The following is a 43,930-nucleotide window of genomic DNA, read 5'->3' as shown; positions in this document are numbered from 1 at the left end:
CTCCCTCTACATGGCGTCTGCAATTGCAGGAGTATCAGCGACTGCCAGCTTCGCGGCCAAGGCCGCTCCTACCCGGAAATCACGTTCCGCTGCAGCCGTACCCGCAAAGCCTCCGCCGAGCATGGCTCGGCACCACACATCGGCTAAAACAACTCGCCCTGCAACGAAGGCTTCTTCGGCGCCAATGGTGCGATGAACTTGCTGCAGTCCAGCCACGGCCATTGCTGGCGCGATGCGTTGAAGCCCAGCCGTCGGCTGGCGAGTTTGAAACGGTTGGCCAGCAGATCCGCATACGCACCTTCGCCGCGCATGCGCTTGCCGAACTCGCTGCTGTAATCCTTGCCGCCGCGCAGTTGGTTGATGGTGCTCATTACATGCTCCGCGCGCTGTGGATAATGCGCCTGCAGCCAATCGCGGAACAGCGGTGCCACCTCATACGGCAGACGCAGCAGCACGTAACCGGCACTGCTGGCACCTGCGTTGCGTGCTGCTTCCAGCACGGCTTCCAACTCGGCATCGTTGATCCACGGAATCACCGGCGCCACCATCACGCCCACCGGAATGCCGGCATCACTGAGCCGCCGCATCGCGCGCAGGCGTGCATGCGGTGCGGAGGCGCGCGGTTCGAGTTTTGCCGACAGATGCGAGTCCAGTGACGTCACCGAAAAATGTACGCTCACCAGCTTCTGCTCGGCCAGTGGCGCGAGCAGATCAATGTCGCGTTCAACCAGTGCGTTCTTGGTGATCAGCGAAAATGGATGCCGGGTTTCCTGCATCACTTCGATCAACTGCCGGGTGATGCCCAGCTTGCGTTCGATGGGTTGGTAAGCGTCGGTATTGATGCCCAGTGCAATCGGCTGCGGCACGTAGCCCGGCTTGGCCAGCTCACGGCGCAGCACTTCGGCAGCGTTGGTTTTGGCAAAGATCTTGGTCTCGAAATCCAGCCCCGGCGACAGGTTGAGATAGGCATGCGTGGGCCGCGCGAAACAGTACGAGCAGCCGTGCTCGCAGCCCCGGTAAGGATTGACCGATTGGCTGAAGCCGACATCCGGCGAGGTGTTGCGGCTGATGATGCTGCGCGCGATTTCCGGGCGCACGTCGGTACGCAGGCGCGGTTCGGCGAACTCCTCGCTCTCATCCACCGACCAGCCGTCGTCAACGGCTTCGGCTATCTGGGTTTCAAAACGGCCGGCGAGGTGGCTGGTGGCACCGCGGCCTTTGATCGGGGTAGGCATGCGCCTACGCTACCGCGCGCCCGTCGCAGATGCCGCGACGGGCCGCATTCAGCGGGCCAGGGCTTCAGCCGGCCTTGAGCTTGGTGGCGTCGCTGCCGTGCACCGTCAAGGTCGCACTCATGCCGGCGCTGAGCACGGTGCCTTCCGGCACCGAAGCGGGGTCGATGCTGACCCGCACCGGCACGCGCTGCGCCAGCCGCACCCAGTTGAAAGTTGGCTCGACCTCGGCCAGCAGGTTCTGCCCGGTGGGGCCGGCCGCATCGGCAATGCCGGTGGCGATGCCTTCCACCTGCCCACGCAGGTGCAGGCCACCGGCCATCAGGCGGATATCCACCCGATCACCGCGGTGGATCCTGGGCAATTTGGTCTCCTCGAAGTAGCCGTAAACCCACATGCCTTGGCTGGCAACCAGCGCCATGCGCGGCGTGCCGGCGGCGGCGTAGTCACCCACCCGCACATCCAGGTTGGTGATGGTGCCGTCGGCACTGGCCCGTACCTCCGTGCGGGCAAGGTCCAGCTGTGCGCGCTGCAGCGCCACCCGTGCCTGCTGCAATGCGGCGATGGCCTGTTGGCGACTGGCGTTGGCCGCACGCGTGCCGGCCTGGGCCTGCTTCCAGCTGGCCTGCGCGGCCTGGGCCACGGCGCGGGCATCGGCCTGCGATTCACGCGAGACCACGCCACTGAGTTGCGCGCGGCGCTGGGCCTGCTCCTGGCGCATCAGGTATTCGGCCTGACTGGCGCTGGCCCCGGCCGATGCGGCGGAGATGCTCGCCCCGGCGGCGCGCGCGGCGGCTTCGGCCGCGCTCAGGTCGGCCTCGGCTTGGGCAACGGCCAACTGGTAGCGGTCCGGGTCGACCACGAACAACAGCGCTCCCTTCTTGACCGGCTGGTTGTCCTGCACCGCGACGGCGGTGACCAGGCCGGACACATCCGGCGCGATACGCACCACCTCGGCGCGCAGGCGTGCATCGCGCGTCCATGGCGAGAGCATGTACTGGTGCCAGACCACGTAGGCCATCACTGCAGCCAGCAGCACAACCATGCAGGTGACACCGCCTCGGATAAGGCTGGCGGTTTTCATGGGCAATCCTTGGTTACGAAAAGTGGGGCAGGAACAACAGCAACGCGGCGCAGTAGATGCTGGCGAACAAGGCCACGCGCACCAGCGAGGGATGCAGCGCGCGCCGGTACAGGCCAACGCGGCCCAGGCCGAAGTCGAGCAGGCCGAACACCGGCAGCAGCATCACCACCAGCACCAATGCGCCGGGAAAATAGATGCCGCCGATGGAAATTTCATAGGGCATGGCGCGCCTCCTTCAGGCGTTGATAGCGGCGCGACCGCCGGACGTAGGCGGCCAGCACGCTGGCGCTGTCTTCCAGCGTCATCTGCAGCAGCAGCAAGTGCTCGCGCACGCGGCGCAATGCCGGCGGTTGCGGGCCGGACAAACCAATAAGCGCGGTGCGCACACTGTCCTTGGCATCACGCAGGGTCTTTGCCCGTGGTGTGCGGTAGAGCTGTCCCAGCAACGCCAATGCCTGTTCAAGCTGCCGCTGCAGGTCGGGCGACAGCGATTGCCCGGCCAGATCGTGGCGCAGGTCAATTGCCGTGTGGCCGGCTTCATGCACCATCAACGCCCACTCGAACAACTGACGCGAAGCGCGGCTGCCGGGTGCGGTGCGGCTGGCCACTTGTTGAAACAACTCGCGGCTGACGCTTTCAAACCTTGGCAGCAGGCCGCGCAACGGCGCGGACACCGCCAGTTGCACCTGCGCACGCAGGCGTTCGAGCAGCCGCCGTTGCCGCTGGCGGCTGCCGGGCAAGGCCGGCACCAGCATGAACACACCCATCGCCACGAACGCGCCCACCACCAGTGTCAGCGAGTTGTCCAGGTAGGCCTGCGCGCTGGGATGGAACTGCGGGCCGAGGTTCCATGACACCAGGATGCCGACGTTCAACGCCAGGCCGGTCACCACGAACCGCGGCCGCGTGGAGAGGTACAACGAGGCGATCATCGACGGCAAAGTCACCAGCACCATCGTCGTGAAATCCACCGCCAGCGCCAGCGCGATGAAACCGGGCAGGGCAAAGAACGGTGCCAGGGTGTGGCCGATGGTCGCGCGCCGCACCACCCACAGCGGGTCGGGAGCAGCCGAGGACATCGCCACCAAAGCGGCCATGCCGAACACCGCCAGCCCGCCCTGGTTCCAGCTGCTGCACAACCACAGCAGTGACAGTGCCAGCATCACCGTGAAGCAGCGCACGGCCGCCAACGCAATCGCATAGCCGTCGTTGGCGCGGCTGAAACGCACCTGCGACAGGCGCGGCGCCCGTGCACGCAACCGCCCCCTGCCGGCTTCCATGCGCGCCTTGGCCTGCACATACGCGTGCAGCTCCTCACCGAAGCGGCGCACCATCAGCGCGCTGGCATCAAAGCGGTCGTGCAAGGCCAGCGGCAGTTGCGCGTGCTGTCGTGCGATTGCATCGTCGAGCTGCAGGTTCCACCGCCGCAGCTGCATTGCCAATGCCGGAACGTCGCCACGCAGCGTGCTGTCGTCAAGCGTCCGCGACAAGGGTTTGAGCAGCACACGGACGGCGCGCACCAGTTCGTCCTGGTTGCGCCGGTGCAGCCGGTCGATATGGTGATGCAGCGCCTGGAAACGCGATGCCGCCGCCATGAAGTGCTGGTTGATCAGTTTCAACTGGCCATTGCGGCTGCGCAGGATGGGATCGTCGAAATACGCCGTGGCGCGCATGTCCTCAAAGCTGATCGCACCCTGCACCACGCGCATCTGGGTTTGCTCGATCACCTCGAAACCCTGCAGCCGTCCGCCAATCGCGCCGGCCACGAAATCCAGGAAGTCCCTGAGGTTGCCGTCATCGGTGGCACGCAGCCCGGCGCGCATGCGGTTGGGCCACAGCACGTCAAACACCACGCTGGTCACCGCCATGCCCAGCAGCACTTCGCCGGTGCGTTCCAGCGCACTGTTGAGGATGTGCTGGGGATGGTTGATCACCGGGAAGACGATCATCGCCACGGTGTAGCCGGCCAGCACGAAGCCATACGAGGCCATGCCACGGCTCCACACCGAGCCACCGGCACAGAACCCGGCCCACAGCGCCATGGCCGTCACCAGCAGCACGGGGCTCTGCGGGAACAGCGACACGATCAACACCGCCATGCCACAGCCCACCACCGTGCCAACGCCGCGGTAGAACGCCTTGGCCAGCACCAGCCCGGTGTTGCGGTTCATCACCACCAGCACGGTGATCATGGCCGTGCCCGGCGAGCTCATGCCCAGGCGCATCGCCAACCAGCCGGACAGGTACAACGCCACCAGCACCTTGCCGATATACGCCCAGGTGGAGGCTTCGCCGGTCATCGCCTCACGGAAGGTCTGCAGCAGGCGATGAACCCACGAAACACCCGGCGCATGGTTGGCCGGCTGCGCGCTCATGGCCGTTGTTCCAGCCCGATCAACAGCCGCATCAGCACCTGCTCGGTCTGCCGCAGTTCCGCCGGCGCCACGCCATTGAAAAAGTGCTGAAGCTGCGCGATCACCGCAGGCATCAGCTGCTCAATCAGCTGCTCGCCCTCGGCAGTAAGCCGCACCACCAGCTTGCGCCGGTCATCATCGCTGGGCTGGCGGCTGACCAGCCCCTTGGCCAGCAACTGGTCGATCAAGCGGGTGACATTGGACGACTTCTCGCTGGCCGCCTCGCTTATCTCCGACGGGCTCAGGCCCTGCTCGGAGCCATCGAGCATCATCAGCACGTTGTATTCGGAATGGGAAATCCCGTACTCACGCATCAGCTGGTTGCCGTTGTCGCAGAACAGCTTGTGCACCAGCTTGATCAACCGCGCCAGCATGGCCTGGTCCCGTGGATAGCCGGGGTGGCGCCGGCTGCTGATGGCCAGCTTCTGGTCGATGCTGACGTAGCCACTGGTCGCGGAGAGGTTTTTGTCCATTCCGGGATACTACACTTGTGTAGCATTTGCTGCAACGCAACATGCCATTCCATCGCGTGGGATCGCACGGTTATCCACAGCTTCTGGAACCGTTCGGCGGCGCATTTCGTGCCAATGCCCGCTGGTTTCGGCGCAAGCCGACACGTATTCGTGCCACCGCCGGAACAATAGTCTCAGCAGATTTAGAGATTTATCCGAAGCTCTCTCCCCGCCATCTCGCCCACGCCCTGGAGTAATTCAGGCGGCCCTGGCTGAAAGTTACCCACAGCGTTGTCCACGGCCTGTTGTCAGCGGCGATGGCTAGAATCGGCAGATGCGCGAAGCCCTGCACGTCCTCTGGACCACCCTCACCGACATTCCCCATCTGGCCCAGATCCTGGCTGCCGCCTATGTCGCCTATCTGCTGGTGCTGGCCTGTTACATCGTCCTGCAGAAGCGCGAACCCGTGGCCACACTCAGCTGGATCCTGTCGCTGGCGGCATTGCCCTACATCGGGCTATTCGTGTTTTACCTGTTCGGGCCACAGAAAATCGTGCGCCAACGCCTGCGCCGCGGCCGCTCCCGCGAGGGCATGAGCACCTACGACACCCTGTGCCCGCCCGACCACCATTGCACCGAGCTGGCCCGGGTCGGCCAGGCCACCACCGGCCTGTCCCCCAGCACCGCCACCGATGTCGATTGGCTGGTCGATGGCGCGGCCACCTACGCGGCCATCATCCAGGCCATAGGCCAGGCGCGGCGCCATGTGAATCTGGAGTACTACATCTTCGAGCCCGACCACGCCGGCACGGCCCTGCGCGATGCCCTGGTGGAGCGCGCCAAGGCCGGGGTGAAGGTGCGGCTGTTGCTTGATGCCGTGGGTTCGGCGCGTATCCGCAAGCGCTTCCTGCAACCGCTGCTGGACGCCGGTGGCGAGGTGGCCTGGTTCCACCCGCGGCAACTGCTCAAACCCTTCAAGCGCCCGTGGTTGAACCTGCGTACCCACCGCAAGCTGGTGGTCGTGGACGGCGAGATCGCCTTCACCGGCGGCATCAACGTCACCGACGAGGAGGATGACAGCCGCAACCCCAACGCCTACCGCGACCTGCACATGCGCATCCGCGGCCACGTCGTGCACAGCCTGCAGCTGGTGTTCCTGGAGGACTGGATCTACGCCACCGGCCAGACCGACAAGGTGTTCCAGCGGGCCGACCTGTTTCCGCCCAATGTGCCCACCCGCGACCAGGGCAGCATCCACGCGCAGGTGCTGGTCTCCGGGCCCGATTCGGCCTGGGAGGCGATCCACCGCCTGCATGTGGCCGCCATCCAGGAAGCAAAACGCCGCGTCTGGCTGGTCACCCCGTACTTTGTGCCCGGCGAGGCCGCACGCATGGCACTGACATCGGCCGCGCTCGGCGGGCTGGATACGCGCTTGATGGTGCCCAGGCAGAGCGACTCCAAACTCGTCACCCTGGCCGCACGTTCCTACTTCGACGAGCTGCTGGAAGCCGGTGTGCGCATCTACGAGTACGGCCCACGCATGCTGCACAGCAAGGCCTTCATTGCCGACGACCATACCTGCATCGTCGGCACCGCCAACTTCGACCACCGCAGTTTCCGCCTCAATTTCGAGCTGTCGATGATGTACCACGACCGCACGCTGACTTCGGAACTGGATGCCATCCTGCGCGAGGAGTTCAACCGTGCCACCGAGGTGCGATTGAATCGTCGGCGACCACTCTGGCGCTCCCGCCTGCCCGAAGCCTTTGCACGCCTGGCCTCGCCACTGCTTTGATTGAATTCGCCACTTCGAGGAAGGCCGTTGTCCACGATCACTTGTGGACAACTTCCTGGACGCGGTGCGCCCGCGTTTTTCCAAGCCAACACTTCATCGACGCCGCGTAGTCGCATGCAAGCGTTGGACAGGGCCTTGTTGCGTGCACCCAACGCTTGAGCCGCATGTTGCGCATTGCAGATGTCCACAACGTCCTGTGGACAACTGCTTGAGCGAACCTGATTAGCGTCGAGTCTCAACTGAGAGCCCCTCTCCCGCGTGCGGGAGAGGGGTTGGGGGTGAGGGCAACGAAGTTAGATGGATGAATGCGCTGCGGGTGGCATCCAGAAGTGGACTTCAATCTCCAAAACACCGATAGCGCCCTCATCCGCCCCTTCTGGGCACCTTCCCCCAAAAAGGGGGCTGCAGTCCCGCAAACGGAAGAAGGGAGTGATCTAAGCCTTCCTGGCTAACTAGCAGTTCGGCTGAGATTCGACACTAATCAGGTTGAGCGAAAGGTCCGCGACCGCCTCTTCCCGCAGCAACATCATCCAGACGCGCGTCCACATTGGGTTTCACGAGTGTGCGCCGCGCTGAGTCACGCAGTCCTCCAGCCCAATGCCGTGCATTGTGGATATCCACAATCAACTGTGGATAACGATTTGAACGGATGCGCGCGCCCGCTGCGAGCATTGGCAGCATCGCGGTATGCACGTCGTTTCGCTGGAAGTTCCACGGGCAGAGCATCGCTGCATACCAGGCGGTGCTGCCGCTCCGCGCCCTGTACTGCAGATATCCACAGTTCCCTGAGGACAATTTCCTGGACCACTTCGATTCCTGCGCTCGCCCCGCACGTCACGCTTTCCACACCACCTTCCCGCATCGAGCAATGTGGGCGGACTCGGCATGCGGCCACCCAACCGATGTCTGAGTACTGGAATCCGCATCGTATTGGAGCGCTGGTTGACGTGATGAACGCCAACGCGCGTCGACTGCCCGTGTTCTGCCGCTGACGGGGGACAGTCATCCTTCCTCGATTGGCATTCCATCAATGCCGAACGGCAGAGTTATGCACAGCCACCGCCGACCAACGGTAGTGGTCCGGCGGGCAGACGGCGCAGGCCGGGAAGCCTCAATTCAGCAACGCCGGGATCCCCCCGAAATCACGCCATGACACATGGAACAGCAGCGCCCGGCGCCGTTACACTGCACCTCTCTATGGGGAGGTCGTGTCCATGTATTGGCTGTTTCTGCTGCTCGCACTCGGTGCGTTCGTGCTCGCCATTTCGACGACGCAGATGTGGTTGCTCGTGCTCTCGCTGTTGGCCTCACTGCTGTTTGCCGTGCTGTGGGTAAAGGGCCTGTTTGCCGCACGCGTTGGCAGCCTGGTCAGCGAAGCGCCGCGGCCGTTGCATCCGGCCGAGTTGCAGGCACTGCGTGATCAACTCCGCAGCCAGAACGCGCCGCCGCAACCTGCGCAGGAAATCCCCCCGGCAAAGAACGACCCGGCACAGCCATGACCAGCCTCAGCGTCAACGTTAACAAGGTCGCGGTGCTGCGCAACTCACGCGGCGGCAGCGATCCGGATGTGGTCCGCGCGGCAATGACCTGCCTGCGTGCAGGCGCCCACGGCATCACCGTGCACCCGCGCCCGGATCAGCGCCACATCCGCGCCGATGACGTGTTCGCACTGGCCGAGCTCACGCGCCAGCACGGTGTCGAGTTCAACATCGAAGGCAACCCGTTCGCACCACCGCGCCAGGGATATCCCGGCCTGCTGCAGTTGTGCGAACAGACCCGCCCGGCGCAGGCCACGCTGGTACCCGACACCGATGGTCAGCTCACCTCCGATCACGGTTTTGATTTCGCCCGCGACGGCGAGCGCCTGCGCCCCTTGATCGCGGAGCTGAAGAACCTGGGTTGCCGCGTCAGCCTGTTCGTCGATGCCGGTAACGACGATATCGCCCAGGCCGCTGTACTCGGCGCCGACCGCATCGAGTTGTACACCGGCCCGTATGCCGAGGCCTTTGCCAATGGCAACGTGGAACAAGCACCGGCCCCGTTTGTCATCGCCGCACGTCGCGCCCAGGCTGCAGGTTTGGGCGTCAACGCCGGCCACGACCTGTCGCAGGCCAACCTTTACCACTTCCTGTCGCAGGTTCCCGACGTGCTTGAGGTTTCCATCGGCCACGCCTTGATCGGCGAAGCGCTGTACGAAGGCCTGGAAACCACCGTGACCGAGTACCTGAAACTCATCCGCCAAGCCGAAGGCCCAATCAGCTGAGCGTGGGCCACGGTGATCGAGCACAAAGGGCGCGCACGTTTGTGATTTGAACAGCGCCGGGGCAGGGCAGGTTACGAGTGCTTGTGGGTACGTTCGCGCACGCCAATACCCCGGGGCCATCTCGGTATCGCGGGCCAAGGTCAGCTGTGGGTAAGTACAGCTGCTGTGGATAAATTCCGTCGCCATTCCCGCTCTTCTCAAACAAGTGCTGCTATCGGAACGCCAGCCATTGCCTTGGGGCTGCGCCAAGCTCAGGCAACGCTCCATCGCGCGGCAGGAATCCATAAGCGGAAAGCGAACGCGCGCAGGGCGCACATGTTTCCGGTCACGGATCACTGCTCCCAATCCGGGGTCATCACGCAACCCGGGCCCGTCTACCCGCGGCCCGGATCAAGCATCGTTGCGGCACCAAGCCCCTTTGGCCGCAGCCCGGCCGATCAAGCCACATCGGACCAATGCGCGTCGCTGCGTGTTCACGCGCAACGCTGAGAACGTGCTCTTTCAATGCCCCCAAACGCACGCCTGTTTCTTCATCGCGCTTGCCAGGGCGGCGGCTGAGGAGAACACCTGTTTTTCGCAACAGCGGTAAGCAAAAGCGCAGCCCATCTGCACCTCATCCAGGCAGCAACCGCGCCAGCGAAGACCACGTTCTCAACCAAGAAACCCTCAGCCATCGTGCTTCGGCGTGTGGCCTGCTCTGGCCCGTGCACAGCCTGTAAAAATTACTGCGTGCGGTAACTGCTGCATGCGCGGCATCAACCACAACACAGCACCGCAGTCGCACCAGAACTACAGATTCCAACAACAGAGCCACAGCCCAAAAAGAGCGCTTCAGCATCTGCGCACCTACGCACGACCTCCGTTTCATGCGCCGGAAGCACAAAAAAAAAGACGCCCCCGAATATCGAGGGCGTCTTCCAGTCGCGTCATGACTTGGTGTTACGTCACTGCACGAAACCGATCTTCTTCATCTGAGCATTCTTGGCCTGGGCAAGAATCTTGGCCATGACCTCATACTCCGAATCCGGGCTGGCTTCGATGCGAAGTTCCGGCTGGTTGGTCGGATCCTTCTGTACTTCTTCTTCCATCTTCTGCTGCAGGTCGCCCACGTTCACCGGACTGTTGTTCCAGTAAACCTGGTTGCTCGCATCCACACGCAGATCGATCGGCGGCGGCGGCTCGCGCAACTGCGGCGGCGGGTTGATCACCCGCTGCGGCAGATCCACGGCGATCGGGTACGTCATGATCGGCGCGGTCACGATGAAGATGATCAGCAGCACCAGCATCACGTCCACGAGGGGCGTGACGTTGATGTCGGCCATGGGGCCCTTGTTACCACCACTACTGAATGCCATCGCTTATTGCCCCTTTTCTTTGGTGGCAACGAAACCGACGTCCAACATTCCCTGGCCCTGCGCGATCTTGGTTACTTCGTTGATCACGCTCATCTTCGTGGTCTTGTCACCACGCAGGTTCAACGGCGGCTGCGGCGTCTGCTGGGCAGCGGTAGCGAAACGCGATTCCAAAGTCTCCTTGGAGACTTCTTCGTCGTTCCAGTAGAGCTTGCCGTCTTCCTTGACTGCCACCGTAATCGGGTTCGAACGCTTTTCAGCATCGTCCGGATTGATGTTCAGATTGGCCTCTGGCAGCTCCACCTGAACCTTGTGGGACATCAGGGGAGCCGTGATGATGAAGATGATCAGCAGCACCAGCATCACGTCCACGAGGGGCGTGACGTTGATGTCGGCCATGGGGCCGCTGCTGTTGTCACTACTGAAAGCCATAACGGGCTCCGTCTATATCGTTGCGAGGACTGCTCGGCTTACTGGCTCAGCGAACGCGCGAGCCAGTGGCGAAGAAGTCGTGCAGATCGTGAGCGAACGTATCGAACTTGCTGATCGTGGCGCTGTTGATCTTGCTGAAGAAGTTGAAGGCGAACACGGCCGGGATAGCCACGAACAGACCGATGGCGGTCATGATCAGTGCTTCACCCACCGGGCCGGCAACGGCGTCGATCGAGGCCGAACCCGTGGCACCGATCTTGATCAGCGCGCCGTAGATGCCCCACACCGTACCCAGCAGACCCACGAACGGAGCGGTTGCACCGACGGTGGCCAGCAGAATCATGCCGCCCTGCAGACGGTTCGATTCGCGGGTCACGGCCTGACGCAGGGCGCGGTCAACGAACTCCGAACGGCTCAGGGTTTCGCCGGCACCAGCCTGCTGGTGGTGGGCAGCAGCCTGGGCTGCGTCCAGGGCGATCTTGGAGAAGGGCTCCGAAGCCGGCTGCTCTTCCATGGCACGGATGGCGTCCTGGGCGTTCGGGGCATCCCAGAACAGGCCCGGCACGCGGTCAGCGGCAGACTTCAGACGGGTGGTGCGGAAGATGTTGATGACAGTCCAGTACCAGGACATGGCCGACATCGCCACCAGGGTGATCAGAACGACCCAGGAGACGGCGAACTCGCCCGGCTTGGAGGTCATTTCGTGGATCAGATGCTCGAAGCCCATCTGCGAGAGCGCGTTGTTTGCGTTGCCCCCGGCAGCAGCGGCGATGAAAATTTCCTGCAGCATGACGCTTACCTTTGTTGTGTGTGGTGTTAAAGGGTGTAGCTAAAGTCGAGCAGTCAGGGGGGCGACCCAAGGGCCGCCACGCCTATCAGCTCAGCGCAAAATTGACCGGGACGCGGACGCGACCAGCCGCCTTGGCCCCACCGCTTTGGGCGGGGTTGAACTTCCACTTGCGTGCCGCTTCCATTGCAGCTCGGTCGAGGTCGCGGTTGCGGCTGGACTTCTCGACAGAAACATTGGTGACGTTGCCGTTGGCGTCGACATCAATGATCAGGATGACCTCGCCCTGAATACCAGCGCGGAAAGCGGCCGGCGGGTAACGCGGCGGATTCATGTTCTTGGACGAGATGTCCACGCTGGCCTGGATGTCGACCGGCGGGGCAGGCGGGGCAGGCGGAGCCGGCGGCGTCACCACGTCATTCGGACGCGGTTCCGGCACGTCGATCACCGGGGCTTCCGGCGGCGGCGGCAGCGGCGAGGGCTTCGGCGGCGCGAGGTTCTTGACCGGCGGCGGCGGGGTGTCCTGCGGCGGCGGCGGCGGCGGCGGTGGCGGCGGCGGCGGCGGTGCGTCGACCAGCGTCACCATGACGTTGCGTTCCTTCTCCGCAGCGGCCTTCGGGGCCACGGCAGGAATCAGGAGCATCATCAGAGCTGCCAGATGAAGTGCGATTACAAAGGCAATACCGGCGATACGGGGCCAGCTGAGCCCCTTATCTTTTTCGCCGTCATACCTGTGGTGAAAAACCAGTTGTTCCGTCATGCGCCAAGAACTCGTTAGTGGGGCCGGAACGACGGTGTTTTGTCGCCCCTGATTCAGCGGTGCATGACACCGCAGGAACCTCCAAGCTTATACCAATCCTGACCAGCTGCGCATCACAAATACAGCTGTTCAGGCGTTATTCCTGCTTACTTCAGGTTGATGATTTTGTCCGCGTCGGCCGGGTTTTTCACGCCCTTGGCCTTGGCGTCGCGTGCAGCCTGCTTTGCTTCGGGAATACGCCCTTCGGCATGCAGGACACGTGCCAGATTCAGGTAGGTTTCGCCGTCCTTGGACAACGGCGCGGCATTACGCCATGCCTCGATCGCCTGTGGCACCTGCTCGGTGTAGTAATACGACTGTGCCAGCGCCAGGTAGGTCTGGTAGTCCGGCTTGAGGATGCCCTTGGACATGCCCTCGTTGATCACCGCAATGACGTCCCGTTCCTTGTTGTCGGTGTTGGCGTAGATCGAATACAGCTGCTTGTATTCGCGCTCTTCGGTGAGCTGTCCAGCCGCGCGCAGTGCATCCATCACCGCAGCAGCCTTGTCCATCTGGTCGGCCTGCATGTACATGCTGGCCAGGTTGAGCTGGGCCTTCTTGTCGGACGGGTTCCTGGCAGCCAGTGCCTCGGCTTCCTTCACGGCCTCGCCGGTCTGGCCAGCCTCGGCGTAGGCGGCCATCAACAGCTGGTTCCAGTTGTCCTTCGGCTCGGGCGAGGCAGCGATGGCGGCCTTCAGCACCGGAATGGCCTCGGCGTACTTTTCGCTCTGGTACAGCGCCTGGCCCTTGATGATCAGTTCTTCGGGCTTGTTCGACTTGGACTCGGCGAAGTACTTGTCCAGGTTGGCCAGGCCTTCGGCGTACTGGTCGTCCTGCAGCTGCAACTGGGCCAGCATCAGCAGGGCCTGGTAGTGGCCGTTGTTGTCCAGCGCGTTGAGGGTGATGGCCTGCTGCAGGTACTGCTTGGCAGCGGCGTTGTCTTCCAGGTTGTAAGCGGCCTGCGAAGCCAGCTGGTTGGCAACGGCCTTGTCGTATTCGTTGGCATCGGCAGCGGCGATGATTTCATCGGCCAGCGTGCGGGTCTCCGCGTACTCGTCCTTGTTGTAGGCCGCGAACAGCTTGTTGAGCTTGCTGCCCATCTTCGAGGAGGCCTTGGCCTTGGGTTCTTCGCGGGTGGCTTCCGGGAACAGCACCTGGGCCTTGGCCGAACCACGATTGCCACGCTCGCTGCGCTCGCTCGAACGCGACTGCGCCGAGGCGTCAGCCACCACAACACCACCAAGCGCGGTCGCGACAAGGACGGAAAGCACGGCTTGTTTAGGGCTGCGGAAAATCATGGTTCACCTCGTTGAAACCGCCGGGGCGGCAAGAATTCGGACAGTCGGAAAGAAACCGAGCTCGCAAACGTATCAGAAATTATTTGACGGAGAAATCACTTCCGATGGTGTACTGCAACATTCCCGCGGGTCATCCGCATCTGGGGGTGATCCCGGATTGCCGGGCCTGCCGGTAAATGGGTTCGAGCGCGGGGGCGTCACGTTGCAGTTCGCGGATGCGATTGGCCGGGTCCGGGTGGGTGGACAACCACTGCGGTGAACGGTTTCCGCTCGCCGCCATCATGTTCTGCCACAGGTTGACGGCCTGGGCGGGGTCGAATCCGGCGCGGGCCATCAGTTGCTGGCCAACAACGTCGGCCTCGCTTTCCTGGGTGCGTGAACCCGGCAACAGGAACATGGTCTGTGCGCCCATGCCACCGAGCTGGCTCACGGTGCTGGCCGCGCCTTCGCCATAGGCCGCGCCTGCCAAGGCACTGGCTACCTGCAGCAGCCCGGACGCGCCCATCTGCTTGGTGATGCGCTCCTCGTGATGGCGCGAGATCACATGGCCAATTTCATGGCCGATAACCGCTGCAAGCTGGTCCTGGTTGCGGGCCACGGTGAGGATGCCGGTATTCACGCCAACCTTGCCGCCGGGCAGGGCGAAGGCATTGGGTTCCTTGTCGACGAAGACGGCCGTTTCCCAGCGTACGCCACGGTATTGAGGCGGCAGTTGCGCCACCAGTGCGTTGACCACGCACTGCACGTAAGCGTTCTGCCTGCTGTCCCGGTTGACGGTTTCCTTGGCCTTGGTCTCGGCAAACGCCTGGGCGCCGAGCTGGTCCAGCTGCTGCTGCGAAACACCGCCCACCACCTGTCGTCGCCCGGTAGGAGACGTGGTCGTCGCACATGCGCTCAGGACGCAGGCTGCAGTAAAGGCAAGGATGACAGCTTTCATGGAAGAACCCCCACATTCATGGCAGCAGTGTGCGAGCGCACTGCTTAATTTTTCGTCAATCGCGACGAACAATCATTGCGCGCCAAACAGCACCAATGCCGCCAGGGCAATGGCATTGTTGATCGAGTGTGCGCCGATGGCGGCCCAGAGCGTGCCGGTATGGCGGTACAACCAGGCAAACGCCGCGCCCATTCCACCGTAGATCAGCCACAACTGCAGCATCGCCGGCAAGGTGTTGGGGCTGGTTCCGGGGATTTCGTGGACCAGGGCAAATGCGGCACTGCTGAGCAGCATGCCCAGCCAGGGCCGGTCAGCGGCCCACAGGCGCCCAAAAAACACACGCCGGAACAGCAGTTCTTCGTAGGCAGGTGCCAGAAACACGGCAAAGGCCACCAGGAACGCGGGGTAATTGGCCAGGGCCTGTTCCATCAGTGGCAGGTTGGTCGGCACCGGCTCGATACCCAACTGCTTGGCAATGGCGCCGATCAGGCTGCTGCCGGCAAACACTCCAGCAGCGACCAATACGGTCCAGCCCCAGGTTGCCGGGCGCAATGCGGCCTGTCGGGACTGTGCGCGTTCGCTGGGCGTTGCCCGGCGCCGCCAGAAGTACAGCAGCAAGGCCGCACCGCCAGTTCCGATCAAGGCAATCAGCATCTGCGCAAGGGCGCCCGGCTGGCCCATCAGGGTTGCAATGTCTGCGGCGGCAGGGGCGCCTTCGCCGGTGCGCGCGGCCTCCATGCCCACCTGCACGCCGCGCCAGAGCCCCCAGACCATGCTGCACGCCAGGCTCAAACCGAGAAGGGCACCGATGGCGATCAGCAGATCCAGGCCGAAACCTGCCACGGGCGAACCGGAGCGACGGGCGGCGGGAGTAGGGGATGAAACCGGAACCGAGGGAGGTAGGGACATCGCGGGCCTGTGGAGAACAGCTGACGGGCAAAAAAAACGGGCGCCGCGAGAAGCAGGCGCCCGCTGTTGCATCCGGATTGTGTCAGATATCCAGATTCATGACCTTCAGCGCGTTGTCCTCGATGAAGTCGCGGCGCGGCTCGACCACATCGCCCATCAAGGTGCTGAAAATCTGGTCGGCTTCCACGGCATCTTCAATGCGAACCTGCAGCAGCCGGCGCGTATCCGGATTCACCGTGGTATCCCACAACTGTTCCGGGTTCATTTCACCCAGGCCCTTGAATCGCTGGATCTGCCTGCCCTTCTTGGCTTCATCCATCAACCAGGCCTGGGCCTGGGCGAAGCCGGTGACTTCGGTGCTCTTGTTGCCGCGGCTGATGGTCGCGCCCTCGCGGATCAAACCGTGCAGCAGCTGCGAAGCCTGATGCAACGGGCGCAGGTCGCCGGATTCAAATGCGGCAAGCGGCAACACCTGGGTGTGCTCTTCGCCCATGTGACGACGGGTGACCAGCACCGCTGCCGGCCGCTGCTCGTTGGGTTCCTGCAGCACCAGGGTGAAACGCGGCGTGCCCAGGCTGCCCTGGTTCAGGCGCTTGGCCAGCGCATCCAGGCCTTCGCCTTCACCGGCACTGCGCAGGTTCTGCAGATCCATCGGGGTGAAATCAACCAGCATTTCCAGCAGGCCGCGGTCGTAGCGGTGCGCATTGCGGTCAATGGCATCCTGCGCGCTGGCGTAGGTCAGCAACAGCTTTTCCAGCGCCACGCCTTCGATCGGCGGCTCGCCGGTGGCCGGGACCAGTGCCGCGTTTTCCACCGCACTGTTGGCCAGGTAGGCATCCAGTGCCGGGTCGTCCTTGAGGTACAGCTCGGTCTTGCCCTGCTTGATCTTGTACAGCGGCGGCAGGCCAATGTAGACGTAGCCACGCTCGATCAGCTCCGGCATCTGCCGGTAGAAGAACGTCAACAGCAGCGTGCGGATATGCGCGCCGTCGACGTCGGCGTCGGTCATGATGATGATCTTGTGGTAACGCAGCTTGTCCGGGTTGTACTCGTCGCGGCCAATGCCGGTGCCCAGCGCGGTGATCAACGTACCGACCTGGTCCGAGGCCAGCATGCGGTCGAAGCGGGCACGTTCCACGTTGAGGATCTTGCCGCGCAACGGCAGCACCGCCTGATTCTTGCGGTTGCGGCCCTGCTTGGCCGAACCACCTGCCGAGTCACCCTCGACGATGAACAGTTCGGACAGCGCAGGATCCTTCTCCTGGCAATCGGCCAACTTGCCCGGCAGACCGGCGATGTCCAGCGCGCCCTTGCGGCGGGTCAGATCGCGGGCCTTGCGCGCGGCTTCACGGGCGCGGGCCGCATCGACAATCTTGCCGGCGATGGCCTTGGCTTCGTTCGGGTTCTCCTGCAGGAACTCTTCCAGGCGCGCACCAAAGGCGTTTTCAACCGCCGGGCGGACGTCGGAGCTGACCAATTTTTCCTTGGTCTGGCTGGAGAAGCTCGGATCCGGCACCTTCACCGACAGCACCGCGATCATGCCTTCGCGCATGTCATCGCCGGTCAGGCTGATCTTGGCCTGCTTGGCGATGCCGTTCTGCTCGATGTAGTTGTTCAACACGCGCGTCAGCGCCGCGCGGAAACCGGCAAGGTGAGTACCGCCGTCCTTCTGCGGGATGTTGTTGGTGAAGCAGTACATCGTTTCCTGGTAGGAATCGGTCCACTGCAGCGCCACTTCCACGGTGATGCCGCTGTGCTCGCCGGTCACCGAGATGACGTTGGGATGCAGCGGGGTCTTCAGCTGCGCCAGGTGCTCCACAAAACTACGGATGCCGCCCTCGTAGTGGAAGTCGTCGCGACGGCCTTCGCCACGCTCGTCGTTCAAAACGATCTTGACGCCGGAATTCAGGAACGAGAGCTCACGCAGGCGGCGTGCCAGCACCTCGTAATGGAATTCCACATTGCTGTTGAACGCCTTCACCGACGGCCAGAAACGCAGGGTCGTGCCGCGCTTGGTCGTGGCTTCGAGTTTCTGCAACGGACCCAGGGCCGCACCGTCGCTGTATTCCTGCTGGTAGTGGAAGCCACCCTGGAAGATATCCAGCAGCAGTTTTTCCGACAGGGCGTTGACCACACTGACACCGACGCCGTGCAGGCCACCGGAAACCTTGTAGCTGTTGTCGTCGAACTTGCCACCGGCGTGCAGGACAGTCATCACCACTTCGGCCGCGGACACTTCGCGGTCGAGCTTCTTGCTCATCTGCTCGTGCTTGCCAACCGGAATGCCGCGACCATTGTCCGATACCGACACTGAGCCATCGGCATGGATGGTGACGGTAACGTTGTCCGCATGGCCAGCCAGCGCTTCGTCGATCGAGTTGTCGACAACCTCGAACACCATGTGGTGCAGGCCGGTGCCGTCATGGACGTCGCCGATGTACATGCCTGGCCGCTTACGGACAGCTTCCAAGCCTTCCAATGCGGTGATGCTGTTGGCGTCGTAGTTGCCGTTACTGGCCGGGATGTTCTGTTCTTCGGTCATTGCGCTTGCCATGGGCTCCGCAGAGTCATGCGCCTGCCCGGGGGACAGGTACATGAGGAATAGGGGATTACGTCCCGATTATACCCCTCGGGCGGATTTCCGCCCTGAAGGGTCAATCTGCTGTCTGAATCGTGCCATGTTCCACGTGGAACACAGCGGCTGGCCGCAATTCGGCCTCCAGCGCCGGCGGGATTTCCGTTGCCGTAATGAAGACCTGGGCCGGCGTCGCGGCCAAGCGCTGCAGCACACGTTGCTGGTGGTTCCTGTCCAACTCCGAACCCAGGTCATCCAGCGCAATCACCGGCCATTCCCCACGCTCGGCGGCGTAGTCATCGGCCTGAGCCAACAAACAGGCCAGTGCCGTGAGCTTTGCCTGCCCGCGGGAGAGCGCATCGCGCCCCGGAATCTGGGCAAACCCCACCGTCCAATCGGCCCTGTGCGGACCCACGGAGGTATAGCCGACCGAGCGGTCACGTTCGCGCGCCAGCAGCAGGGCATCTGCCAGAGACATTTCGTTGCGGCGCCAGCCCGGCTGCAGTTCCATCGATTGCAACTGCAGGCCCGGGGCCAGCTCGGCGGCCAGGGCTACCGCACGCTCCTGCAAGCGCTCCAGGTATTGCTGCCGACGGGACGTCAAAGGTGTTCCGGCCTGCGCCAGCTCCCAATCCCAAGCATCCAGCTGTTTTCCGGAGGCCCCTGCCTTGAGCAGCGTATTACGCTGCTTCAATGCCCGCGTGTACCGGCGCCAGAGCGGGAGGAAGTCAGGTTCCACGTGGAACAACCCCCAATCGATGAAACGCCGACGCGGTTCACTGCCGCCACTGACCAATGCATGGCTGCCTGGCTCGAATGTCACCACGGCCAGCGCGGCGCAAAGCGTACCCAGTTGCGGAACATCTTCTCCGTCCAGCCGTCCTTTCCAGGTTTGCCCACTGTGGCGCAGCCCGGCACGGCGCAGTGCAGCGCCTCCATGGGCGGTTTCCTGCCATTCCACGAACACATCGAGGCCATCGGCGCCCTTCTGCACCAAGCCATCCCTTACCCGGCCACGAAAACTGCGGCCGTAGGCCATCAGATGCAGCGCCTCAAGCAGGCTGGTTTTACCCGCACCATTGGCGCCGGTGATCAGATTCAGACCTGGGCGGGGCGCCAATTCCACCGAATCGAACCGGCGCACGCGGTTCAGGGCAACACGGACGATATGCATTGACGCTCGAAAGGATCGCGATGCCGCTACGGCATTCGTGGCAGGCAGGGATGCAGCTTACGGCATTGGCCCTTATTCAGCAGGCACGGCAGGCCTGCGATGAATGCTGGCAATCGGTGCCACGTGGAACACCCTCCAATTCCTTCGAATCTGAGCAGTCCAGTGAGGAGCAGCCCTGCAGATTTCATCAAATCTCAGCCGTTTTCCGCGCCGGGATAGGTCCGGGTACAAACCCTGTGTATAAGTGGGGCAATCTGTGGATAATTTTGCCGTTCAAGGCACATCTGCACCTTATCCCAAGATATCCACAGGCTGGAGGCCCTGTTTTACAGGGGGTTTCAGTGGCACTAATCCCATTTAAAACAGCCACTTAAGCTAGTTTTACATAAAATCTGCCTCTACCATCACCACCAAGCTTTTGATTTATTCTCAGATTTAAAGCATAGAGCTGAGAAAAGCGCAGCCAGAAAGCCTCAGAACAAACCGCCCCGAATCTTTGAAATCTGGATCGTGGAGCTGCTGCCCGTTCTCCAGATTTCATGAAATCCGGGGGAGGTTGGATCCGCGGGTTCCAGCGATCTGGTCGGTTCTTTGCAGCCGCTCCTGGAAAGCCCCCTGATTTCTTGAAATCTGATCGATAGACCAAGGGCATTGCTCCCGGATTTCACAGATTCAGGCTCTGAGCGAAGTCGTCTGCCCGAGATCCCGGCAGGATTTGTCCCAGGATATGAGTTCCAAGTGGCCCCGGCCTCCGGTATCGCGGCTCTACCGGAGGTCCTTGGCCGTTTCTGCAATGGTTCCTATCAACGTTGCACCTCTGTGCATCCGGCGACTTTTGGCATGCCTGGAATCGCAACGATCAGATCGCAGGTGGGCGCTGGAATCTACCTGGAACTGGGCGCTGCCAATTCAAGGCAACAAACGGGTGGGTCTTTACCCGGGGGGCCTTTCTTGAAACAGGGGGGAGACAACAGTCGGCCCCAAGAAGGGCTGAGTTCAGGACCCGCGCGTCCACGCAGAGCGATCTGCTCATGAAGCAGGAGCGGGGTACCTGAGCGGCTGAAAGTTTTGACGCCTGTTCCCCCTGTTCCACGTGGAACGTCTCAAACAAGTGGCAAAGAAAAAGCCCGGCTATGCGCCGGGCTTCTTGTGTTTCACGTGGAACCTGCCGGTCAGAGACGCAACGGCATCACCACGTGGCGCGACTTCTCGCTGCTGGCTTCACGCACCAACGCCGAGGAGTTGGAATCGCGCAGCTGGATTACGACATGCTCATCCCGCAGTGCGGACAGGGCATCCAGCAGGTAGTTCACGTTAAAGCCGATGGCCAGGTCGCTGACGTCGGTATCGGCCTCGATTTCTTCCTGCGCCTCTTCCTGTTCCGGGTTGTGTGCGCTCAACTTCAGCTGCCCGGGGGTCACTTCGACGCGAACGCCGCGGTACTTCTCGTTCGACAGAATGGCCGCACGCTGCAGCGAGGCACGCAGCATTTCGCGGTCAACCTTCACTTCGCGGTCGGCGCCAATCGGAATCACTGCTTCGTAATCCGGGAAACGGCCGTCGATCAGCTTGGAAGTGAAGGTGACATCGTCGCGCTTCACGCGAATGTGGCTGCGGCCGACTTCCAGCTCAACTTCGCGGTCGCCGCCCTCCAGCAGGCGCTGCAGTTCGGTCACGCCCTTGCGCGGAACAATGATCTGGCGCTTGCCGGTGCTGGTTTCCAGCGAGGTTTCGCACAACGCCAGGCGGTGGCCATCGGTGGCCACGCAGCGCAGGGTCTTGTCGCGCAGGTCGAACAACAGGCCGTTGAGGTAATAACGGACGTCCTGCTGCGCCATCGCGAATGCGGTGCGCTCGATCAGCTCCTTCAACGCGGCTTCCGGCACGGCAACGCGCTCGGTCGCTTCGACCTCGTCAACCGAGGGGAAATCGTTGGCCGGCAAGGTCGCCAGGGTGAAGCGGCTGCGGCCGGCCTGCACCGTGATCTTGTCGCCGGCCTGGGAAACCGTGATGCGGCTGCCGTCGGGCAGGGCGCGGATGATTTCGAACAACTTGCGCGCCGGAATCGTGGTTTCACCGTCCTGGGCGTCTTCGACCGCGATGCGGGAGACCATCTCCACTTCCAGGTCGGTGCCGGTCAGTGACAACTGGCCGCCCTGCACCTGAACCAGGAAATTGGCCAGAACCGGAAGAGTCTGGCGGCGTTCAACCACGTTGACGACCTGGGCCAACGGCTTGAGAAAGGCTTCGCGCTGCAGTGTGAAACGCATGTGGTTTCGTGCCCCTATGCTCTTAAAGATGTGGGTTAAATCTAAAGCTTGGTGGTGCTGGTAGAGCCAGATTTCGCCTAAAACAAGCTTAAGTGTTTGTTTTTAAATGAGTTTCAATCTTTGAAACCCATGTATTACTGGCCTGGAACCGGAGGGGGAAGCTGTGGATAAATCGGGCTCCGAAAAACCAACTGATTTTATCCACAGACTCTCCCGTCGTTACCCCCGAATCATGCACCGTTTTGTGCGATGACGCCTCTGTGGCGTCGGTGCATCATTCGTCCCACTTCCCGCCCTTGGCTTCCGGTGACCTGATGACTGACTCACGCAACCTGGCAATGCGCCGGTCTTTGGATCACCTGCAAAGCGCTACTCGCTGAGTTTGCGGATGAGCTTGTCCCAGTCCTCGCGCAGCTTGCCGTCGGCTTCCATCAGCGTTCTGATCTGGCGGCAGGCATGCAGCACGGTGGTGTGGTCACGGCCGGCAAAGGCATCGCCGATTTCCGGGAGGCTGTGTTCGGTCAGCTCCTTGGTCAGCGCCATGGCGACCTGGCGCGGACGGGCCAGCGAGCGGGTCCGGCGCTTGGACAGCAGATCCTTGATCTGCAGCCCGTAGTAATCGGCCACGATCTTCTGGATGTTGGGAATGCTGATCGCCTGCTGCTGGGCACGCAGCAGATCGCGCAGGGTTTCCTGGGCGAATTCGGTGGTGATGGCACGGCCGGTGAAGTTGGCGCGCGCGGTCAGCGTATTGAGCGCACCTTCCAGGTCACGGACGTTGGAGCGCATCTTCTTGGCGATCAGGAAGGCGACGTCATCGGGGATTTCAGCGCCACGTTCCAGTGCTTTTGCCAGCACGATGGCGGCACGGGTTTCAAAATCCGGCGGCTCGATGGCCACCGACAAACCCCAGGCCAGGCGCGACTTCAAGCGCGCTTCCAGGCCTTCCACCTCGCGCGGATAGCGGTCGCAGGTCAGGATGATCTGCTGCTTGCCATCGAACAACGCATTGAACGTGTGGAAAAACTCTTCCTGGGTGCGGTCCTTGCCGGCGAAGAACTGGATGTCATCAATCAGCAGCGCGTCCACCTGCTGGAATTGGCGCTTGAACTGGTCCATGGTTTTTTCCTGCAGCGCTCGGATCATGGCGCTGAAGAACTGTTCCGAACGCAGATAGAGCACCTTGGCCGCCGGATTGGCCTGTCGCATCGCATTGCCGGCAGCCAGCATCAAGTGGGTCTTGCCCAGGCCGGTACCGCCGTACAGCAACAGCGGGTTGTGCGCGCGGTCGCCGGGCTTCTGCGCCGCCTGGAACGCGGCCGCCAGCCCCAGCTGGTTGCTGCGGCCTTCAACGAAATTGGTGAAGGTGTAATGCGAATCCAGGTTGCCATTGAATGGCACCACCGGGGCGGCGGGCGCGGCCGGCACGCCGGGCGGGGGCGACAACGGCGCCGGTTCGGCGACACGCGGGCGCGAGCCGATTTCCAGCACCACCTCGCCGAAACCGGCGAAATGGGCCAGCAATTCAGAAATGCGCGACAGGTAACGCTCGCGCACCTGCTCGACAATGAAGGCATTGGGCGCATACAGCACGAGGCTGTCGGCACGTTGGTCGGCCTGTAACGGCTTCAACCAGGTGTGGACATCTTCCGGCGGGAATTCCGCCTCAAGACGCTCAAGGCAAAGGGACCATGCATCCATCAGAAATAATCATCAAAGGCCTTGTCAGCCGGGCGCAGAAAGCCGCCGGGCCACAGGCCGGGAAGGGGGAAAGTGGATGGCGCAGACTACCACCGCAGGCCGGATGCGGGAATGCTTGTCCCGGTTTTATTCACAGGATCATCCACAAGCTATGCACCGGCCCGTGAAATCCATGCGTGTCACAAGCTTGACGAGGCGGGGGGGAGCTCTATAGAATTTCCGGTTCTTTCCGTCTCATTCATACAGGTGCCCCCATGGCCACCAAGCGCACGTTCCAACCCAGCAACCTCAAGCGCAAGCGCGATCACGGCTTCCGCGCTCGTATGAAGACCGCTGACGGCCGCAAGATCCTGTCGCGTCGCCGCGCCAAGGGCCGCAAAGTCCTCAGCGCTTGATTGCGTTGCCGCTTCCTGCGGCAAATGCAAGTCCGATTGTGAGCAGTGACTTCCCGCGCAAGCGATTCCCTCGCTCTGCGCGGGTTTGTACGCGTGCCGAATATTCAACGGTCTTCAACGGCGCCCGCCGTGTGTCCGATCCTTTGATGACACTCCACTGGCTGAAAGGGGATACCCCCGCCCGGCTGGGCATGGCTGTGTCACGCAAGGTGGATACGCGTGCGGTCGGCCGTAACCGTATCAAGCGTGTGTTGCGCGATGCAACACGCCATCTTTTGCCGTGTCTGGCTGCCGGCGACTACGTTGTCGTGGCCCGTTCGGCGGCGAAGACTGCGGACAATCAACAGATCCGTGAGGCGTTTGAACGCCTGTTGCGCCGTGCCGGCGCATTGCCCCCTGCGGGCGCGGACGGCACAATGCCGCCGCGCGAGGGTGTCAATCCTCTTCCTTCTTTGAATGCGCCGGACACCTCCTCCGGTCGAGCCGAGCCTGCCTGCTGATGAACCAGACCCGTGTATTCCTGATTTTTGCCTGGCTGATGGTGGCCGTGCTGTTGTGGATGGAATGGGGTCGCGAGAAGAACGCGCCGGATCCGGCGACCGTTGCGGCAACCCAGCCGGCCGTCCCGGCCGCCACCGATGCGGACCTGGCATTGCCGACCGCTGGCAACGTGCCACAGGCCACGGTGCCGGGGCAGGCGCCGGCGGTTGCAGGCGTGGAGGCAACCACGGCCGCCGCCGCACGGCGCGTGACCGTCACCACCGACGTGCTCAAGCTGGTGCTCGACGGCCGCAGCGTGCTGGACGCTGACCTGCTGCAGTTCCCGCAGACCAAGGCCGCCGGCAGCCCGCCGGTGCAGCTGCTGACCGAGGACAAGGCGCATCCGTACAGCGCCACCGCCGGTTGGGCCAGCCAGGCCAATTCGCCGGTACCGGGCGCGACCGGCTTCCAGCCGGCACCGGGCGTCACCGAGGTGGTGCTGGCCGACGGCCAGGCCGAAGTGCAGGTGCCGTTCGTGTGGAACGGCCCCAACGGCGTCAGCATCCACCGTACCTATACCTTCAAGCGCGGTGATTACGCCGTCAGCGTGAAGGACGAGGTGGTCAACACCGGCACCACGTCGTGGCAGGGCTATGTGTTCCGCAAGCTCGACCGCGTGCCGCCGGTGATCAGCAAGGGCATGACCAACCCGGATTCCTTCAGCTTCAACGGCGCTACCTGGTACAGCCCGGAAGAAGGCTACGAGCGTCGCGCTTTCTCCGACTACCTGGACGACGGCAAGCTCAGCCGCACCATCACAGGTGGTTGGGTGGCCATGCTGCAGCACCACTTCTTCACCGCATGGATTCCGCAGGCCGACCAGTCCTCGCTGTACCTGCTTGAGCAGAACGGTCCGCGTCATGTGATCGAAGCGCGCGGTCCGGGTTTCACCGTGGCGCCGGGGCAGAAGGTCAGCACCGAAGCGCGCCTGTGGGTGGGCCCGAAGCTGGTCAACCAGATTGCCAAGGAAGACGTGAAGGGCCTGGACCGCGTGGTCGATTACAGCCGCTTCTCGATCATGGCGATCATCGGCCAGGGCCTGTTCTGGGTGATGAACCAGGTGCACAAGCTGGTCGGCAACTGGGGCTGGGCGATCATCGGCCTGGTGATCCTGCTGAAGCTGGCGTTGTTCCCCCTGGCCAATGCGCAGTTCAAGTCGCAGGCCAAGATGCGCAAGTTCCAGCCGCGCATTGCGCAGCTCAAGGAGCGCTACGGCGACGACAAGCAGAAGTTCCAGACGGCAATGATGGAGCTGTACAAGAAGGAGAAGATCAATCCGCTGGGGGGCTGCCTGCCGCTGCTGATCCAGATGCCGATCTTCTTCGCCCTGTACTGGGTGCTGGTGGAGTCGGTGGAACTGCGCCAGGCGCCGTGGCTGGGCTGGATCCAGGATCTGACCGCGCGTGATCCGTACTTCATCCTGCCGCTGATCAACATCGCGGTGATGTGGTTCACCCAGAAGCTGACGCCTGCGGTGGGCATGGACCCGATGCAGCAGAAGATGATGCAGTTCATGCCGCTGGTGTTCGGCGTGATGATGGCCTTCATGCCGTCGGGCCTGGTGCTGTACTGGGTGGTCAACGGTGGCCTGAGCCTGCTGCAGCAGTGGCTGATGATCAAGAAGCACGGCCAGGACATCCCGGCGCCGGCCAAGGTCGAAGCCAAGTAAGTGCAAAAGCCCGCCGCAAGGCGGGCTTTTCGCATGCGGCGTTAGAATCGCCGCACCTTCCGCTTGTTGAACGAGCCCGAGCCCGCCATGCCCCGTGTGTCGCTGTCGCCCCGCCTGTTGTTGCCGTCGTTGCTGCTCACCCTGGCTGTTGCCGCCTGCAGCAGGAACGAAGATGCGATGACGCCGGCCGGGACCGTGACCCAGCCCAGCGCGCAGGCCGCGGCGGCGGCCGACCCGGCGGCAGCACCGTTGCTGAGTGCGCTGCAGAAGCAGTTGGACGGGCATCGCCGCATCATCGTGTTGCTGGCTGACGAAGCGCAGCAATCGGCAGCGGACCGCAACACCTCCAGCCGCGTGGGCCAGCAGTTGTTCCATGACGGGCTTGAGCAGCGCGTGGCCATTGCCGGCCAGTTCGACACGCTGCTGCGCAGCACCAGCCCGCAGCGTTTTGCCACGCTGGGCACGGTGCTGGATTACGTCGAATCCTCGCCGGAGCTGTATGACGCGGACCGCCTGGCGTTCCGCGAAATCCTGCGTGACCTGCATGCGCGCGTCGGTACGGATTCGTCCCTGCCGACGGTGAAACTGCACCAGCGCATCGGCGAAGACCTGGAAGCGCTGGATGCGATCGAGCGCAACTACAACCAGGAAATCACCCGCATTTTCAGCCGTTTCGAGCGCACCCGCGCCATCGAACTGAAGCGCGAAAAGTGGGACGACTACATTGCGCATCTGCAGACGCAGTACAGCCGCGAGGCGATCCTGCGCGACTACGGCGTGATCGAGCCGTATCCGATGTCGATGAAGGACAGCGAGCGCGAGATCTTCGGCCGCGACCTGCCTGCAAAAACCGTGGTGCTCACTTTCGATGATGGCCCGCACAAGGCCTATACCGATGAAGTGGTGGCCATCCTCAAGCGTTACGACGTGCCCGGCGTGTTCTTTGAAGTGGGCCGCAACCTTGGCACAGTGCAGGCCGATGGCAAGGTGAAACTGGGGCCGATGGCCGGCATCAGCCGCAACCTGATGGAGCAGGGGTATGCGGTGGGCAACCACAGCCTCACCCACGCGCAGTTGTCGCGCACCAGTGGCGATGCGCTGCGTGAGCAGGTGCTGGCCACCGATACCTTGCTCAAAGGTGTGGATAACCGGCGTGCGCCGCTGTTCCGCTTCCCGTATGGCGCGCGCAATGCCGAAGGCCTGCAGTTGCTGGGCGAGGCCGGGCTGAAGTCGATCATGTGGAACATCGACTCGATGGACTGGGCCGACCCGGTACCGGAGTCGATCGTGCAGCGCGTGATCGAGCAGGTACAGAAGGAACAGAAGGGCATCATCCTGTTCCATGACATCCACGACCGCGCGGTGAAGGCGCTGCCGCAGATCCTGGACCGGCTGATTGCCGACGGGTATCAATTTGCCGGCTGGAACGGCCGTGATTTCAGCGTCAGCCGCGCACGCAAGGGCACGAACAACGATGCCACCGTCACCACCGGCTACGAGAAATCCTGGGCGATCGTGATCGGCATCGACGAGTACGCCAAATGGCCGCAGCTCGAATACGCCAGCCATGACGCGCAGGCCATTGCCGACACGCTGACCGGCCAGTTCGGCTTCCCGTCCTCGCAGGTGATCGTGCTGAAGAACCAGCAGGCCACGCGCAACAACATCCTGGCCGCATTCCACGACCGCCTGGCCGACGAGCGCACCGGCAAAAACGACCGCGTGTTTGTGTTCTTCGCCGGCCACGGCGCCACCCGCCAGCTCGCCTCCGGGCGCGACCTGGGCTACATCATTCCGGTGGATTCGGACCCCAACGAATTCGCCACCGATGCCATCGCGATGACCGACATCCAGAACATCGCCGAGAGTATGCGCGCCAAGCACGTGATGTTTGTGATGGATGCCTGCTACAGCGGCCTGGGCTTGACCCGCGGTGGGCCGTCGTCATCGGCCTTCCTGCGCGAGAACGCACGCCGCAGTGCGCGGCAGATGCTGACCGCCGGTGGTGCTGACCAGCAGGTGGCCGACAGTGGCCCGAACGGCCATTCGATCTTTACCTGGGTGCTGTTGCAGGCGCTCGGTGGCAAGGGCGACCTCAACGGTGATGGCTTGATCACCGGCACCGAACTGGCCGCGTATGTGGCGCCGGCCGTGTCGGCGGTGTCGCGACAGACGCCGGCGTTCGGCAGCCTGCCGGGCTCGCAGGGCGGTGAATTCGTGTTCCAGGTGCCGGACAGCCAGGAATACCTCACTGCCGATACACGCCAGCTTTCGGCCGATGCCATTGCCTTGAACAATCGCGTCGATGCCGTGCAGGACGCCAAGAATGAAGGCGAAACGCCGGTGACCGTGGCCGATCTGCAGGGCGGCAAGAACACGCTGGTGGTGCCAGCGGCGGCGCCGGCATCGGACCGCCGCCGTGCGCAGCAGGCCAATGATCGCGGCCTGCAGTTGTACCGCGAGAAGCGCTATGACGAAGCCGTCGCCGAATTCACCGAAGCCCTGAAGCTGCGCCCGGATTTCGCCCAGGCAGCCAACAATCTCGGCTTTGTCTACTACCGCCAGCAGCGTTACGCCGAAGCGGCGCGTTGGCTGGAGAACACCTTGAAGATCGATCCCTCGCGCGCGGTGGCGTATCTCAACCTGGGCGATGCGTACTTCAACGCTGGCGACAACGCCAAGGCCAAGCAGGCCTATAGCACCTACCTGGAGCTGCAGCCGCAGGGCAGCGGCGCGGCGCAGGCCCGTTCGCAATTGCAGAAGCTGTAAACCATGAGCCACTTGTCCACAGGCGAAACCATTGTTGCCATTGCCAGCGGCGCGGCCGCTGGCGGCGTCGGCATGCTGCGCGTATCGGGCCCGCAATCACTGCGCATTGCCGTTGCGCTGGGTTGCCCTCAACTCAAACCACGCTACGCGCACTACGCGAAATTCCGCGATGCGGCCGCTGACGTGATCGATGACGGCATCGCCCTGTACTTCCCCGGGCCGCGCAGCTTCACCGGCGAAGACGTGGTGGAACTGCAGGGCCACGGCAGCCCGGTGGTCTTGCGGCAACTGCTTGCGCGTTGCATCGAACTGGGTGCGCGTCAGGCGCGCGCCGGTGAGTTCAGTGAGCGCGCATTCCTCAACGGCAAATTGGACCTGGCCCAGGCCGAAGCCATTGCCGACCTGATCGCCGCCGGCGATGTGCGCGCCGCGCGTGCGGCGCGGCGTTCGCTCGATGGTGTGTTCTCACGTCGCGTGGATGAAGTGGGTGAACAACTGGTGCGCCTGCGCATCCATGTGGAAGCGGCCATCGATTTTGCCGACGAACCGCTGGATACGCTGGGCGGCGCCCAGGTGCGTGCTGGCGTGGAGCAGGCGCGCGCCTTGCTGACGCAACTGCGCGTGGATGCCGAGCGTGGCCGCAAGTTGCGCGATGGCCTGCATGCGGTGCTGATCGGCCCGCCCAACGCGGGCAAGAGTTCCTTGCTCAATGCGCTGGCCGGCAGCGAGCGCGCCATCGTCACCGACATCGCCGGCACCACCCGCGACACCCTGCGCGAAACCATCCGCATCGACGGCCTGGAACTGGAACTGGTCGACACCGCTGGCCTGCGTGAAGGCGGCGATGCCATCGAGCGCGAAGGCATGCGCCGCGCCCGTGCCGAAATGCAGCGTGCGGACCTGGCCATCGTGGTGTTGGATGCACGCGACCCGGAAGCCGGCCGCCAGGCGGTTGGCGATGCAGCAGCGCAGGCGGCACGGCAACTGTGGATATTCAACAAGAGCGACCTGCTGCCGCAGTGGCCGCAGGAGTTGGGCGAAGACAGCATCGCGTTGTCGGCCGCCAGCGGCCAAGGCCTGGAACAACTGCATGCGCGCCTGCGCGAGATCGCCAGTGAGGGTGCAGGCGAGGGCATGCAGGGGGAATTCTCCGCGCGCCTGCGCCATGTTGAAGCCATCATGCTTGCGGCCGAACACCTGGAGATGGCGGCCACACAGCTGCAGTACGACCATCTGGAACTGGCAGCCGAAGAACTGCGGCTGGCCCATGACGCACTGGGCGAGATCACCGGGCGGATGACCGCGGATGATTTGCTGGGGAAGATTTTTTCCAGTTTCTGCATCGGCAAGTAACGCCGGTGCGGTTCCACCGGCCGCAGCGCCGGACTACACGACAGTCAGGAGGGAGTGGATGTTTTCGCACATCGTGGTAGGCGCCAATGACATCGAGGCGTCCAAAGCATTCTATGACGCACTGCTTGCCGCACTCGGCGCCAAGCCGGGTTTCATCGACCCCAAGGGCAATGTGGTTTACCGCCACAGCGGCGCGCTGTTGATCGTGGGCCACCCGCGCAACGGCGAGCCGGCCACGCATGGCAACGGCGGCACCATCGGTTTCAGCTGCGCCAGCCCCGGGGACGTGGATGCATGGCATGCGGCCGGCGTTGGCCAGGGCGGGACCAGCATCGAGGATCCACCGGGCCCACGGCAGACACCGTTCGGGCCGCTGTACCTGGCCTACCTGCGTGATCCGGCCGGCAACAAGCTGTGCGCCGCGCACCGGCCAAGCCCGGCGCAGGCCTAGCCCGGGCGTTCCAGTTGCGACGGCGGCGCGTGCGCCAGCGCGCCGCCGGTTACTGACAGTTGGGTTTGGCAACGTTAGGCTGTGCACCGTTACGGGATCCCCCCGCCTGCGGAGTTCAGTCCAATGCGCCATTGATGTCACCGTCGCAATGACGGTCCCTTCCAGTCCCTGCTGCCGCTGGCGGTTGGGTGCTTCGGGCATCGATGGAACAACGCATGACCACTACCGTATCCGTGACGCTGGACAGCGTCGCCTGGCACACGCCCGATGGGCGCTGCCTTTTCTCCGACCTCAACGCGCAGTTCGACGCCCGCCCCACGGGCCTGGTCGGACGCAACGGCGTGGGCAAAAGCGTGCTGGCGCAATTGCTGGCAGGCCTGCGCGAACCCAGCGCCGGGCAATGCCGGCGCATTGGCCGGGTGCACTACCTGGCCCAGCAGGTGGCTGCGCCCGCCGGCCAGCGCGTGGCCGAACTCGCCGCTGTGGATAACGTGGTGGATGCATTGCGCCGGATCGAGGCCGGCAGCACGCAGCAAGCCGATTTCGACGCCGTTGGCGAGCAGTGGATGCTGCGCGACAACCTGCAGCACGCCCTGGCCGAAGCGGGCCTGCAAGGTGTGGATGTTGATACGCCTGTGGACAACTTGAGTGGCGGGCAACGCATGCGCGTGGCGCTGGTCGGTGCATTGCTGCAGCCGGCGGAGCTTCTGATTCTGGATGAGCCCAGCAATCACCTCGACCTGGCTGGCCGCCACTGGCTGCAGCAGCAACTGGCGCTGCGTGGGCAGGGCTATCTTCTGGTCAGCCACGACCGGCTGCTGTTGCAACAAGTGCAACGCATCGTCGAACTGTCGCCGCAGGGGCTGCGCAGCCATGGCGGCAATTACGAAAGTTATGCACAGGCGCGCGCAGCAGAGAAGGCCGCTGCCGAAATCCAGTTGCAGCAACGTCGGCAGGAACGTCGCAAAGGTGAGCAGGCATTGCAGGCACAGCGACAGCGCCTGGAACAACGCAGCGCGCGCGGCAACCGTGAAGCGGCCACAGCCAACCAGGCGCCGATCCTGCTTGGCCTGCAGCGGCAACGGGCGCAGGCCAGCCTGGGCAAGGCCAGGCAGCAACTGCTGCAGCGGCACGAAACCCTGCACGACGCGGTTCGCCAGGCGCAGGCGCTGATCGACGAACCGGCGCCGGTGCTGTTGCCGCCCGTGTTGGAAACAACCGCGCCGGAGTGGGTTGCGCGGTTGCAGCAGGTGCAGCTGCCGTATGTCGCCGAGCCGCTGCATGCCCTGGATCTGGCGCTGCGCCGGGGCGAGCGCGTCGCGGTCGGCGGGATCAACGGTGCCGGCAAATCGACCCTGCTGAAAGTGCTCGCCGGCCAGCTGGCGCCGCGCGCCGGCGAAGTGCAACGGCATGTGCCGGTGGCGTTGCTGGATCAGCAACTGGACCTGCTGCCGGGCCACCTCAGTGCCCTGCAAGGCGTACGCGCGCGCAATGCTCAGCTGGAAGAAGGCGAACTGCGTAGCCGCTTGTCATTGCTCGGGCTGGATGCAACACAGGTGCAGCTGCCATCGGCACTGCTCAGTGGTGGGCAGCGGTTGAAAGCCGCACTGGCCTGCGCGCTGTATGCCGATCCACCGGCGCAGCTGTTGCTGTTGGACGAGCCCGGCAATCATCTCGACCTGGACGCGTTGGCGGCGCTGGAATCGCTGCTGCGGCAGTACACCGGCACCCTGGTGGTGGTGTCGCATGACAAAGCGTTCCTGCAGGCCATCGGCATCAGCGCGCGGCTGCAGGCCACTGCGGAGGGATGGCGTCTGCAAGTCACCTGACACATTGCCGTCACTTACTTTCTGGCGTCACATGCCGGCTGCACACTGCTGCCACTTTCAGTGGATGGCGCACGCGTGCGCAATGGAGACAGGGCGGTGTCAAAAGGGTGCGTGGGCTTGCTGTTGAGTGGCGTCATGGCATTGTGCGGGGTAATGGAAGCCCAGGCCGCGCCACGTTATCCACAGGTTTCGGTGTACGCGCACCGGGGCGCCAGCGCCTTGCTGCCGGAGCACACGCTGGCCGCTTATGCACAGGCCATCGCCGATGGTGCCGACTACATCGAGCCGGATCTGGTGATGACCAAGGACGGGGTGATGGTGGCCCGTCACGAGAACGAGATCGGCTCGACCACCGACGTGGCCACGCGCCCCGAGTTTGCCGACCGCCGCACCCGCAAGGTGATTGATGGTCAGACCGAGGAAGGCTGGTTCACCGAAGACTTCACCCTGGCCGAGCTGAAGACGCTGTACGCCCGCGAGCGCCTGCCGCAGGTGCGCGGCACCGCATTCGATGGACAGTTCCGCATCGCCTCGCTGGACGAAATCATCACCTTCCTGGTGCAGCAGGCTGCGCGGGCAAACCGCGGCATCGGTCTGGCACCGGAGATCAAGCACGGCAGTTACTTCCAGGGCATTGGCCTGCCGATGGAAGACAGGTTGCTGGCCACATTGCAGGGCAATGCCTACACCAAGGTCGCGCCGATCCTGCTGCAGTCCTTCGAGACCGCCAACCTGCGCGCGCTGCGGGCCAAGCTGGGCAAGGGCTCCAACATCCGCCTGCTGCAGCTTCTGGGTGATCCCGATGAGCATCCAGCCGATATTGCATTGGCGGCCGGTTCACTGACGTATGCACAGATGATGACGCCGGCCGGGCTGCGCGATATCGCCACCTATGCCGACGCCATCGGCGCGGAAAAGCGTGCGGTGGTGCCGGTGGATGCACAGGGCAAGCTGGATGCACCGACGGCCCTGGTGGCTGATGCCCACGCCGCCGGTCTGCAGGTGGTGGTCTATACGTTCCGCCCGGAAAACCCCTTTCTGCCGCCGGCATTGCGCCAGGGTGAGGAAAATGCCCGCAATCCGGAGGCCTCGGTGGCCGAGATGCGGGCGTATCTACAGGCCGGGATCGACGCGTTGTTCACCGATGATCCGGCGCTGGGCCGCAAGGCGGTGGATGGCGTGCTTTAACGGTTGAAGGTTTGGTTGGGGCAGGAAAGAGCGACCCCTCCCCAGCCCTCCCCTTTGCTTCGCAAAAGGGAGGGGGCAAAAGCGGCATTGCTGTTCGCCAACCGATTGCGTGAAACGCCCCCTCCCTTGCGCCGAAGGCGGAGGGGAGGGCTGGGGAGGGGTAGCTTTTCGCATACAGCCCCGCCCACGAACGAACCTACTGCGGTCCGTCCGGATCCCGTCGCCGCAGCGGCACCACCACCTCGTAGTCACGGCCTTCGCGCGGTTGCCACAGCACCGGCACCTGGCCCGGGGCCGGTGGTTCCAGCTCGTTGTCTGGCAATGGCTGCACCTCGTCTTCTTCCTCGTCTTCCCAGCTGTAGCGCTTGCGCGGCGGCATCGGGTCGGCGTGGCGGAACATCAGTGCCGCGATCAGGCCGGCGGCGGCGCCGCCCATGTGCGATTGCCAGGACACGCCCGGCTCGTGCGGCAGGATGGTGATCAGCATGCTGCCGTAGAACAGGAAGCCGATCATGCTTGCGGCGATGGCCTGGCGGTCACGCCGCAGCAGGCCCAGCACGAACACCAGGAACATCAGGCCGTGGGTCACGCCACTGGCGCCCAGATGGTGGCTGCCGATGTCACCCAGCAGCCAGGCCCCCAGCCCGGAACCTATCCACAGCAGGGGCAGGGCGCGCACGGTGGCCTGTGGATAAACACTGCCGGCCAGCGTGCCGAGGATCAGCAGCGCCACCGCGTTGGCGCCCAAGTGCTCAATGGAGCCGTGCAGCAGTGGTGCGCCGAGCAGGCCAAGCAGGCCGTCGCGTTCCAGCGGTGCCACCGACCACGCCCGCCAATCCCAACCACTGCTCTGGATGGCGAATATCGCCACCAACAGCAGTACGAAACCCAGGCTCAGGTTGAAGGCTCGCAGCACCCGGCTGCGGTCATTGCGGGCCGGCGTTTTGCCGGTATCAGGCGCGATCTGCGTATCCATGACATCAGAACTTGCGGCAGCCCCGGTGATTGCAAGGGGGCCACGTTCGGGAACTGGCGTGCCACCAGCGGGACAATCCCGCCGGTGGCACGGGCCATCAGCCGTGGTTCTGCTTCGGCGGGATCTTCAGGCTCAGGACCATGGTGGTGACCAGAATCGCGGCAACCACGCCCAGCGACACCGGCACCGGGATCTTGTACAGGTCGATCAGCAGCATCTTGGTGCCGATGAACGCCAGGATCACCGCCAGGCCGTACGGCAGCAGGTGGAAGCGGTCGGCCATGCCGGCCAGCAGGAAGAACATCGCACGCAGGCCCAGCACCGCGAACACGTTGGAGGTCAGCACGATGAACGGGTCGGTGGTGATGGCGAAGATGGCCGGGATCGAGTCCACCGCGAAGATCACGTCGGTGACGGCAATCAGGATCAACACCACGAACATCGGGGTGAACCAGCGCACGCCGTCCTTTTCGGCGACCAGGCGGTTGCCGTTGTACTCGTGGGTGATGCGCAGGTGCTTGCGCATGAACTTCAGCGCCGGGTTGTCATCCAGGCTGGGTTCCTCGCCTGCGGCCGACCACATCTTCCAGCCGGTGAACAGCAGGAACGCACCGAACACGTACAGCAGCCAATGGAACTGTGCCACCAGCACGGTACCGGCGAAGATCATGACCGTACGCAGCGCGATGGCGCCCAGGATGCCGATGATCAGCACACGCTGGCGCTGCGTCTCGGGCACCGCGAAGTAGCCCATGATCAGCAGGAACACGAAGATATTGTCGACCGCCAGGGCCTTTTCGATCAGGTAGCCGGTCAGGAACTGCAGGCCGATCTCATTAGCCACGGCAGTGCCGGCGGTTTCGTTCAGGTAGTACCAGAGGCCGGCATTGAAGGCCAAGGCCAGCGCGACCCAGCCCAGCGACCACAGCAGGGCTTCCTTGAAGGTCACCTTGTGCGGGCCGCCGTGGCGCATCAGCACCAGGTCGATCAGCAGGGCAGCGATGACGACGGCAATGAAGCCGCCCCAAAGCCAGGGATTACCAATTGTCTGAATCATGGAAAATTCCGGTCATGTGAAGGTTCTCGGGACCACACAGGCCAAGAGCTGGACACGGAATCAGGGGAGACCGGGGACAGAGCTTCGCCAATGCGGCGAAGGTCTTGCTCACAGTTCCGTTGGCCGGAACTGCCGTTGCACCGGAGCCTTGCGGCTCGAACTGACGGCGACAACGTCTGGGAGCTACTCCCCTTCTGGGGCCGGATATTGGGGCCTGTTGCCGCTGCAGTCAATGAATCTCCCCCGGGGCGGGGCTGTGGCGCGGCTACAATAGCGCCATGAATACCCCACTCCCCGTCGTACGCCTGAAGAACGCGTGGCGCTCCAGCCACCCGTGGATTTTCCAGAAACTGGTCGAAAAGCCGACCATAAAGCCGAAGTCCGGCACCATCGTCGACGTGGTCGGCATGGATGGTGAATGGATTGGCCGTGGTTTCTACAACGGTCATTCGCGGATCGCCGTGCGCATTCTGGAAACCCATCCGGACGTGGCGGTGGATCAGGCCTGGTTCGCCCGCAAGATCGCCGATGCGGTGTCGCTGCGCCGTGACGTGCTCAAGCTGGACGCCATTTCCAACGCTTGGCGTGTTGTCCACAGCGAAGGCGACGGCCTGTCCGGCCTGGTGGTGGACCGTTACGACGACCTGATCGTGGTCGAGTTCTTTGCTGCCGGCATGTTCCGCCACCGCGAGTGGATCTACGACGCCCTGCGTGCGCAGTTCCCGGGTTGCCGCTTCCACAGCTTCGCCGACGAACACGTGCAGAAGCAGGAAAGCTTCGACTTCCACGGCAACACCACCACCGAGCCGGCGGTGATCAGCGAATACGGCATCAAGTTCCGTGCCGACCCGGCCGGCGCGCACAAGACCGGCTTCTTCGCCGACCAGCGCGAGAACCGCGAGTGGTTGAGCCAGCAGGTGGAAGGCAAGTCCGTGCTGGACCTGTGCTGCAACACCGGCGGCTTTGCGGTGTACGCCGCTGCACGCGGTGCCAGCGACGTGCTGGGCGTGGACATCGACCAGGACGTGATCCAGATCGCCAAGGGCAATGCGCGTTTGAACAACGTCAAGCTGCGTTTCGTGCAGGCTGACATCTTCCCGTGGCTGCGTGATGCGGCCAACCGCGGTGAGCAGTACGACGTGGTGATCCTGGACCCGGCCAAGATGACCCGCGACCGTGAGCAGGTCATCAACGCGCTGAAGAAGTACCTGGACATGAACAAGCTGGCGCTGGGCGTGGTCAAGCCGGGTGGCTTGTTCGCCACGTTCTCGTGCACCGGGCTGGTGGCCGAGGACCAGTTCCTGGACATGCTGCGTCGTGCGGCGTTCTATTCCAACCGCACCATCCAGATCCTCAAGGTGGCCGGCGCCGGCCCGGATCATCCGTTCATGGCGCACGTGCAGGAATCGCGTTACCTCAAGGCTGTGTTCTGCCGCGTGGTGGATTGAGCCCCCGGCGCCCTCTGCATAGATAGTGCCGAGCCATGCTCGGCAGAGGCCTCACCGGCGAAAAGCGGCCCTCACCCCAACCCCTCTCCCGCAAGCAGGAGAGGGGCTGAAGCTGCGGCCTGCCACCCCATGCCGTCCGTCACTGGCCGGTTGCGTCATCGCGGCGCTATGGTCGGGCCTTTCCCTTCACGGTGAGGCCTCATGACGCTGCGTCCCCTGTCCCTGTTGGTATCCCTGTCGCTGTGTTTCCCGCTGGCCGCCTCGGCGGTGGAATTCAGCCAGGCCGAACTGGCCAAGGCCAGCGAGCTGCAGCACAAGCTGCTCACCCTGGATTCGCACCTGGATACGCCGGCCAACTTCGCCCGGCCGGACTTCAACATCATGCAGCGCCATGACCACAACGCGCTGTCGCAGGTGGATTACCCGCGCATGGTCGAAGGTGCGCTGGATGGCGGTTTTTTCGCCATCTACACCGACCAGGGCGACCGCACCCTGGCCGCACACCGCGCCGAGCGTGACCATGGCCTGCAGCGCATGCTGCAGATCCACGAAATGCTGGCCGCCAACCCGGACACGTTCCAGCTCGCACTCACCGCCGATGACGCCGCACGCATCAAGGCCGCCGGCAAGCGCGTGGTCTACATCAGCATGGAGAACGGCAGCCCGCTGGTGGCCGACCCGTCACTGTTGAGCTTCTACTACAGTGCCGGCCTGCGGCTGATGTCGGCCGTGCACTTTGCCAACAACGAGTTCGCCGATTCGGCCACCGACCCCAAGGGCGCCGAATGGAAGGGCCTGAGCCCGGCCGGCCGCGCGCTGGTCAACGAGGCGGTGAAGCTGGGCATCGTCATCGACCAGTCGCATGCTTCCGACGCGGTGTTCGACAACCTCATCGAGATGATGCCGGTGCCGTTCATCCTGTCGCACAGTTCGGCCAAGGCCATCTTTGACCACCCGCGCAACCTGGACGACGCGCGCCTGCGTCAGCTGGCGGCCAAGGGTGGGGTGATCCAGGCCAACGCCTACGGTGGCTACCTGGTGGATGAGACCAAGAGTGCCGAGCGCAAGCAGGCCGAAGAGGCACTGGAAAAGCGCCTGGGCGGCTGGGAGAACATGACCATGGCCAAGGGCGTGGAGCTGGCCAAGGCCATGGCCGAGCTGGACAAGCAGTACCCGCGCCGCAAGGCCACCCTGGAGGATTTCTTCCAGCACTTCGGCCACATGCTTGATGTGGTCGGCCCGGATCACGTCGGCATCGGCATGGACTGGGACGGCGGCGGCGGCGTGACCGGCATGGAAGATGCCAGTGACCTGCCCAAGATCACCGCCTGGATGCAGCGCCGCGGCCTGAGCGATGCGCAGATCGCCAACATCTGGAGCGGCAACGTGCTGCGGGTGATGCGTCAGGCGCAGGAGTACGCAGCGAAGAATGCTGCGCACTGAGAGCACCCCTCCCCAACCCTCCCCTTGCCTTCGGCAAAGGGAGGGAGCGGATCCGGCGATCTTTCGGATAGCAGCGAATTTTCAGATGGCAGTGAACCCGCTTTTCCCCCGCCCTTGCGCCGAAGGCGGAGGGGAGGGCCGGGGAGGGGTGCTCTTGAAGTCACCCCACAAAAAAAAGAGCGGGCCGAAGCCCGCTCTTTCACGTTATCCACAAACCACTGTGGATTACTTGCTACGCCCCAGCACCGCGTTGCGGCGGCTGTACAGCACATAGACCACCAGGCCCAGCACGTTCCAGATCAGGAACCACTTCTGCGTGCTGGTCGGCAGGCTGAAGAACAGGTACAGGCAGCCACCGATGGCCAGCGGGCCAACCAGCCACGCCAGCGGCGTGCGGAAGGTGCGCGGGCGGTTCGGCTCACGCTTGCGCAGCACCAGCAGGCACAGGCCCACCGCAGTGAACGCGGCCAGCGTGCCGGCATTGGCCAGTGCCGCAATTTCATCCAGACGCGCCACGCCAGCCAGCGCCGCCACCAGCACGGCGGTGAACAGGGTAATGACCACCGGCGTGCCGGTGCGCTGGTTGACCTTGGACAGGCCGCGCGGCAACAGGCCGTCGCGCGACATCACGAAGAAGATGCGGCTCTGGCCGTAGAAGAACGCCAGCAGCACGGTTGGCAGCGCGATGATGGCGACGATGCCGATCACCAGCGCGGCGGTGCCGTGGCCCAGTTCGCGCATGATCAGCGCCAGCGGCTCGGCGCTCTTGCCGAACACGGTGTAGCTCATCGCACCTACCGCAGCCAGCGCCACCAGCAGGTAGATGATGGTGCAGCCGACCATCGAACCGATGATGCCGATGGACAGGTCGCGCTTGGGGTTCTTGGTTTCCTCGGCCGCGGTGGAGATCGCGTCGAAGCCGTAGAAGGCAAAGAAGATGATCGCCGCGGCGGCCATCACGCCACGCTCCACGCCATCGGCACTGAGCGACTTGGGGAAGCCATAGGGCATGAACGGCTGCAGGTTCTCGGCATTGAATGCCGGCAGCGCCACGGCCACGAACACCGCCAGGGCAATCAGCTTCAGCACCACCAGCACCGCGTTGAGCGTGGCGCTTTCGCGGGTGCCGATCATCAGCATGCCGGCCACCAGGAAGGTGATGACGATGGCCGGGACGTTGATGAAGCCGCCTTCCACGTGCGGGCCGGCGGCCAGTGCCTGCGGCAGCATCACGTTCCAGCCGGTCGAGGTGTGCAGCCACTCCAGGAAACCGACGAAGTAGCCCGACCAGCCCACCGCCACGGTGCTGACCACCAGCGAGTACTCCAGGATCAGGCTCCAGCCCACCACCCAGGCGATGGTTTCGCCCAGCGCGCTGTAGCTGTAGGTGTAGGCGCTGCCGGCGGCCGGCATCATCGTTGACAGCTCGGCATAGGCAAGCGCCGCGCAGGCGCAGACCGCGCCGGCGATGATGAAGGACAGCAGCACCGCAGGGCCGGCCTTGTCCGCACCCACGCCGATCAGCGTGTAGATGCCAGTACCGACGATGGCACCAATGCCCAGCGCTACCAGGTGGGGCCAACTCAGCGAAGGAATCAGGCGGCGGCCTTCCTCGTGTTCGGTGAGCTGGTCGATGGACTTGCGCCGGAGCCAGGATTGCATGCGGACCTCGCGGTTCATGGTGATTCAGGAAGTCGGCGAGTGTCGCCGAATGCGGTGCAGCAAAGCCAGAAACATCCACGGATTCAGCGCCTCTTGGCCACAGGCCCTGTCAGCGGTGACGGAACCGGCACAAAGCAGCAACGCTTTGGACACTATGAATGGCGGGGGTGGCTCAACAGGTAGGCGCGCAGCGCGATGGCCTGGTTGTAGTGGGTGTCGCGTGCACCGTAGACCAGCGTGATCGGTCCGCCGTCCAATGCATCGCGCAGCGGTTTGAGCAGCTGCGGATGAAGGGCCAGTTCATGCCAGTAGCGCTGCTGGAATTCGTCCCAGCGCTCGGCGCTGTGGTCAAACCACTGGCGCAGCGTGGTGCTGGGCGCTACTTCCTTCAACCAGGTGGCCTGCAAGGCTTCCCGGCTGACGCCGCGCGGCCACAGCCGGTCCACCAGAAAGCGCTGGCCGTCGCTGGCCACGGCCGCTTCGTAGGCGCGTTTGCAGTGGATATGCATGTGGGCCTCCGCACGGGAATGGGGAGATCGTACAGCGCGAGGCGGCGGCTTGAGCCCGAGGCTTTAGCCCCTCTCCCTTTACGGGAGAGGGGTTGGGGAGAGGGTGGATCGGAGCGGAGATGCTAAAGCAGCGCGCTTCCCCTCTTCCGCCCTACGGGCACCTTCTCCCGCAGGGGGAGAAGGGCAGAGCTAGAGCCAGAGCCAAGCTCAAGGCCACAGGCAACCCCGCTCTTACTCAAGCCCCAGGCGCACCCCGAACACTACCAGGCAGACGCCGACCGCACGCCGCAGCCACACGCCCACGCGCGGATAGCCGGCCAGCCGCCGTGCAATGAACTGGCCGCCGAAAATCAGCACCGAGCACCAGCCGATGCTCAGCACCGCGATCAACACCGCCATCGTGACCATCGTCAGCGCACCGCGCTGCGTGGCCGGGTCGATGAACAGCGGGAAGAACGCCATGTAAAACAGGATCGCCTTGGGATTGAGCAGGCCCACCAGCAGCGCCTGCCGGAACCAGCGCCTTCCTGCCTGCACCGCCGCGCTGCCGTTGCTTCCGGCCGCCGGCTCGCGCAGCAGCTGGATGCCTACCCAGATCAGATAGCCCGCGCCGAGGTAGCGCAGGCCGGCAAACAGCATGGGATGCGCCTGCAGCAGTGCCGCCACGCCGGTGGCGGCGATGGCGATCAGGATCTGGTCACCCAGCATCAGCCCGGCCAGCGTGGCGTAACCGGCGCGCACGTCACCGCGTGCGGTGGCGGTGAGCAGGGTGAAGGTGCCCGGCCCGGGCAGCATCAGGAACAGGATGACGGCCACCACGAAGGTGCCCAGGTCGTTGATGCCCATCCACGGCATGGTTGGCTCCGGGCTCAGTGCGCGCGCTGGTCGGCCAGGCGCTGCTTCACCGCCGCGATCAGCGCCGGCAGGTCATCAAAGCGCGGCACGCCGTAACGGTCGCCGGTGATGTCCAGGTTGCCCTTGCGCCAGAAACCGGCCGGCGCGGCCACCAGCAGCTTTCCCGAGCGTGCGTACAGGCCGAATTCCAGCAAGGTGATCGGGCTCTGCGTGCCGGGCGTGAAATACATCAGCACGATGTCGGCCTGTTCCAGCGCGGCCAGCTCCCATTCCACCTGGCGGCGGAATTCGGGCTCGTCGGCTTCCGGCCGCCAGGCCGGGTTCCAGTCGGCACGGCGCGGGTTGAGCATCAGCACGCCTTCATCGGCCAGCGCCTGTTGCACCTGCTGCTGCCAGTCGCCGGCCTTGCCCATCTCGATGCTGCCGGCCAGGAACACCTTGGGCCGCGTGTCGTTGGCGGGCAAGGCATCGGGCGAGGTGACGGTCTGCGAGCTTGCGGCCAAGGCCGGCAACGGCGACAGGCAGCACAGCGCCAGCAACAGGGAAGGCAGCTTCATGGGAATGGAGGGTGCGTGGGGGCGGACATGATCGCAGATGCGGCGCAGCCGTTGAGACGCGGGGGGCTAAACTTCCCCCATGCAAACCGAAAACCTGATCCTGGCTGGCCTGCTGGTCGCCGTCATCGTGCTGCAGCTGGTGCTGCTGTTCCGTCGTGCCGACAACACCGCGCTGGAAAGCGCCCTGCGCGAAGAACAGCGCAATGGTCGTGGTGAACTGCGCGAGCACCTGGAGGCGATGACCCGCCAGCAGGATGCGCGCATGGATGGCTTTGGCCGCAACCTCACCGACTTGTCCACACGCACCGACCAGCGCCTGGACCTGCTGCGCGACAGCCTGACCGACGACGCCCGCAAGGGCCGCGAGGAAAACAGCAACATCCAGCAGCAACAGGCGCAGCTGCTGGGCGCGCGCCTGCAGGAAGTGCGCGACCAGCTCGATGCCTTCGGCCAACAGCAGCAGGTGCGGATGGAAGCCTTTGCGCGCCAGCTCGCCCACCTGCAGCAGGCCGTGCTTGAAGAAACCCGCAAGGGCCGCGAAGAAGGCGCGCAGGTACAGCAGCGCTTTGGCGAACTGCTCGGCCAGCGCCTGCTTGAACTCACCCAGCGCAATGAAGCCGGCATCACCGAAATGCGGCAGACGCTGGAAGCGCGCCTGAAGGACCTGCAGGGCGACAACGCAGCCAAGCTCGAACTGATGCGGCAGACCGTGGATGAAAAACTGCAGAGCACGCTCAACACTCGCCTGGATTCCTCGTTCAAGCTGGTGTCCGAACGGCTGGAGCAGGTGCAGCGTGGTCTGGGCGAAATGCAGCAGTTGGCCACCGGCGTGGGCGACCTCAAGCGCGTGCTGAGCAACGTCAAGAACCGTGGCGGCTGGGGCGAAGTGCAGCTGGACAACATCCTGGAGCAGACCCTCACTGCCGAACAGTACGCGCGCGGCGTCAAAGTGCGCCCGGACAGCGGCGAGATCGTCGATTTCGCGGTGCGCCTGCCGGGCCGTGGCAACGATGAAATGCCGGTGTGGCTGCCCATCGACTCCAAGTTCCCGCGCGAGGATTACGAGCGCCTGCTCGACGCCCAGGAAGCGGGCGACCAGGACGCGGTGCGCACCAGCGGCAACCAGCTGGAGCGCGCCATCCGCGTGCAGGCCAAGTCGATCAGCGACAAGTACATCGCGCCGCCGCACACCACCGATTTCGCGGTGATGTTCCTGCCCACCGAGGGCCTGTATGCCGAAACCATCCGCCGCCCGGGGCTGGTGGATGCCCTGCAGCGCGAGCACCGCGTGGTCATCGCTGGCCCGACCACCTTCACCGCGCTGCTCAACAGTCTGCAGATGGGCTTCCGCACGCTGGCCATCGAGCAACGCTCCTCGGAAGTGTGGAGCCTGCTGGGTGCGGTCAAGGGCGAGTTCGGCAAGTTCGCCGGCATCCTCGAACGGGCGGAAAAGCAGATCAACACCGTCGGCAAGAGCCTGGGCGATGCCAGCCGCAAGACCCGCACCATCGAGCGCAAATTGCGCAGTGTGGAATCACTGTCGTCCGATGCCTCGCAGGCACTGCTGGGCACCGACGATGAAGCCGACGACGCAGAGGACGAAAGCCCCACGGCGTAAGACCCACAGCGTAAGACCCACAGCGTAGTGCGCAGCCCAGCGCGCGCCGCTCGCGGCCGCGACGCCCCACCCCCACCCCCCCGCGGCCGCCAACGCCGGCGGCCGCCCGCCAAGGCTAGGCACCCCCCCAAACACAC

General features: G+C 63.9%; 36 protein-coding genes. 14 read left to right on the top strand and 22 right to left on the bottom strand.

Annotated features, from left to right (window positions below; translation table 11 throughout):
* Window positions 1-143: 143 nt before the first annotated feature.
* The 5 genes from ACVOLO_RS15250 to ACVOLO_RS15230 form a co-directional block, all read right to left on the bottom strand.
* Window positions 144-1,235 (bottom strand): PA0069 family radical SAM protein, encoded by a 1,092-nt coding sequence (locus tag ACVOLO_RS15250; RefSeq protein WP_481571164.1) that lies wholly within the window; start codon window positions 1,233-1,235, stop codon window positions 144-146.
* Between the two features lie 64 nt (window positions 1,236-1,299).
* Window positions 1,300-2,316 carry an HlyD family secretion protein gene (locus ACVOLO_RS15245; RefSeq protein WP_481571163.1) on the bottom strand — a complete coding sequence of 339 codons (1,017 nt, stop codon included), beginning with the start codon at window positions 2,314-2,316 and terminating at the stop codon, window positions 1,300-1,302.
* Window positions 2,317-2,329: 13 nt separating this feature from the next.
* Window positions 2,330-2,539: a DUF1656 domain-containing protein gene (locus tag ACVOLO_RS15240; protein ID WP_481571162.1), complete on the bottom strand. Its 210-nt coding sequence runs from the start codon at window positions 2,537-2,539 to the stop codon at window positions 2,330-2,332.
* Window positions 2,529-4,691 carry an FUSC family protein gene (locus tag ACVOLO_RS15235; protein WP_481571161.1) on the bottom strand — a complete coding sequence of 721 codons (2,163 nt, stop codon included), beginning with the start codon at window positions 4,689-4,691 and terminating at the stop codon, window positions 2,529-2,531. Before ACVOLO_RS15235 ends, ACVOLO_RS15240 begins: the two co-directional genes overlap by 11 nt.
* Window positions 4,688-5,203 (bottom strand): MarR family winged helix-turn-helix transcriptional regulator, encoded by a 516-nt coding sequence (locus tag ACVOLO_RS15230; RefSeq protein WP_481571160.1) that lies wholly within the window; start codon window positions 5,201-5,203, stop codon window positions 4,688-4,690. Before ACVOLO_RS15230 ends, ACVOLO_RS15235 begins: the two co-directional genes overlap by 4 nt.
* A gap of 313 nt (window positions 5,204-5,516) precedes the next feature.
* On the opposite strand from ACVOLO_RS15230, the gene cls reads away from it, so the two are divergent.
* The 3 genes from cls to ACVOLO_RS15215 all read left to right on the top strand — a co-directional run bounded on the left by cls (window position 5,517) and on the right by ACVOLO_RS15215 (window position 9,240).
* Complete coding sequence (gene cls, locus ACVOLO_RS15225) at window positions 5,517-6,977, top strand: cardiolipin synthase (RefSeq protein ID WP_481571159.1); 1,461 nt, start codon at window positions 5,517-5,519, stop codon at window positions 6,975-6,977.
* 1,214 nt (window positions 6,978-8,191) lie between these two features.
* A complete protein-coding gene (locus ACVOLO_RS15220; protein WP_481571158.1) occupies window positions 8,192-8,476 on the top strand; it encodes a hypothetical protein in 285 nt (94 codons plus the stop codon).
* A complete protein-coding gene (locus ACVOLO_RS15215) occupies window positions 8,473-9,240 on the top strand; it encodes a pyridoxine 5'-phosphate synthase (protein ID WP_481571157.1) in 768 nt (255 codons plus the stop codon). The genes ACVOLO_RS15220 and ACVOLO_RS15215 overlap by 4 nt, the downstream gene beginning before the upstream one ends.
* 944 nt (window positions 9,241-10,184) lie before the next feature.
* Here ACVOLO_RS15215 and ACVOLO_RS15210 read toward each other — a convergent pair.
* The 11 genes from ACVOLO_RS15210 to dnaA all read right to left on the bottom strand — a co-directional run bounded on the left by ACVOLO_RS15210 (window position 10,185) and on the right by dnaA (window position 23,474).
* A complete protein-coding gene (locus ACVOLO_RS15210; protein ID WP_481571156.1) occupies window positions 10,185-10,595 on the bottom strand; it encodes an ExbD/TolR family protein in 411 nt (136 codons plus the stop codon).
* Window positions 10,596-10,598: 3 nt separating this feature from the next.
* Window positions 10,599-11,024, bottom strand: coding sequence for an ExbD/TolR family protein (locus ACVOLO_RS15205; protein WP_481571155.1), 426 nt, complete (start codon window positions 11,022-11,024; stop codon window positions 10,599-10,601).
* 46 nt (window positions 11,025-11,070) lie between these two features.
* Window positions 11,071-11,814 (bottom strand): TonB-system energizer ExbB, encoded by a 744-nt coding sequence (exbB, locus tag ACVOLO_RS15200; protein ID WP_481571154.1) that lies wholly within the window; start codon window positions 11,812-11,814, stop codon window positions 11,071-11,073.
* A gap of 85 nt (window positions 11,815-11,899) precedes the next feature.
* On the bottom strand, window positions 11,900-12,571 hold the full coding sequence (locus tag ACVOLO_RS15195; RefSeq protein WP_481571153.1) for an energy transducer TonB: 672 nt from the start codon (window positions 12,569-12,571) through the stop codon (window positions 11,900-11,902).
* Between the two features lie 146 nt (window positions 12,572-12,717).
* Entirely contained in the window at window positions 12,718-13,908 is a 1,191-nt protein-coding gene (locus tag ACVOLO_RS15190; RefSeq protein ID WP_481571152.1) for a tetratricopeptide repeat protein, read from the bottom strand.
* 130 nt (window positions 13,909-14,038) lie between these two features.
* Window positions 14,039-14,845 (bottom strand): M48 family metallopeptidase, encoded by an 807-nt coding sequence (locus tag ACVOLO_RS15185; RefSeq protein WP_481571151.1) that lies wholly within the window; start codon window positions 14,843-14,845, stop codon window positions 14,039-14,041.
* Between the two features lie 72 nt (window positions 14,846-14,917).
* The gene (locus ACVOLO_RS15180; RefSeq protein ID WP_481571150.1) at window positions 14,918-15,754 is read right to left on the bottom strand and encodes a CPBP family intramembrane glutamic endopeptidase; all 837 of its coding nucleotides are present in this window, start codon (window positions 15,752-15,754) and stop codon (window positions 14,918-14,920) included.
* A gap of 82 nt (window positions 15,755-15,836) precedes the next feature.
* Entirely contained in the window at window positions 15,837-18,296 is a 2,460-nt protein-coding gene (gene gyrB, locus ACVOLO_RS15175) for a DNA topoisomerase (ATP-hydrolyzing) subunit B (RefSeq protein ID WP_481571149.1), read from the bottom strand.
* Window positions 18,297-18,408: 112 nt separating this feature from the next.
* Window positions 18,409-19,503: a DNA replication/repair protein RecF gene (gene recF / locus ACVOLO_RS15170; protein ID WP_481571148.1), complete on the bottom strand. Its 1,095-nt coding sequence runs from the start codon at window positions 19,501-19,503 to the stop codon at window positions 18,409-18,411.
* Between the two features lie 1,172 nt (window positions 19,504-20,675).
* Complete coding sequence (dnaN, locus tag ACVOLO_RS15165) at window positions 20,676-21,773, bottom strand: DNA polymerase III subunit beta (RefSeq protein ID WP_481571147.1); 1,098 nt, start codon at window positions 21,771-21,773, stop codon at window positions 20,676-20,678.
* 369 nt (window positions 21,774-22,142) lie between these two features.
* Window positions 22,143-23,474 (bottom strand): chromosomal replication initiator protein DnaA, encoded by a 1,332-nt coding sequence (dnaA, locus tag ACVOLO_RS15160; protein WP_481571146.1) that lies wholly within the window; start codon window positions 23,472-23,474, stop codon window positions 22,143-22,145.
* A gap of 254 nt (window positions 23,475-23,728) precedes the next feature.
* On the opposite strand from dnaA, the gene rpmH reads away from it, so the two are divergent.
* From rpmH to ACVOLO_RS15120, 8 genes are all read left to right on the top strand, one after another.
* On the top strand, window positions 23,729-23,869 hold the full coding sequence (gene rpmH / locus ACVOLO_RS15155; protein ID WP_006404565.1) for a 50S ribosomal protein L34: 141 nt from the start codon (window positions 23,729-23,731) through the stop codon (window positions 23,867-23,869).
* A gap of 5 nt (window positions 23,870-23,874) precedes the next feature.
* Window positions 23,875-24,369, top strand: a complete 495-nt coding sequence (rnpA, locus tag ACVOLO_RS15150; protein WP_481571167.1) for a ribonuclease P protein component — start codon at window positions 23,875-23,877, stop codon at window positions 24,367-24,369.
* Complete coding sequence (gene yidC, locus ACVOLO_RS15145; protein ID WP_481571145.1) at window positions 24,369-26,078, top strand: membrane protein insertase YidC; 1,710 nt, start codon at window positions 24,369-24,371, stop codon at window positions 26,076-26,078. Before rnpA ends, yidC begins: the two co-directional genes overlap by 1 nt.
* An 87-nt stretch (window positions 26,079-26,165) precedes the next feature.
* Window positions 26,166-28,847, top strand: coding sequence for a polysaccharide deacetylase family protein (locus ACVOLO_RS15140; protein WP_481571144.1), 2,682 nt, complete (start codon window positions 26,166-26,168; stop codon window positions 28,845-28,847).
* Between the two features lie 3 nt (window positions 28,848-28,850).
* Window positions 28,851-30,200: a tRNA uridine-5-carboxymethylaminomethyl(34) synthesis GTPase MnmE gene (mnmE, locus tag ACVOLO_RS15135; RefSeq protein WP_481571143.1), complete on the top strand. Its 1,350-nt coding sequence runs from the start codon at window positions 28,851-28,853 to the stop codon at window positions 30,198-30,200.
* A 58-nt stretch (window positions 30,201-30,258) separates the two neighbouring features.
* Entirely contained in the window at window positions 30,259-30,651 is a 393-nt protein-coding gene (locus ACVOLO_RS15130; protein ID WP_481571142.1) for a VOC family protein, read from the top strand.
* Between the two features lie 215 nt (window positions 30,652-30,866).
* On the top strand, window positions 30,867-32,480 hold the full coding sequence (locus ACVOLO_RS15125; RefSeq protein WP_481571141.1) for an ATP-binding cassette domain-containing protein: 1,614 nt from the start codon (window positions 30,867-30,869) through the stop codon (window positions 32,478-32,480).
* A 135-nt stretch (window positions 32,481-32,615) separates the two neighbouring features.
* Window positions 32,616-33,668 (top strand): glycerophosphodiester phosphodiesterase, encoded by a 1,053-nt coding sequence (locus tag ACVOLO_RS15120; protein ID WP_481571166.1) that lies wholly within the window; start codon window positions 32,616-32,618, stop codon window positions 33,666-33,668.
* Window positions 33,669-33,864: 196 nt separating this feature from the next.
* On the opposite strand, the gene ACVOLO_RS15115 is transcribed toward ACVOLO_RS15120, so the two are convergent.
* Together ACVOLO_RS15115 and ACVOLO_RS15110 are read right to left on the bottom strand one after the other, a co-directional pair.
* On the bottom strand, window positions 33,865-34,644 hold the full coding sequence (locus ACVOLO_RS15115) for a rhomboid family intramembrane serine protease (RefSeq protein WP_481571140.1): 780 nt from the start codon (window positions 34,642-34,644) through the stop codon (window positions 33,865-33,867).
* Window positions 34,645-34,741: 97 nt separating this feature from the next.
* Window positions 34,742-35,698, bottom strand: a complete 957-nt coding sequence (locus tag ACVOLO_RS15110; protein WP_481571165.1) for a TerC family protein — start codon at window positions 35,696-35,698, stop codon at window positions 34,742-34,744.
* A 281-nt stretch (window positions 35,699-35,979) separates the two neighbouring features.
* Between ACVOLO_RS15110 and ACVOLO_RS15105 the strand changes: the two genes are divergently transcribed.
* Together ACVOLO_RS15105 and ACVOLO_RS15100 are read left to right on the top strand one after the other, a co-directional pair.
* Window positions 35,980-37,149, top strand: coding sequence for a class I SAM-dependent rRNA methyltransferase (locus ACVOLO_RS15105; protein ID WP_481571139.1), 1,170 nt, complete (start codon window positions 35,980-35,982; stop codon window positions 37,147-37,149).
* A gap of 201 nt (window positions 37,150-37,350) precedes the next feature.
* Window positions 37,351-38,592: a dipeptidase gene (locus tag ACVOLO_RS15100; protein ID WP_481571138.1), complete on the top strand. Its 1,242-nt coding sequence runs from the start codon at window positions 37,351-37,353 to the stop codon at window positions 38,590-38,592.
* 225 nt (window positions 38,593-38,817) lie between these two features.
* Here the strand turns inward: ACVOLO_RS15100 and ACVOLO_RS15095 are convergent, their stop codons facing one another.
* The 4 genes from ACVOLO_RS15095 to ACVOLO_RS15080 all read right to left on the bottom strand — a co-directional run bounded on the left by ACVOLO_RS15095 (window position 38,818) and on the right by ACVOLO_RS15080 (window position 42,175).
* Window positions 38,818-40,254, bottom strand: a complete 1,437-nt coding sequence (locus ACVOLO_RS15095; RefSeq protein ID WP_481571137.1) for an amino acid permease — start codon at window positions 40,252-40,254, stop codon at window positions 38,818-38,820.
* Between the two features lie 152 nt (window positions 40,255-40,406).
* A complete protein-coding gene (locus ACVOLO_RS15090) occupies window positions 40,407-40,763 on the bottom strand; it encodes a DUF488 domain-containing protein (RefSeq protein ID WP_481571136.1) in 357 nt (118 codons plus the stop codon).
* 231 nt (window positions 40,764-40,994) lie between these two features.
* Window positions 40,995-41,618 (bottom strand): leucine efflux protein LeuE, encoded by a 624-nt coding sequence (gene leuE / locus ACVOLO_RS15085; protein ID WP_481571135.1) that lies wholly within the window; start codon window positions 41,616-41,618, stop codon window positions 40,995-40,997.
* A gap of 14 nt (window positions 41,619-41,632) precedes the next feature.
* Window positions 41,633-42,175 (bottom strand): nucleoside 2-deoxyribosyltransferase domain-containing protein, encoded by a 543-nt coding sequence (locus ACVOLO_RS15080; RefSeq protein WP_481571134.1) that lies wholly within the window; start codon window positions 42,173-42,175, stop codon window positions 41,633-41,635.
* 79 nt (window positions 42,176-42,254) lie between these two features.
* Between ACVOLO_RS15080 and ACVOLO_RS15075 the strand changes: the two genes are divergently transcribed.
* Entirely contained in the window at window positions 42,255-43,793 is a 1,539-nt protein-coding gene (locus ACVOLO_RS15075) for a DNA recombination protein RmuC (RefSeq protein WP_481571133.1), read from the top strand.
* Window positions 43,794-43,930 lie beyond the last annotated feature (137 nt).

The organism is Stenotrophomonas sp. STEN056, from assembly GCF_056759635.1.
Note: the sequence above shows the minus strand (reverse complement) of the source record. Positions and strands in the feature narration are given on the sequence as shown.

Bases quoted from the DNA above. Each gene is read 5' to 3' on its own strand.
- ACVOLO_RS15250 (WP_481571164.1), bottom strand. From the start codon at position 1,235: ATGCCTACCCCGATCAAAGGCCGCGGTGCCACCAGCCACCTCGCCGGC.
- ACVOLO_RS15245 (WP_481571163.1), bottom strand. From the start codon at position 2,316: ATGAAAACCGCCAGCCTTATCCGAGGCGGTGTCACCTGCATGGTTGTG.
- ACVOLO_RS15240 (WP_481571162.1), bottom strand. From the start codon at position 2,539: ATGCCCTATGAAATTTCCATCGGCGGCATCTATTTTCCCGGCGCATTG.
- ACVOLO_RS15235 (WP_481571161.1), bottom strand. From the start codon at position 4,691: ATGAGCGCGCAGCCGGCCAACCATGCGCCGGGTGTTTCGTGGGTTCAT.
- ACVOLO_RS15230 (WP_481571160.1), bottom strand. From the start codon at position 5,203: ATGGACAAAAACCTCTCCGCGACCAGTGGCTACGTCAGCATCGACCAG.
- cls (WP_481571159.1), top strand. From the start codon at position 5,517: ATGCGCGAAGCCCTGCACGTCCTCTGGACCACCCTCACCGACATTCCC.
- ACVOLO_RS15220 (WP_481571158.1), top strand. From the start codon at position 8,192: ATGTATTGGCTGTTTCTGCTGCTCGCACTCGGTGCGTTCGTGCTCGCC.
- ACVOLO_RS15215 (WP_481571157.1), top strand. From the start codon at position 8,473: ATGACCAGCCTCAGCGTCAACGTTAACAAGGTCGCGGTGCTGCGCAAC.
- ACVOLO_RS15210 (WP_481571156.1), bottom strand. From the start codon at position 10,595: ATGGCATTCAGTAGTGGTGGTAACAAGGGCCCCATGGCCGACATCAAC.
- ACVOLO_RS15205 (WP_481571155.1), bottom strand. From the start codon at position 11,024: ATGGCTTTCAGTAGTGACAACAGCAGCGGCCCCATGGCCGACATCAAC.
- exbB (WP_481571154.1), bottom strand. From the start codon at position 11,814: ATGCTGCAGGAAATTTTCATCGCCGCTGCTGCCGGGGGCAACGCAAAC.
- ACVOLO_RS15195 (WP_481571153.1), bottom strand. From the start codon at position 12,571: ATGACGGAACAACTGGTTTTTCACCACAGGTATGACGGCGAAAAAGAT.
- ACVOLO_RS15190 (WP_481571152.1), bottom strand. From the start codon at position 13,908: ATGATTTTCCGCAGCCCTAAACAAGCCGTGCTTTCCGTCCTTGTCGCG.
- ACVOLO_RS15185 (WP_481571151.1), bottom strand. From the start codon at position 14,845: ATGAAAGCTGTCATCCTTGCCTTTACTGCAGCCTGCGTCCTGAGCGCA.
- ACVOLO_RS15180 (WP_481571150.1), bottom strand. From the start codon at position 15,754: ATGTCCCTACCTCCCTCGGTTCCGGTTTCATCCCCTACTCCCGCCGCC.
- gyrB (WP_481571149.1), bottom strand. From the start codon at position 18,296: ATGACCGAAGAACAGAACATCCCGGCCAGTAACGGCAACTACGACGCC.
- recF (WP_481571148.1), bottom strand. From the start codon at position 19,503: ATGCATATCGTCCGTGTTGCCCTGAACCGCGTGCGCCGGTTCGATTCG.
- dnaN (WP_481571147.1), bottom strand. From the start codon at position 21,773: ATGCGTTTCACACTGCAGCGCGAAGCCTTTCTCAAGCCGTTGGCCCAG.
- dnaA (WP_481571146.1), bottom strand. From the start codon at position 23,474: ATGGATGCATGGTCCCTTTGCCTTGAGCGTCTTGAGGCGGAATTCCCG.
- rpmH (WP_006404565.1), top strand. From the start codon at position 23,729: ATGGCCACCAAGCGCACGTTCCAACCCAGCAACCTCAAGCGCAAGCGC.
- yidC (WP_481571145.1), top strand. From the start codon at position 24,369: ATGAACCAGACCCGTGTATTCCTGATTTTTGCCTGGCTGATGGTGGCC.
- ACVOLO_RS15140 (WP_481571144.1), top strand. From the start codon at position 26,166: ATGCCCCGTGTGTCGCTGTCGCCCCGCCTGTTGTTGCCGTCGTTGCTG.
- mnmE (WP_481571143.1), top strand. From the start codon at position 28,851: ATGAGCCACTTGTCCACAGGCGAAACCATTGTTGCCATTGCCAGCGGC.
- ACVOLO_RS15130 (WP_481571142.1), top strand. From the start codon at position 30,259: ATGTTTTCGCACATCGTGGTAGGCGCCAATGACATCGAGGCGTCCAAA.
- ACVOLO_RS15125 (WP_481571141.1), top strand. From the start codon at position 30,867: ATGACCACTACCGTATCCGTGACGCTGGACAGCGTCGCCTGGCACACG.
- ACVOLO_RS15120 (WP_481571166.1), top strand. From the start codon at position 32,616: ATGGCATTGTGCGGGGTAATGGAAGCCCAGGCCGCGCCACGTTATCCA.
- ACVOLO_RS15115 (WP_481571140.1), bottom strand. From the start codon at position 34,644: ATGGATACGCAGATCGCGCCTGATACCGGCAAAACGCCGGCCCGCAAT.
- ACVOLO_RS15105 (WP_481571139.1), top strand. From the start codon at position 35,980: ATGAATACCCCACTCCCCGTCGTACGCCTGAAGAACGCGTGGCGCTCC.
- ACVOLO_RS15100 (WP_481571138.1), top strand. From the start codon at position 37,351: ATGACGCTGCGTCCCCTGTCCCTGTTGGTATCCCTGTCGCTGTGTTTC.
- ACVOLO_RS15095 (WP_481571137.1), bottom strand. From the start codon at position 40,254: ATGCAATCCTGGCTCCGGCGCAAGTCCATCGACCAGCTCACCGAACAC.
- ACVOLO_RS15090 (WP_481571136.1), bottom strand. From the start codon at position 40,763: ATGCATATCCACTGCAAACGCGCCTACGAAGCGGCCGTGGCCAGCGAC.
- leuE (WP_481571135.1), bottom strand. From the start codon at position 41,618: ATGCCGTGGATGGGCATCAACGACCTGGGCACCTTCGTGGTGGCCGTC.
- ACVOLO_RS15080 (WP_481571134.1), bottom strand. From the start codon at position 42,175: ATGAAGCTGCCTTCCCTGTTGCTGGCGCTGTGCTGCCTGTCGCCGTTG.
- ACVOLO_RS15075 (WP_481571133.1), top strand. From the start codon at position 42,255: ATGCAAACCGAAAACCTGATCCTGGCTGGCCTGCTGGTCGCCGTCATC.